The organism is Paenibacillus rhizovicinus (assembly GCF_010365285.1).
GTDB lineage: Bacteria > Bacillota > Bacilli > Paenibacillales > Paenibacillaceae > Paenibacillus_Z > Paenibacillus_Z rhizovicinus.
The window spans coordinates 1,906,374-1,964,044 of record NZ_CP048286.1 but is presented as its reverse complement, the minus strand read 5'-3'; the positions used below and the strand labels follow the sequence as shown (position 1 = coordinate 1,964,044).

Annotated in this window: 51 protein-coding genes and 2 pseudogenes (2 of these 53 cut by a window edge); 45 read left to right on the top strand and 8 right to left on the bottom strand. The window is 54.7% G+C overall.

The window, feature by feature from the left end; all coding sequences use genetic code 11:
• The 3 genes from GZH47_RS09030 to GZH47_RS09020 form a co-directional block, all read left to right on the top strand.
• Positions 1-1,051: the 3' portion of an SGNH/GDSL hydrolase family protein gene (locus GZH47_RS09030; protein WP_162639789.1), read on the top strand. The gene continues 68 nt to the left of window position 1, outside the view; 1,051 of the gene's 1,119 nt are visible here — the last part of the coding sequence; its start codon lies off the left edge, out of view; its stop codon occupies positions 1,049-1,051.
• A gap of 19 nt (positions 1,052-1,070) precedes the next feature.
• On the top strand, positions 1,071-1,466 hold the full coding sequence (gene acpS / locus GZH47_RS09025) for a holo-ACP synthase (RefSeq protein WP_162639788.1): 396 nt from the start codon (positions 1,071-1,073) through the stop codon (positions 1,464-1,466).
• 81 nt (positions 1,467-1,547) lie between these two features.
• A complete protein-coding gene (locus GZH47_RS09020) occupies positions 1,548-1,781 on the top strand; it encodes a hypothetical protein (protein WP_162639787.1) in 234 nt (77 codons plus the stop codon).
• Positions 1,782-1,889: 108 nt separating this feature from the next.
• On the opposite strand, the gene GZH47_RS09015 is transcribed toward GZH47_RS09020, so the two are convergent.
• Positions 1,890-2,240: a c-type cytochrome gene (locus GZH47_RS09015; protein ID WP_162639786.1), complete on the bottom strand. Its 351-nt coding sequence runs from the start codon at positions 2,238-2,240 to the stop codon at positions 1,890-1,892.
• A gap of 168 nt (positions 2,241-2,408) precedes the next feature.
• Here GZH47_RS09015 and GZH47_RS09010 point away from each other — a divergent pair, with 168 nt between their 5' ends.
• The 11 genes and pseudogenes from GZH47_RS09010 (at position 2,409) to GZH47_RS34600 (ending at position 11,994) form a co-directional block, all read left to right on the top strand.
• A complete protein-coding gene (locus GZH47_RS09010) occupies positions 2,409-3,275 on the top strand; it encodes an AraC family transcriptional regulator (protein WP_162639785.1) in 867 nt (288 codons plus the stop codon).
• A complete protein-coding gene (gene mutY / locus GZH47_RS09005) occupies positions 3,272-4,663 on the top strand; it encodes an A/G-specific adenine glycosylase (protein WP_162639784.1) in 1,392 nt (463 codons plus the stop codon). Before GZH47_RS09010 ends, mutY begins: the two co-directional genes overlap by 4 nt.
• A gap of 99 nt (positions 4,664-4,762) precedes the next feature.
• The gene (locus GZH47_RS09000; protein WP_162639783.1) at positions 4,763-5,404 is read left to right on the top strand and encodes a bifunctional 4-hydroxy-2-oxoglutarate aldolase/2-dehydro-3-deoxy-phosphogluconate aldolase; all 642 of its coding nucleotides are present in this window, start codon (positions 4,763-4,765) and stop codon (positions 5,402-5,404) included.
• An 842-nt stretch (positions 5,405-6,246) separates the two neighbouring features.
• A pseudogene (locus GZH47_RS08995) lies at positions 6,247-6,638 on the top strand (IS110 family transposase); the annotation flags it as partial.
• On the top strand, positions 6,622-7,314 hold the full coding sequence (locus GZH47_RS08990; protein ID WP_225446408.1) for a tyrosine-type recombinase/integrase: 693 nt from the start codon (positions 6,622-6,624) through the stop codon (positions 7,312-7,314). The pseudogene GZH47_RS08995 and the gene GZH47_RS08990, both read left to right, overlap by 17 nt.
• A 135-nt stretch (positions 7,315-7,449) precedes the next feature.
• The gene (locus GZH47_RS08985; protein WP_162639781.1) at positions 7,450-7,785 is read left to right on the top strand and encodes a hypothetical protein; all 336 of its coding nucleotides are present in this window, start codon (positions 7,450-7,452) and stop codon (positions 7,783-7,785) included.
• Between the two features lie 159 nt (positions 7,786-7,944).
• Positions 7,945-9,231: an IS110 family RNA-guided transposase gene (locus tag GZH47_RS08980; protein WP_162639780.1), complete on the top strand. Its 1,287-nt coding sequence runs from the start codon at positions 7,945-7,947 to the stop codon at positions 9,229-9,231.
• Positions 9,232-9,696: 465 nt separating this feature from the next.
• The gene (locus GZH47_RS08975) at positions 9,697-10,209 is read left to right on the top strand and encodes a hypothetical protein (protein WP_162639779.1); all 513 of its coding nucleotides are present in this window, start codon (positions 9,697-9,699) and stop codon (positions 10,207-10,209) included.
• A 107-nt stretch (positions 10,210-10,316) separates the two neighbouring features.
• Positions 10,317-10,871 carry an SMI1/KNR4 family protein gene (locus tag GZH47_RS08970; protein WP_162639778.1) on the top strand — a complete coding sequence of 185 codons (555 nt, stop codon included), beginning with the start codon at positions 10,317-10,319 and terminating at the stop codon, positions 10,869-10,871.
• A 222-nt stretch (positions 10,872-11,093) separates the two neighbouring features.
• Complete coding sequence (locus GZH47_RS08965) at positions 11,094-11,528, top strand: ester cyclase (protein ID WP_162639777.1); 435 nt, start codon at positions 11,094-11,096, stop codon at positions 11,526-11,528.
• A 91-nt stretch (positions 11,529-11,619) separates the two neighbouring features.
• A complete protein-coding gene (locus GZH47_RS34600) occupies positions 11,620-11,994 on the top strand; it encodes a DDE-type integrase/transposase/recombinase (protein WP_162645145.1) in 375 nt (124 codons plus the stop codon).
• Here the strand turns inward: GZH47_RS34600 and GZH47_RS34595 are convergent.
• The 4 genes from GZH47_RS34595 to GZH47_RS08940 form a co-directional block, all read right to left on the bottom strand.
• On the bottom strand, positions 11,991-12,188 hold the full coding sequence (locus GZH47_RS34595; protein ID WP_162645144.1) for an IS3 family transposase: 198 nt from the start codon (positions 12,186-12,188) through the stop codon (positions 11,991-11,993). The genes GZH47_RS34600 and GZH47_RS34595 overlap by 4 nt on opposite strands.
• Positions 12,189-12,302: 114 nt before the next feature.
• Positions 12,303-13,181 carry a haloalkane dehalogenase gene (locus GZH47_RS08950; protein WP_162639776.1) on the bottom strand — a complete coding sequence of 293 codons (879 nt, stop codon included), beginning with the start codon at positions 13,179-13,181 and terminating at the stop codon, positions 12,303-12,305.
• 126 nt (positions 13,182-13,307) lie between these two features.
• Positions 13,308-13,895 (bottom strand): TetR/AcrR family transcriptional regulator, encoded by a 588-nt coding sequence (locus tag GZH47_RS08945; protein WP_162639775.1) that lies wholly within the window; start codon positions 13,893-13,895, stop codon positions 13,308-13,310.
• Positions 13,896-13,990: 95 nt separating this feature from the next.
• Complete coding sequence (locus GZH47_RS08940) at positions 13,991-14,137, bottom strand: hypothetical protein (protein WP_162639774.1); 147 nt, start codon at positions 14,135-14,137, stop codon at positions 13,991-13,993.
• 207 nt (positions 14,138-14,344) lie between these two features.
• On the opposite strand from GZH47_RS08940, the gene GZH47_RS08935 reads away from it, so the two are divergent.
• From GZH47_RS08935 to GZH47_RS08885, 11 genes are all read left to right on the top strand, one after another.
• Positions 14,345-15,487, top strand: coding sequence for a serine hydrolase domain-containing protein (locus GZH47_RS08935; RefSeq protein ID WP_225446407.1), 1,143 nt, complete (start codon positions 14,345-14,347; stop codon positions 15,485-15,487).
• Positions 15,488-15,683: 196 nt separating this feature from the next.
• The gene (locus tag GZH47_RS08930) at positions 15,684-17,102 is read left to right on the top strand and encodes an ABC transporter substrate-binding protein (RefSeq protein WP_225446406.1); all 1,419 of its coding nucleotides are present in this window, start codon (positions 15,684-15,686) and stop codon (positions 17,100-17,102) included.
• Positions 17,103-17,174: 72 nt separating this feature from the next.
• Positions 17,175-18,113, top strand: a complete 939-nt coding sequence (locus GZH47_RS08925) for a carbohydrate ABC transporter permease (RefSeq protein WP_162639773.1) — start codon at positions 17,175-17,177, stop codon at positions 18,111-18,113.
• Complete coding sequence (locus GZH47_RS08920; protein ID WP_162639772.1) at positions 18,113-18,931, top strand: carbohydrate ABC transporter permease; 819 nt, start codon at positions 18,113-18,115, stop codon at positions 18,929-18,931. The genes GZH47_RS08925 and GZH47_RS08920 overlap by 1 nt, the downstream gene beginning before the upstream one ends.
• A gap of 11 nt (positions 18,932-18,942) precedes the next feature.
• Positions 18,943-20,682, top strand: coding sequence for a cache domain-containing sensor histidine kinase (locus GZH47_RS08915; protein ID WP_162639771.1), 1,740 nt, complete (start codon positions 18,943-18,945; stop codon positions 20,680-20,682).
• Positions 20,679-22,175: a response regulator transcription factor gene (locus GZH47_RS08910; RefSeq protein WP_162639770.1), complete on the top strand. Its 1,497-nt coding sequence runs from the start codon at positions 20,679-20,681 to the stop codon at positions 22,173-22,175. The genes GZH47_RS08915 and GZH47_RS08910 overlap by 4 nt, the downstream gene beginning before the upstream one ends.
• A 331-nt stretch (positions 22,176-22,506) precedes the next feature.
• Positions 22,507-23,448 (top strand): ABC transporter permease, encoded by a 942-nt coding sequence (locus GZH47_RS08905; protein ID WP_162639769.1) that lies wholly within the window; start codon positions 22,507-22,509, stop codon positions 23,446-23,448.
• Between the two features lie 4 nt (positions 23,449-23,452).
• Positions 23,453-24,343 carry a carbohydrate ABC transporter permease gene (locus GZH47_RS08900; RefSeq protein ID WP_162639768.1) on the top strand — a complete coding sequence of 297 codons (891 nt, stop codon included), beginning with the start codon at positions 23,453-23,455 and terminating at the stop codon, positions 24,341-24,343.
• 31 nt (positions 24,344-24,374) lie between these two features.
• Positions 24,375-26,003 carry an extracellular solute-binding protein gene (locus tag GZH47_RS08895; RefSeq protein ID WP_162639767.1) on the top strand — a complete coding sequence of 543 codons (1,629 nt, stop codon included), beginning with the start codon at positions 24,375-24,377 and terminating at the stop codon, positions 26,001-26,003.
• A gap of 187 nt (positions 26,004-26,190) precedes the next feature.
• Positions 26,191-27,240, top strand: coding sequence for a LacI family DNA-binding transcriptional regulator (locus tag GZH47_RS08890; RefSeq protein WP_162639766.1), 1,050 nt, complete (start codon positions 26,191-26,193; stop codon positions 27,238-27,240).
• 235 nt (positions 27,241-27,475) lie between these two features.
• Positions 27,476-28,753, top strand: coding sequence for a Gfo/Idh/MocA family protein (locus GZH47_RS08885; RefSeq protein ID WP_162639765.1), 1,278 nt, complete (start codon positions 27,476-27,478; stop codon positions 28,751-28,753).
• A 148-nt stretch (positions 28,754-28,901) separates the two neighbouring features.
• Here the strand turns inward: GZH47_RS08885 and GZH47_RS08880 are convergent, their stop codons facing one another.
• A complete protein-coding gene (locus GZH47_RS08880; RefSeq protein WP_162639764.1) occupies positions 28,902-29,453 on the bottom strand; it encodes a helix-turn-helix domain-containing protein in 552 nt (183 codons plus the stop codon).
• Between the two features lie 133 nt (positions 29,454-29,586).
• On the opposite strand from GZH47_RS08880, the gene GZH47_RS08875 reads away from it, so the two are divergent.
• The 6 genes and pseudogenes from GZH47_RS08875 to GZH47_RS34040 all read left to right on the top strand — a co-directional run.
• Entirely contained in the window at positions 29,587-30,777 is a 1,191-nt protein-coding gene (locus tag GZH47_RS08875; protein WP_162639763.1) for a glycine C-acetyltransferase, read from the top strand.
• Between the two features lie 70 nt (positions 30,778-30,847).
• Complete coding sequence (locus GZH47_RS08870; protein WP_162639762.1) at positions 30,848-31,846, top strand: NAD-dependent epimerase/dehydratase family protein; 999 nt, start codon at positions 30,848-30,850, stop codon at positions 31,844-31,846.
• Positions 31,847-32,106: 260 nt separating this feature from the next.
• Positions 32,107-32,685: an LURP-one-related family protein gene (locus GZH47_RS08865; protein ID WP_162639761.1), complete on the top strand. Its 579-nt coding sequence runs from the start codon at positions 32,107-32,109 to the stop codon at positions 32,683-32,685.
• Positions 32,686-33,876, top strand: a complete 1,191-nt coding sequence (locus GZH47_RS08860) for a winged helix-turn-helix domain-containing protein (protein WP_162639760.1) — start codon at positions 32,686-32,688, stop codon at positions 33,874-33,876.
• 186 nt (positions 33,877-34,062) lie between these two features.
• A complete protein-coding gene (locus tag GZH47_RS08855; RefSeq protein WP_162639759.1) occupies positions 34,063-34,236 on the top strand; it encodes a hypothetical protein in 174 nt (57 codons plus the stop codon).
• A 454-nt stretch (positions 34,237-34,690) separates the two neighbouring features.
• Positions 34,691-34,861, top strand: a pseudogene (locus GZH47_RS34040) (GNAT family N-acetyltransferase); the annotation flags it as partial.
• A gap of 103 nt (positions 34,862-34,964) precedes the next feature.
• Here the strand turns inward: GZH47_RS34040 and GZH47_RS08845 are convergent.
• Positions 34,965-36,191 carry a multidrug effflux MFS transporter gene (locus tag GZH47_RS08845; RefSeq protein WP_162639758.1) on the bottom strand — a complete coding sequence of 409 codons (1,227 nt, stop codon included), beginning with the start codon at positions 36,189-36,191 and terminating at the stop codon, positions 34,965-34,967.
• A 255-nt stretch (positions 36,192-36,446) separates the two neighbouring features.
• Between GZH47_RS08845 and GZH47_RS08840 the strand changes: the two genes are divergently transcribed.
• The 14 genes from GZH47_RS08840 to GZH47_RS08775 all read left to right on the top strand — a co-directional run bounded on the left by GZH47_RS08840 (position 36,447) and on the right by GZH47_RS08775 (position 55,516).
• Positions 36,447-37,577 (top strand): glycoside hydrolase family 172 protein, encoded by a 1,131-nt coding sequence (locus GZH47_RS08840; protein ID WP_162639757.1) that lies wholly within the window; start codon positions 36,447-36,449, stop codon positions 37,575-37,577.
• Between the two features lie 177 nt (positions 37,578-37,754).
• Positions 37,755-39,401: a beta-L-arabinofuranosidase domain-containing protein gene (locus GZH47_RS08835; RefSeq protein WP_162639756.1), complete on the top strand. Its 1,647-nt coding sequence runs from the start codon at positions 37,755-37,757 to the stop codon at positions 39,399-39,401.
• Positions 39,402-39,620: 219 nt separating this feature from the next.
• Positions 39,621-40,514: a sugar phosphate isomerase/epimerase family protein gene (locus GZH47_RS08830; RefSeq protein ID WP_162639755.1), complete on the top strand. Its 894-nt coding sequence runs from the start codon at positions 39,621-39,623 to the stop codon at positions 40,512-40,514.
• Positions 40,511-41,605, top strand: coding sequence for a Gfo/Idh/MocA family protein (locus tag GZH47_RS08825; RefSeq protein WP_162639754.1), 1,095 nt, complete (start codon positions 40,511-40,513; stop codon positions 41,603-41,605). The genes GZH47_RS08830 and GZH47_RS08825 overlap by 4 nt, the downstream gene beginning before the upstream one ends.
• A gap of 17 nt (positions 41,606-41,622) precedes the next feature.
• The gene (locus GZH47_RS08820; RefSeq protein WP_162639753.1) at positions 41,623-42,429 is read left to right on the top strand and encodes a sugar phosphate isomerase/epimerase family protein; all 807 of its coding nucleotides are present in this window, start codon (positions 41,623-41,625) and stop codon (positions 42,427-42,429) included.
• A gap of 236 nt (positions 42,430-42,665) precedes the next feature.
• On the top strand, positions 42,666-44,423 hold the full coding sequence (locus GZH47_RS08815; RefSeq protein WP_162639752.1) for an extracellular solute-binding protein: 1,758 nt from the start codon (positions 42,666-42,668) through the stop codon (positions 44,421-44,423).
• 103 nt (positions 44,424-44,526) lie between these two features.
• On the top strand, positions 44,527-45,423 hold the full coding sequence (locus GZH47_RS08810; protein WP_162639751.1) for an ABC transporter permease: 897 nt from the start codon (positions 44,527-44,529) through the stop codon (positions 45,421-45,423).
• Positions 45,424-45,450: 27 nt separating this feature from the next.
• Positions 45,451-46,323: a carbohydrate ABC transporter permease gene (locus GZH47_RS08805; RefSeq protein ID WP_162645141.1), complete on the top strand. Its 873-nt coding sequence runs from the start codon at positions 45,451-45,453 to the stop codon at positions 46,321-46,323.
• A gap of 89 nt (positions 46,324-46,412) precedes the next feature.
• Positions 46,413-48,167: a sensor histidine kinase gene (locus GZH47_RS08800; protein ID WP_162639750.1), complete on the top strand. Its 1,755-nt coding sequence runs from the start codon at positions 46,413-46,415 to the stop codon at positions 48,165-48,167.
• Complete coding sequence (locus GZH47_RS08795) at positions 48,164-49,810, top strand: response regulator (protein WP_162639749.1); 1,647 nt, start codon at positions 48,164-48,166, stop codon at positions 49,808-49,810. The genes GZH47_RS08800 and GZH47_RS08795 overlap by 4 nt, the downstream gene beginning before the upstream one ends.
• Positions 49,811-49,823: 13 nt before the next feature.
• Positions 49,824-50,810 carry an aldo/keto reductase gene (locus tag GZH47_RS08790; protein WP_162639748.1) on the top strand — a complete coding sequence of 329 codons (987 nt, stop codon included), beginning with the start codon at positions 49,824-49,826 and terminating at the stop codon, positions 50,808-50,810.
• Between the two features lie 75 nt (positions 50,811-50,885).
• Entirely contained in the window at positions 50,886-51,968 is a 1,083-nt protein-coding gene (locus tag GZH47_RS08785) for a glycoside hydrolase family 172 protein (RefSeq protein ID WP_162639747.1), read from the top strand.
• Between the two features lie 28 nt (positions 51,969-51,996).
• A complete protein-coding gene (locus GZH47_RS08780) occupies positions 51,997-54,141 on the top strand; it encodes a glucosidase family protein (protein WP_162639746.1) in 2,145 nt (714 codons plus the stop codon).
• A 1-nt stretch (position 54,142) separates the two neighbouring features.
• Entirely contained in the window at positions 54,143-55,516 is a 1,374-nt protein-coding gene (locus GZH47_RS08775) for a glycoside hydrolase family 140 protein (RefSeq protein WP_225446524.1), read from the top strand.
• A 298-nt stretch (positions 55,517-55,814) separates the two neighbouring features.
• On the opposite strand, the gene GZH47_RS08770 is transcribed toward GZH47_RS08775, so the two are convergent.
• A protein-coding gene (locus tag GZH47_RS08770; RefSeq protein WP_162639745.1) for an ABC transporter ATP-binding protein crosses the window boundary here: on the bottom strand, positions 55,815-57,671 show its 3' portion. It continues 168 nt past the right edge of the window; the window shows 1,857 of its 2,025 coding nt (coding positions 169-2,025); its start codon lies off the right edge, out of view — the gene reads right to left on this strand; it ends in the stop codon at positions 55,815-55,817.

The following is a 57,671-nucleotide window of genomic DNA, read 5'->3' as shown; positions in this document are numbered from 1 at the left end:
ACTGACCGTTGGCTTCATCGGCGGGTCGATCACCGACGCCCGTCCGCGGCACAATTGGCCGGAGCCGGTCGTCAGCTGGCTCGTCGACCAGTTTCCGCATGCGAGAATCGTCGTCGAGAATGCCGCCATCGGCGCAACGGGCAGCGAGCTCGCCGTCTTCCGGGCGAAGCGGGACCTGATCGACCGCGGCTGTCAGCTGGTGTTCATCGACTATGCCGTGAACGACCAAGGCGAGCCTGCCGAGAAACGCAGCCGGACGCGCGAAGGCCTTCTCCGCAAGCTGCTGGCGGACGGCAAGCGGGATGTCGTCTTGGCGCATACGTATATGCAGGACATGTACGGGGCGATGCTAGAAGGCGGCGTTCCGGATTCGATAGCAGGGCTGGAAGCGCTCGCGGATCATTACGGCACCGGCTCCGTCTGGATGGGACTCCATGCGCTGGAAGAAGTGCGCAAAGGCCGCATGCGCTGGGAAGAATGGCTGCCGGACGGCTTGCATCCGACGAGCCGAGGCAGTTTGAGCTACGGTCAAAGCATTATTGCGTACTTGGAGACAGAGTTGCTGGGCGACGGTCGCAGCGGCGACGCGGCGCGTTCGTCTTCCTATGGCGCTGCCGGACAGGCTTTGCCATTGCCGCTGAATCCGGCGCATTGGGGCGAGGCCGGGATTCTGCCTCTTGCCGCGGCGGAGACGGAAGGACCTTGGACGATACGCCGCTGGCCCTATTACGAATGGATCGATCAAGTGCTGGAAACGGCGGCGGTCGGCGCGAAGCTGGCTTTTTCCTTCAACGGGCGGGGGTTATCCCTCGGCTTCGATTTCGGCAAAACATCGGCGGAGTTCCGTTATCGGTTCGACGGCGGGGAATGGGTGACCGCGAGCAGAGAACGGCCGGATTGGTGCGGCGACGAAGGCTGGTTCCGCAGCTGCTTCCTGGGTGACGACTTGGCGCCCGGTACGCACCGGTTCGAGCTTGAAGTCATTCACGGCGATCGGCCGGAATGCAGGGGAACGAATTTTAGACTGGCGCTCATCGGCGTCGTCGTTTAAGTGAGGCGGTTGAGAGAGTTTGATTATCGGAATCGGACATGATCTCGCTTCGTTGGAGCGGATCGAGAAAGCATTGCGCGGCTCGGCCGGCGCGCGGTTTCAGGAGCGGATCCTGACCGAACGCGAGCGGGATATGGCCGCGGCCTACAGCGGCCGGCGCTTCGTTGAATTCGTCGGCGGCCGGTTCGCCGTCAAGGAAGCCGTCTCCAAAGCGTTCGGCTGCGGCATTGGCGGCACGCTCGGTTTTCAGGACATCGAGATCGGCCGCGAGAGCAGCGGCAAGCCGCTCTGCCGTCTGTCGGCGGAAGCTTGGAACCGGCTTGGCATGCATGAACCGGACGTTGCCGTTCACGTATCCATCTCGCACGATCATGCATTAGCCTCCGCTTACGTCATCGTGGAACGCATGAATTGAAAACGTCTGCATATCCGCGGTACCTTTTGCCCATAATTGGAATAAAACGTAACAAAACCGGGCGGAAGGGGGCGGCTGCGAATGGGATTGAAACCGGAGCTGCTGTCGAAACGGATATTCAGGAGCGGGCAGGTCGTGCCGCTGGATGGGTTGTACGGGAATATGTGGGGCGGCTCGCTCCCGCTGCTTCAAGGCGACCTGTTTCCGCGGCATCCCGTAATGGGCGACGCCAAATGGACGTACCAGGGGACGCTCGGCATGGGTTTGCCCCAGATGAAACGGTCGGACGACAAGCGGCGGGCAATGGAATTGTAACCGGCGTAACGCGTATAACCTATGTACCGTTTGGATTCGGACGGAAAAAGACCCTCGTGTACGGCTGCTCACGCCGATGCATGAGGGTCTCTTTGTTATGTCTCTTTGTTACCTTTTGGCGCTCAGCCAGGAGGCCAGCTCCTCGATCTGGGAACTCGTCAGCCTGCCGGAGAATGCGGGCATGCCTCCGCCGCCTTTCTGGATTTGCGCCGCGATCTGCGACTTGGACATCCGCTTCCCGACTTGCGTTAAGTTCGTGGCCGGCCCCATGCGTCCCTGCAGGTCGGTGCCGTGGCAGGACACGCAATTGGATCTGAATGCCTGGGGCGTATCTACTGATCCTGTCGTCATCTTGGAAACTGAACCGCAGCCGCCTAGCAGCAGCAGGGCAGCGGGCGTTAGAAGCATTAGTTTGCGCAAATGTCCGAAGCAAGCGGCATGAGATGCGGGGCGCAGCATAGGCGGAGAGCCTCCTGTCATTAAGATGCTATATCGAGCGAGTGAATTTCGACCATGAAGTCCAGGAAATAATTGTAAATACAATCCAGGTAGTTCCTATCGAGCCGTTGCGATATAATAGAGCGTATTTGATTACATGCTCATATTTTGATTAATTTGGAGTTCCAAATGAAACTTACTTATAGGACGATCATTCAAAATTATTTTCACCGGTTTCAAGCCGAAGTATCCATGGCCGCTTACTCGAGCACTCCTCCGGGAAATCATACGTATTTAACGCCGGAGATCTATCGGATCTGGCTCATTCAAGAAGGGGAAGGACTGCTGACATTCGGCGGCCGGACAATGGAGATGAAGCCGGGGCAGCTCATGCTTGTTCCTCCGAGCGCATTCCCGGCGCTTGAAGCGCACGTCGATGTGGCGGTCAGCTTGTATTGGTGCCACTTCCGGGCTCCCATCGGAGACATGGAAGTGTTCGATCTGCTGCAGCTGCCGATCTGCGTCGTCCCTAAGGATGAGGAACAGGAACGCATGAAGCTACTGTTCGAGCAGCTGCTCGCGGCCTTCCGCTCCACGCAGCTTACGCGGGAACTGCGAATTCGGGCTTCGATGTTCGAGCTGCTTGCGTGTTTCCTAGAATACGGCGGCATCGACGAATCGACGCTGAACGCCATCGAACCGCTTGAGAAAGTCGACCGCGTGCTTGAATACATCGAAGAGCATCTGTCCGAGGCGATTGCAATCGAGGATCTAGCCCGGCTCGTGTACCTTCACCCGAACTATTTTATCGGTTACTTCAAAAGCATCGTCGGATACGCGCCGGCACAGTACGTGAATATCCGAAGGCTGGAGCTCGCGAGGACGCTGCTCGAGGATCAGGAGCTCAGCATTACGGATGTCGCTCGGAAAGTCGGCATGCAGAATCATTATTTTTCCCGTATTTTCAAGCAGCATATCGGCGTTACCCCAAGCCGGTATCGGCATATTTTCCATTCGGCCCCGAAAGGCGTTGAAGGAACGGAGGGATCGGTATGACAACGGAAGCGGCAAGCTATTTCAGCAGGGAGCTGCTGCACTGGTATTTGGCCAATAAACGGGACCTGCCTTGGCGCATGAACCGCGACCCGTACAGAGTTTGGGTATCGGAAATCATGCTGCAGCAGACGCGCGTCGATACCGTGATTCCTTACTATGAGCGGTTCATGGAGAAATTTCCGTCGGCCGCCGCGCTCGCGAACGCGCCGGAACCGGACGTACTGAAATGCTGGGAAGGGCTCGGCTATTATTCCCGTGCCCGCAATTTGCAGGCAGGCGCCCGCGAGGTGCTGACCCGTCACGGGGGCATCGTGCCGGACGACAAAGAAGCCGTGTCCGCTCTTCGGGGCGTCGGGCCGTACACGACCGGAGCGATCATGAGCATTGCGTTCAACCGGCCGGAGCCGGCGGTCGACGGCAATGTCATGCGCGTGCTGTCGCGGTACTTCTGCCTGGAGGAAGATATTGCGAAGCCTGCGACGCGCGTGAACATCGAGAAACTGGCGGCATCGCTCATTCCGGAAGGCTCGGCGGGCGACTTCAACCAGGCGCTGATGGAACTCGGCGCGCTCGTGTGCACGCCGAAGTCGCCGGGCTGCTTGACCTGCCCGGTGATGATGCACTGCGAAGGCCGCATGGCAGGCAAGGAGCATGTGCTGCCGATCAAGACGAAGGCGAAGCCGCCGCGGCGGGAGACGCGGATTGCCGCGCTTATTACCGGCAGCGCCGAGCTGGCCGGTAAGCTGCTCGTGCGCCAGCGGCCGGAGAGCGGCTTGCTCGCGCAAATGTGGGAGCTGCCGCATGTGCTCGCGCCTGAAGCGCTGGCCGCGGCTGCGCCGGCCAAGCGGCGCGGCCGCGGCAAACCTGCTGCAGCCGTAGGGGAAGCGTCATCGGCTGCGGGATTCGCCGCCGCCGATGACGGCGTGATGGAGACGGCAGCCGGATTGGAGCTGGCCTTCCCGGCGGAGCCGGCTGCTAATCATGCGGACGGCGGCGTCTTGAACGTACAGGCAGCTGGGGCTGCCTCGACGGACCGCCGCTCGGCGATGGCGGATTTCCTCAGCCGTGCACTGTCGGCAGAGGAAGGCTTGCTCGTTCGGCCGGATTCATGGTGGGGCGAGACGGATCATGTGTTCAGCCACATCGTGTGGGACATGCAGGTGTATCGGGCGGAATTCGGCTTCTGGCAGTCGGAGGCTGCTGGAACGGCAGTGGGATCAGGCGGAACTGGCGAATATCCGGCCGCTGCTTCGGAAGCTCTCGCTGCTTACGGAGAAGGCCCGGCGCCGGCCAATTATAGGTGGATCGGACCGGAAGAGATGCGGACGCTCGCTTTTCCGAACGTATTTGTCCGTATATTGCAAGATTATTGGCGCGATCTGGATTGATTTGGCCGCAGGCTCGTTCTACAATGGGTATAAGTTATGCAGCGCGGAAACGCGCGTCTTAATTCATACAGGTTGGCACAAATGAATGGAGGCTGTACGGTGAGCGTAATGCTTGAAAGATTGCAGCAAGAGAAGATCGTCGCTATTTTTCGTTACATCGAGGACCAGTATGCAGACCAAGCGGCGGAGGCGCTGCTGAACGGCGGCATCACGCTGATGGAGATTACGATGAACACGGAAGGCGCGGCAGGCATGATCAGCCGCTGGCGCGAGAAGTACGGCGATCGAGCGGGCATCGGCGCAGGCACGGTGCTTGATCTGGAGATGGCGAAGGAAGCGATTGCGGCCGGCTCGCAATTCCTGATTTCCCCGAATCTCGACGAAGCCGTCGTCGATTACGGCTTGAAGACCGGCGTTCCGGTATGGCCCGGCGTCATGACGCCGACGGAAATCGTTCGCGCCTGGAAAGCCGGCGCGGAAGCGGTGAAGATCTTCCCGATGGGCACGCTCGGCTGGAAGTACCTGTCCGAAATTCGCGCGCCGTTAGACAAAATCCCGATGCTCGCAACGGGCGGCGTCGACCTCGACAACATCGCCGATTACTTCAAAGCAGGCGCTTGCGCGGTCGGCATGGGCAGCAAGCTCGTTAATCTCGACTGGGTACGCAGCGGCCGCTTCGACCTGTTGGAAGAGCGTGCGAGGAAGTTCGCGGACGCGGCAAAAGCGTTAGCGAAGTCCTAACGAAGCTCTAACGAAGCCCTAACGAATCGTATGCACCTTATTCGGACCAAATTGTCACTTGAGACGTGCTAACGAATCTGACGCGCCTTATTTCAGCACAAAGGGGCCATATGATGGCTTTTTGAGAGCATTTCAACTAAATAGCGTGTGTGGGATTCGTTACGTTTCAAAAAGCAGCCGAATGGGGCGAATAGCGTGAACTGGATTCGTAAGCGTGGTTGGAGTTGCGATGATCGTTTTGGTTGGCTTGGATCATAGAAGCAGCTTTGCATCTGTGTAAGAAATATGTAATTATATGCGCTGCTGAAATCGAGCATGCAATCGTAGAGTGATAGAGGACGTTAATAGAAAGCGCGGCTGCTGCCGCGTTTTTTTGTTATGGAGACGGCCGTGAGCCGTAAAAAGCCTTTAAAAACAAAGAGGCCTGCGGCAATATCCGCAGGCGCAAGAGAGAAAATATATAATAAAGGGGGGTCATGTGTTTATTATAGAATCCGATTCTGAAAGGAACATGAAGGAAATATTACAGTTACATTACAAAGACGATAGCGGTTACAACGCTAACGGCATGCTGATGAGGGGAAATAAAGTTCTTTAATTGAAAATTAAGTTCTTTAACGCAAAATAAAGTTCTTTAATCAGCTCCTTCAAGTGAGCAGCTGAGTGTAAATAAAGTTCTTTATTCTAACGGGGGACAATGAGCTCCACATCACAAAGGCTGCCACTTGGCAGCCTTTGTTCAACTAAACATTCCTGTTAAGGCTAAGAAATGGCCTTTGTCAAAAAAGGAGCGCCTCGGTATGATGGGTTTGTCCACTACTCATCAAGGAGGCGCTCTTACTATGAAGTTTAAGCAATCAGATGCACAAAATCAACGGATCGAACAAATTACCCATCTCGTTGTAGGAATCGACATGGCTAAAGAAACGCATGTCGCACAAGCTACGAATTTCCGAGGAATCGTGCTAACGAATCGACATCTATCGTTTAACAACACCATTGAGGGCTTTGAAAAGTTGCAACGGTGGATGGAGGGAATTCAGCAAAAGCACCGTTTAAGCAGCGTAATTATTGGTATGGAGCCAACGGGGCATTTTGGTGGAACTTGGCCAACTGGCTTACCAGTAAAGGATTGCACGTCGTAATCGTTAATCCTGCAACAACCAAGCGCAACAAAGAAAACCGCGACAACTGCCAATCGAAGAATGACCCAAAAGATGCACTTGTACTTAGCAAAACAAGCTGATCGTTTGAAGCCAAGCAGCCTGGGTCATCGAATTCGGTTTGTTCGTTCTCTTTTCCGTTACGCTTATGAAGAGACTTATCTGACTTCAAATCCTTCTCTAAAACTAAGAGAACCGAAAATAGATAAGCGCATTCCAAAGTTTTTGATTGAGGAAGACGTCATACACTTAAAGATCTCTTGTCAGTCACTCAGGGAAAGAGCGCTGCTGGAGTTTCTATACAGCACCGGCTGCCGGGTTGGAGAGGTGGAGAAGATCAACATCGAGGACCTGAACTGGGAGAACTGCTCAGCAATCGTTAATGGCAAGGGATCGAAGCAAAGAGAAGTTTACTTTACGACAGAGTGCAAAGTATGGTTAAAGAAGTACCTGACCAGCCGCGAGGACTCCTGCAAAGCCTTATTTGTTACCGATACGCATCCAACAAGACGAATGGCTATACCCACGATTAGATGGGCCTTAAAACGGCTTGCAGATCGGGGAGAAATTGAAGCGAACGTATATCCGCATCGCTTTCGACATACATATGCATGCCAGCTTCTTGATAACGGTGCCCCCTTAGATTTCATCCAAGGTATGCTCGGTCATGAGAAAACATCGACCACTCAAATTTACGCACAGCTCCGCGGCGAACGTCGGAGAGAGCTTTATCGACGATTCTTTTAAGTATTCAATGGCGGCGGACCCCATATAGAATTCCGCCGCCGCTCAACTAAAGGGCAGAATAACGCAACATTGCTACTTAATCCAACGTCTATAATATCAAATGTCAAGCATTGGGGATTGGGGGTAATAAAGAGCGTGAAAGCAATTTATATTTTAGTTTTTTTAGTGTTGTCGATGACCCTCGCAAGCGGCTGTTCTAACGTCAATTCAAAATCGGATGATTTAAATGCTATTCGTGAAGTAGCATTGAACAGTATTTCCAATCAAGATAAGCAACAATTAAATCTGGTATGGAAAAATGCAGAAGTAACAAAAATTAAATTCGATGAAATGATTAATGAATATTCCATTCCTGAAGGTGCTGAGCCGAAAAGAATAGAGAATTTGTATAAAGTAACGTTTGATAAAAATCATGTGATATTTGTAGATGGCAATACAAAAAAAGTTGTTGGAACGATATCTAAAGAATAGCCCCATTCTGCGTTATGGATTAAGGAATGGTTATGATGTACGATACTGATCATGATTAAGCTAAACATTCCTGTTGAGCCTAAGAAATGGGCTTTGTAAAAAAAGGAGCGCCTCAGTATGATGGGTTTGTCGACAACACATCAAGGAGGCGCTCTTACTATGAAGTTTAAGCAATCAGACGTACAAAATCAACGGATTGAACGAATTACCACCTCGCATCTCGTCGTAGGAATCGACATGGCCAAAGAAACGCATGTCGCACAAGCTACGAATTTCCGAGGAATCGTGGTTTCCAAACGGCATCTCTCATTCTCAAATAGCTTGGAAGGCTTTGAAAAGTTGAACCGCTGGATGACGGAGTTACAGCAGAAACATCGATTGAAGAAGCTCATCATCGGCATGGAGCCGACCGGCCACTACTGGTTTAATCTGGCCAACTGGTTAGCAGATCGGAAATTACACGTGGTCATGGTTAACCCTGCTACGACCAAGCGAAACAAAGAAAACCGGGATAACAGTCCATCAAAAAACGATCCCAAAGATGCGCTTATCATCGCAGACGCTGTAAGTCGGGGCTTCTACTACGAGTACACGCGTCAACCGCTTGAGTTCCAACGGTTACGGACGATGATGAGTGATCGAGAATTTTGGGTGACGAACAGTATACGACTGCAGAATCGGATCGTACGCTGGCTGGATATCCGTTTTCCCGAATATTCGACTGTATTCAAAGATTGGACCTGTAAGCGGTCATTGGCGACCCTGAAGACGTTCCCTTGTCCACGAGATTTGGAGACGTATACGGTACCGGACATCATCGATGCCTGGCGAGTCCATATGCAGCGCGCTGGCGGTTCTACGGGGATAGAGAAGGCCGCGCAGCTCATCGCACAAGCGAAACGGAGTGTGGGAGAACGAACTGCTGAAGAAGAAGCGAAGGCAGATTTACAACGGCTCATTGAAGAATTTGAGCGCGTCACCAGCATGCTTGAACAGATTGAAAAGAACATTGAAGCTCTGCTTTCTGAGATTCCAATGGCACAACAGCTTCGCACCATAAAAGGTCTCGGGAAGATCTTCACTGCGGCCATTTTAGCTGGGACAGGAGATTTAAGACAGTATGCACATGGCCGACAGGTACTACGGAAGGCTGGCTTGAATCTGGCTGAAAGTACATCTGGAAAGCGAAAAGGACGCATAGTTCTTTCGAAACGAGGAGACTCTGCCTTACGAAAATATCTCTATCTTGCAACGGTTCAACTCGTTTGGAATAACCCCGTGTTCCGTCATCTGCATGAGAACAATGTGCAAGAAAAGAAGATGAAAAAGCAGCAATCCATATTTAAGTTAATTGGGAAGCTTGCCCGAATTCTAGTCGGTATTGTGCAACGAGGAGAAAAGTTCACGCCAGAGAAAACCGTTCGAGCCTGGACAGAAGCAGCTTAATGAAGAAGCATCACGTATAATGACTCATTCGCGGGATTTCACAAAGAAAGCACGGAGGACCGAGTTCGTTCCCCATAAGGGCTCTGACCCATCCGCTAAACGCTATCGGTCTCCACACCTTGGACAGGTATAACGAAGGAATGTAAGGGCATTGACCCGTTGAGTTGTGGGAGGGTGAACCTCTAAGGTTAATGTGGAGTATGCGTGCAGTAGAAGGCATTTGGGGAATAATTCCTGAGCATTCCTCTATTCCCGCATACCCAAGACCAAGCCCACCAGCATGAGTGTCATACATTCCTTTAGATTCTCCTGAATCCAAGGTGATGAAATCCTGCGAATGAGTGAGTATATGTGAGATAAACCCTTATAACCGAGGGACGGGGAACGTTAGTTGAACCCATCTGGCAGAATAGTTGAATTTATTAAGGGATACTCATGAAGATATAAATACAAAGGAGAAGGAGCATGTCGAAACGGCTTGCCATAATATCAATTATCGTCTTATCTCTGCTTGCGATCCCCTTTTTCGGATACCGATATTTTGAATGGCGGATGACTTATCATCCTATTCCCAAGACACATGATGTTGCAAAGGAACTACATGCATCAAACGTTAAGAGGCTTGGAGTCGGATTTACTGACTTGCTTCAGACGAGTCCTTACTACTACGTCTTTCAAGCGAACAAGGATGGTGAGATAGTTCTTGTTATTGTAGACCAGAATTTCGGTAGATCAAGCAACGGGCTCGTCAAACGCTCCTATGTAATTATCCACCCCCGTACGGAAAACAAATCAGAAACAGATGGAGCGATCGGGCACCGAATCGAAGTATCGGATGGTCAAGCCAAGTATGAAAGTACGGCTTATAAAAGGATTATCATTAATGATAACGTGCCGACCAACTTGATATTCGTGCTCAAGGATGGACGAAAAGTGGATACGTTTCAATGGGGTCTAAAAATGCTCAAATTATATTAACAAGATGATTGGCTATCTATGTTCAGCTAACGGGCAGGTTATGTTTATGACAGGCATCAAAAGGGATTTATTAATTCATATAATGAAAGTTAAAGAGGTGAGAAATAATGGATTCAGTAATTATGAAAAGTTTGGAAAGTTTAAAGAATCGGTTAACTAAAGAGGGAATTACTCTCAGATTCACAGCTGAAGGAAGTTATAGTGAGGTAAAATTTACTTTTAACCCACCTGCAACCCAAAGTGAGATTAATAACTATATGACTAAGTGGTCAATTACACTTCCTGAGGATTACTTAGAGTTCTTAAGGATTCACGATGGCGGCTCACTATTTGCATCTCCAGAATACGGCGGGGGGATTGAATTACTGAGTTTAGAAAGAATTGATGAGCTTTATTCTGTATATGATGATTTACTTCCAAAGGGATGGATACCGGTAGCAGTGGAGGAGGGCGAAGAGTTCCTTTTTATTGATACAAATTCTGTTTGTGGACGAGACTACACCAATTTGTATTGGTGTGAATTAGCAGATGTTCGCAGAAATCCTTCTTCATTGAATGCGAACTTTGAACTTTGGTTTGATAGATTTATCATCGCTGAAGGTAACAAGTACTGTACGTGGATGTGGATGAAACCAGAGATATATTATAAATACAGAAAATGAGATTGAACTAAACGGGGAACGTTAATTGAACACCATGAGGGCTGCCAATCCGGCAGCCCTTCATTACGCTAACGAGCAGGATAGTTTGATCACTTCATGAATACCATAGGTATTACGAATTTAGAAGTTCACCAAAACGTTATAATGAAATAGTTGATAAGTGAAAGAAGAACGATACTTTACTTTATAATTAAGAGATACAATAAAAAGAGGTGTAAAGGCATGAAAGCAGCAGAAATCGTTGAAGAATTTTTCGCGCGTGTACGTTCCGGTCTTGACCCTGATGCGGCACATTCCTATATGGCAGGATGCGTCGCTGCACATCAGGTGACAGCGGAGAATGAGCAGACTGTTGAACGGTCGCCACAAAATTATGCGGACCATGTCCGGGATATGATGAAGGCATACGGGGCATTCCAACTGCAGATCAAAGAGTTTCTCGCCTCTGAGGATCGTGTCTATGTTAGGTGGAAGCAAACAGGGATGCATGTTGGAGAAGTCGAAGGATTTGCGCCGACTGGGAAGCCAATCATTGAAATCGCGAGCGCCGTATATAGGATTGCTAATGACAAAATCGTTGAATATTGGATTCAGATCGACCGTGAAGGTATTCGTAAACAGTTGGAACACAATGCAGCGGAGGTAAGCCAAGACTAAATTAAAGAAGAAGGATTACTATTTTAGTGTACCATAGCTAAAGTACATGTGTTGAATGACCTAAACATCTCTAAAAAGTAATCAATATAAAATAGGCCTCGCCTACCACACGTTACAGGATTGGCGAAAGCGAAGAACCCTAGACTTCAGCTCCTCCGCACCCAACGCAAAGTGGCTCTCGGATATCACTGAAGTCCCTTGTTCAGATGGCAAGCTTTACTTGTCAGCTGTAATGGATTGTTTTAATGGCGAAATCGTAGGCCTAGCCATGGATGACAATATGCGTAAGGAGCTCTGCATCCAAGCCTTCGAGAGTGCCTGTAAAGCAAGAAATGCTCGCGGAATGATCTATCACAGCGATCGAGGCAGTCAGTTCACGAGCCAAGCTTTCCGAGCGAGCCTGGCTAAACGTGGCGCCATTCAAAGCATGAGCGGCACGGGCCCTCATGCAGAAAACCATTGCTAAGCTGCCTTTAACATCAGTCGTTCGCGATAAAGGGCTGGGGGGCAGCCCCCTGGAATAGAGGTGTAGATCCGGCGCCTGTTGTAGTAAACCATGATGTACCTGAAGATAATGGATTTTATCTCAGCCATCGGGTAGTGCTCGGTTTTAATCTTGTACAGCTTTTCTTTCTTCAGCGTAGCAAAAAAGCTTTCCATCCTGGCATTATCATAGCAGCGTGGTGTTTTCAAACTGCACTTTTCTTGTATTTCTCTCACCAACATGCTGATGAGGGAAAATAAAGTAACGGACAGGTGAGTGCGATTAATCGGCTATGATAAATCCTTTAACCAGGCAGCAAGTGCGGCGCCGATCTCATGAGGCGAATCTTCCTGCGGATAGTGAAGCCCACTGACGATTATCTCCGTTTGCATGGGCCAGGTACGGCAGAACTCGACATGGGATGTCGGCATCGTGCCTGGAGCGCAGTTGACAAAGAGCTTCGGAAACGAGCTCTGTGGAAGCCACTCTCCATACGCGTTGACAATGTCCGTCACATCAGCCGGATCCCCGTCGAACGGAAGTTGTCGCGGCCAGGTTAACGTCGGACGGCGCCCTTCGCCAGGCAGCGAAAATGGCCGACGATATTCATCCATCTCTTCCTCCGTCAGCTTACGCAGTATGCCGACTGGAAGGTTGGTCTCGATGAAAGAGTTGTTTTCTAACACCATCTTTTCACCTTCCTCGGATCGTAACGCCTGAAAAATCAGCCGTCCCCGTTCCGGGATCTCGCTCCAACTACGAGGTTTAATGATTCCCTCCATGTAGGCGATGCCTTTAATGGCCTCCGGATGGCGATATGCCCAATCAAATGCCAGAGCCGATCCCCAATCGTGCACAACAAAGGTAACCCGTTCGTTAACGCCAAGTTGTTCCAATAGGGTGTCGAGATAGCGACGATTCTCTACGAATGTATAAGAGTCGGAACTGCTATGGGGGAGTTTATCGGAGTCGCCCATTCCGATGAGGTCCGGAGCAATGCAACGACCGAAATCTTGAGCATAAGGAATAATTTGACGCCAGAGATAAGAGGAAGTAGGGTTGCCGTGCAGAAAAACAATCGGATCGCCGCCTCCTTCGTCTACGTAGGACATTTCTAGACCAAGAACTCGTTGACGCTTCTTTACGTAAGGAAACAATGGTGCAACCATTCAGCATCTCACCTTTCATATGGTTAGATTGAATATGGGTAAATGCTGCATTTATGAATGCAAGCACATACTTACAATGAGGTCGTAAGAAAAGCCCTCTTCGGGGCTGCTCTTGGAGTCCGGAAATTATGGGCTAAGCGCCTTAGTAAATAAACGTACGCTTTCTTCGATAAATTCGTCCAGCGTATTTTCTGAGACGGCTTCTTTGGTATTTAGTCCACTGATGAAAGCTCCGTAATTCATCCACATAAATGACAATGCTTGGATCTCGGGGTTTGAGGAAACTGCTTTGTCTTCTGATGACATTCTGGTTAGATAATCAACGAGCAAATTTTTCAAGCTTTTCGGGTTGCGCGAAGCCTCCTGTAGAACGGAGTCGGGCAGAGTGCTGCTTCCTTTAAGCGCGATTGAAATTAACTCTCGGTTCCGGTTCATGATAGCATGATACGTTCGACTTATGGCAAGCAGATCTTCATGGAGATGTCCTTTAAGGCTCTCGTTAAAGAGCATAGTCATCTCATTGCCATAGTGAAATTGACTGAAGGCAGCCTCAAGCAGCTTCTCCTTCGTTCCAAAATGCCGAAATAAAGTGACTTCATTCACTCCTGCAGCCAGAGCGATTTCTTTGGTCGTTGTGCTGTCATAGCCTTTTTCCGCCATAAGGCTGATGGTTGCCAGTAATATTTTTTCGCTTGTTGTTGGAGTGGCATTCATGATTTTATCTACCCACCTCATAATGCAAGTACTTACTTACATCCCATTCTAAATGAGGTGTAATAAATTGTCAATGCATAAAATAACGGCGAACGTTAGCTCCATACTAATCTATTGACGGAAGCCGGATCGTCACCGGCATTGGCGTTTCCGGCCGAACGGTTATTGTTTGCGTTGTTGCCGCAGGCGCTTAAGGCCAAGACAACAACAAGCATGAGCAGAGGGACAAACCATGTTTTCATTGCAAAATATCCTTCGTGGTATAATACACTTGATAGTGATAATCATTATCAATTCGACATGAAAACTTTATTTGATTTTATTCCGCTTGTCAATCCTATTTTGGTTAAAGCTGACATCGTGCGGCGTAACACGATTTGAGTTTGCAGAAAGGGCCTCCCCTGAACAATAATAGTAAGAGATCTTTTAGTAGAGTAGGAGGATGAAGAATGATGGATTTTGCACCGCTTTCGAAGTTTATCGATCGCATCACCGCTTGGCGCATTCCATGGGCGGAAGTGCTGGTCGTGCACCGGAACGAGACGGTTTTCCGCTACCGTGCAGGCTGCGCCGATCTGGAAGCGAATATCCCCATCGACGAGGACAGAATTATCTATCTCTATTCGCTTACGAAGATTATGACCTGCGTAGCCGCGCTTCAGCTGGTGGAGAAGGGAGCGATTCTGCTCGGCGATCCGATCTCCGAATACCTGCCGGAATTTACCGAAATGACCGTGCGAAAGCAGCAGGAGGACGGCGGACATGCGACGGAGCCGGCGCAGCATCCGATCACGGTTCGCGACTTGTTCACGATGACGGCCGGCTTCTCCTACGACCTCGCTTCCCCATCCTTGCGCGATGCATTGAAACGCACGGACGGCAAGATGACGACCCGCGAGTTTGCGACGGCCCTCGCCCAAGAACCGCTGCTTTTCGAACCGGGGACCCGGTGGAACTACAGTCTGTGCCATGACGTTCTCGCGGCGCTTGTGGAGGCGGTCGACGGAAGACGCTTCAGCCTGTACGTGCGCGATGAAATTACCGGTCCGTTAAGCATGGCCGACACCGGCTTTCACCTGTCGGAAGCGCAGCTCGGCCGTCTTGCTCCGCAATACGAATACAAGGACGAGCTGGGCAAGGCGGTCCGCATGGACGGGAATTGGTACCGCCTCGGCTCGGAATTCGATAGCGGCGGAGCCGGCCTGCTGTCGACCGTAAGCGATTATGCGCGCTTCCTTAACGCGCTGACCAATCGCGGCACAAGCCCGGAAGGCGCGCGCATCCTGTCCGCTGCCAGCATCGATCTGATGAGGACCGATCACCTGACCGCGCGCACGAGGGGAGATTACAATTGGGCGCATCACGCAGGTTACGGATACGGGCTGGGCGTAAGAACCCATGTCTCTGAAGCGGGCAGCGGCTCCTTGTCCCCGCTCGGCGAATTCGGCTGGAGCGGCGCTGCAGGCAGCTTCGCGATCATCGATCCCGAATCGCAGTTGACCGTTATGTATGCGCAGCATTTGGTGAACAATCAGGAGCCTTACGTACATCCCCGATTAAAAAACATCGTTTACTCGTGCCTGGAAAAGTAAGCGAGCGGCGAAATTCCAATCGTGGCCGCGGCCTTCTTCGCCGCGGCTTTTCTTGTTATCCCCATTGACCATTCCGCCGTTTCCCGCAGACGGGAATCGCCGCATGACTTCCGAAACATTGTTGGAGCACGGGTAAAGAAATGAGCGCGGCGGCAGCAGATTTGGATCATTTGAAAGCGCTGTCAGAGGTGCTAAGATGAAACTGGAAACGGAAACGGAAGGCAAGAACGGTGCCGAATCCGGCCAAAGCGAATTGGGGAGGATTCTAAGAATGAGGAAGACTTGGTTCACCGTTATCGCACTATTGCTTATCGTCTCGACCGCACTCGTCGGGTGCTCGGAGCGTTCAGGCAGCAACGGCAATGATTCCGGAAACAAAGCGGCATCGAATGATGGCGGCAACGCCCCCAAGACCGACGATACGGCAAACGCGCCCAAAACGGACGGCGGGGAGAAGGTCCGTCTGACGGTGTACAGCACGATCGGAGAATTGAAGAACCAGGACATGATGAAATCGATCGCGGCGGACTTCACGAAAGAGAACCCGAACATACAGGTGGAATTTCAATTTCCCGGCGCGGAATACGAGAACATCCTGAAGGTCAAGATGGCCGCGAACGATCTGCCGGACGTGTTCGATACGCACGGTTGGGCCGTCATCCGCTACGACAAGTATCTGGCCGACCTGAAGGACGAGGCTTGGGCGCCTAATCTGACCGACACGATCAAGCCGGTGGTCACGAACAAGGACGGCAAGGTCGAAGCGCTCGTGCTGAGCGAGGCGAAGGACGGCATCTCGTACAACGCCGATTTGCTCGCCAAATACGGCATCGCGCCGCCGACGACGTTCGCGGAGCTGATGGACGCCGCGAAGAAATTGAAAACGGACAGCAACGGGGACGTGACGCCGTTCTTCATGTCGGGCATCGATAACGGCATGATCGGCGGATTCCTTGATCTCTACGCCACCTCCGAGTACATCAGCCCGGCCACGAACGACGCGTCGACGCTGCTGGACGGCTCGTTCGACTGGAAGAAATGGACGCCGCTCGCCCAGAAGCTGCTCGACTTGCAGAAGAACGGCTATATCAACAAAGACGTCCTGACCGCGAAATACACGGATATGCCTCAGCGCTTCGCGCAAGGGAAGATCGCGTTCGTCTTCGGCGCTCCTTCGTTCGCGGACGAAGTCTACAAAGTCAACAAGGACGTGAAGATCGGCATCATGCCGCTCACGACGATGGTCGACGGCGATTCGCAGACGTTCTCCGGCGGCGAACGCTACACGATGGGCGCCTGGAAGGACGGCAAGCATCTGGAGGAGTCGAAGAAACTGATCGCCTTCTTCTCCAAGCCGGAGAACATGTCGAAGATCGCAAACGCCACGAAGCTGCCTCCGGGCCTCAAGGATATTACGTCCGAGCATGAATTCACGAAATATTACGAGCAATTCAGCTCCGTTCGCGTATTTCCTTACTTCGACCGCGTCTATCTGCCGAACGGCATGTGGGACGTCATGTGCAAGACGGGCACGGCGCTCGTCGCGGGCGACGTCACGCCGGAGCAGTTCGCCGACAAAATGAAGCAGGAATACGACCGGCTCCGCAATCAATAGGCAGGCCGGGACGGGAAGGGCGCCGCTCTTCCCGTCCGGCGGCACACAATCAGGCTGGGAGGGGAGCGCTTTATGGCGAAAACAACCACTGCCGTTCGGGGCGCCCGCGCGGCCGCGCCGCCGCAGGGGCCTGTCCGCAAGCGGATGCGCAGCACCGCATGGCTTAATTTGCTCTACGTACCGGCATTGCTCCTGTTCGCGGTGTTCATTTTCTATCCGTTCGTCAAGGGCGTCCAGATTTCGTTCACCAACTGGAACGGCTACAATCAGGAGTACAAATGGATTGGCAGCTCGAACTACAAGCGTTTCTTCAGCGACCCCGACATGGGACGAGTCATTCGCAATACGCTGATCTACGGCGTAGGCAGCGCCTTCCTGCAGAATCTCATCGGCTTGGCTTACGCGCTGTTCCTGAACATGAGCATCCGAACGCGCGGCCTCGTACGGACGGTCATCTACCTGCCCGTCATCATCAGCTCGCTGATCATGGGCTATATCTGGTATTTTTTCTTTCAATACGACGGCGGCGCCATTAACGATATCCTGCTGTTGTTCCAGGACGAACCGTCCAACCTGCTCGGGGACAAGGATCTGAACAGCTGGATCATCACCTTCGTCAACACGTATCAATACCTCGGGATCGCGATGGTCTTGTTCCTGGCGGGCCTGCAGACGATTCCCAAGGACTATTACGAGGCGGCGACGATCGACGGCGCCACGGCCGTCAGCAGATTCCGGCACATTACGTGGCCCTTGATCGCTCCGTCCTTGACGATCAGCATGGTGCTTAATCTGATCGGCGGGCTGAAGCTGTTCGACGTCATCGTCGCGATGACGAACAGCGGCCCCGGCTATGCTTCGGCCTCGATGTCGTCCATCATGTACCTGCTCTACTTCGGCAGGGAGGATGCCGGCTATGCGGCCACGATCGGCATACTGATGTTCGCCATGATTTCCGTCGTCAGCATCTTCGCTTTGTACCTGCTGCGCAGAAGGGAGGTTCACGCTTGATGAGAAGGTCCCGCTCGGTCTGGCTGACGTTCTTGTCGCTCGTCATTTGCCTGATTCATATTCTCCCCTTCTACATCTTGCTGACGACCTCGTTCAAAGCGGCGGACGACCTGAGCTCCAAATGGGTCATGCCGGGCTATCTGTTCCTCGACAATTTCTCCAACGCCTGGCGCGAAGCGAGCTTGGCGACGGCGTTCCGCAGCAACATCATCGTAACGGCCGTCTCGGTCCTGCTGATCATCCTGGTCGGCTCCATCGCCGCCTATCCGCTGGCCCGGTACCAGACGCGCTGGAATCAGTTCATCTACGCGGTATTCGTATCCGCGCTCATCGTGCCGCCGCTTACGATTCTCGTGCCTCTCTATAAATTCATGGTCGATATCGGCGGCATGAATCAATACTGGGGCATCATCCTCCTGTTCGTGACGTTCAACCTGCCGATGACAATCTTCCTGTACACGGGCTTCATCAGCACGATCCCGAGGGAGCTCGACGAGGCCGCGATGATCGACGGCGCAGGACGCTTCGAACTGTTTTATCGCATCCTGCTGCCCCTCTTGAAGCCGATTACGGCCACGGTCATTATTTTGACGGGCGTCGCGGTTTGGAACGACTATCAATTCTCGGTCTTCTTCCTGCAGCATCCGCATACGCGGACGATCACGGTCGCGCTCGCGTCGTTCTTCGGCCAATACAACAGCAATATCGGATGGGTGGCCGCGGGCTCGCTCATGGGTGCCCTGCCGATGATCGTCCTGTATCTGTTCCTGCAGCGGTACTTCATCTCAGGTCTTGCCTCCGGCGCCATCAAAGGATAGAGGAGCGGTACATGAGACAATCCATTCGGCTCAAGCTAACGTTGCTATTCCTGCTAACGATCGTTCTACCGATTGTCGTCATCGTCGTGGAACTCCCCGCTTATTACGTCAGATCCATCAAAGAGCAGCAGTCCTCGCTAATGGCGGGGACTTTAGCTGCTCTTACGTCGCATATCGAGACTTATCTCGACGACCTCGACCGAATGACGGTTACCCCGTATTTCTATGACGACGTCATGCGCGCGATGAAGCTGAAATCCACGTACGGCTGGAACCTCTTGACGCCCTACGAGCAATTCGAGGCAGGGCAGACCTTGTCGAGCACGCTTCCGAACGCGCTCAAGAATACGCGCAAAGACATCCTCGGGACGATTCTGCTGCCGATGGACGGCTCCGTATACGTGTCCTCGTCAAGTAATCTAACAGGGGCGGTCGAGAACTTCCCATTCACGAAGCAGGACTGGTATATCCAGGCGCTGCGGGCGGACGGCGATGTGGCATTCATCAGCGTTCACGACCAGGATTATCTAAACGGCGCGCGGTCGAGCGTCTTCTCCGTCGCCCGGCTGATCAAGGACCCCGATACCAGACGTCCGCTCGGCGTGATCATGGCGGACGCGGACACGGTCGCCATCGAGCGCATGATCGACGGTATCGGGCTCAAGAACGGCGCATTGGCCGCGATTCTCGACGATAAGGGCAAGGTCATCTACGCCAGCGGTCCCCTCGTCGGCGAGCTGCGCGCGCAATTGGCCTCGGGCGCCGGTTACGTCCATGCGCCGGGCGACGATTATCATGTCGTGAGCAAGACGATCGCAAGGTCGCAGTGGGGCATCTACGTCATGTTCCCCGAAACCGTCGTTCGCAGGCAGCTGGATCGCGTGTACGCCGTCGGCATCTGGTTCGCCGTGGGCGGACTCGTCGTCGCGCTTATCCTGTACACGACCGTCTCCCATTGGATGGTGACCCCGTTCAAACGGATGATCCAGACGATGAAGCGGGTGCAGCGGGGCGATATGTCGGCCTTCTATCCCGTCAAGGGCAACGACGAAGTCGCGCAGCTGGGAGCCAGCCTGAATACGATGATCAGCCGGCTCGGCGAGCTGATCGATCGCGAATACCGCGCCGCGCTCGGACAGCGCAACGCGGAATATCAAGCGCTGCAATCGCAGATCCAGCCGCATTTTCTGTACAATACGCTGAACGGCTTCATCGGGCTGAATCGGTCGGGCCAGAGCGCGCTGCTGGAGCGGGCCATTCTGTCGCTCGGCGGCATGCTCCGGTACACGCTGGACAAGAACGAACGCGCGAGCCTGAAGGATGAGATGGAGTTCGTGGAGAAGTATTGCGAATTGCAGCAAATGCGGTTCGCGGACAAAATGGAGTTCGAGCTCGATTTTTCCCCCGAAGTATACCTCATGCTCATTCCGAAGCTGCTGCTTCAGCCGCTCGTCGAGAACGCGGTCATTCATGGCATCGAGCCAAGCAAGTCACCTTGCCTGCTGCGCATACAAGCGCATATCGTTCGTTCCCCCGAGCCCGGCGGGAACGGGGATTACTTGACGATCACGGTGTCCGATAACGGCATCGGGTTCGATACCGGATCCGGCCGCAGCGGGATCGGCGTGACGAACGTCCGCGAGCGGCTCAAGCTGGCCTTCGAGCACGCGATGCTCCGCATGCGTTCGGTGCCCGGCGAAGGCACGGAGGCCTCCATACAAATTCCGTTGAAGGATGTGATGCGCGCATGAAGCTGGTCGTGGCCGATGACGAAAATTTAGTCCGATTCTCGATTCGCAGCATGATCGGCGAGATGGACGCGGCATGGGTGATCGCGGGCGAGGCGACGAACGGCGAAGCGCTGCTGGAGCTGCTGGCCGAACAGCAGCCGGGCGTGGCCATCGTCGATATCCATATGCCGGGTCTGAACGGGCTCGAAGCGATCCGGCAAGGGAAAGCCTTGTCTCCCATGACGAAATGGATTATCCTGACCGGCCATTCCGATTTCGCGTTCGCGCGGGAGGCCGTAAAGCTCGGCGCGTCGGACTATCTGCTGAAGCCGATCGGCACGGACGATTTGGAACGCGCGCTCTATGCGACCTACAAGGACGGCCGGGAAATGATTCTGCTGCACAACGAGCGGTTCGGAAGCAACTTGTCGGCGCTGCTTCACGGCTTGATCGCCGTTCGCCAGGAGGACCGCGAAGGGGTTTTCCACCAGGGAAGCTTCATGGGCGCCGTTTTCGAACAGGATCTTCCGGCGGGAGGAACGGCGCGCGCCGAAGCGCACGCCGCGTTCTATAGGCGGCTGACGGCATGCATCGACAGGCATTTGGCCGGCGGCATCCATCTGGCGATCGTCACGCTGCCGGGCGGCGAGCTGGCCGCAGTGGGGGCTTGGAACGCGGTCCAAGGCTGCGAGGGCAAGCGTCAGACGGGCGCATTCTTCGAAGACGCGCTCCGGGAAGCGGCGCTGGCGAGCTCCGGGGAGGAGGCGGTCACCGTGCTTGCGACGGGGCAATGCCGCGGATTCAAGGAGCTGAACGCGCGGCTGGCGGAACTGCAGCAGCTGCGCGAACTGCGGTTCTTCTACGGTTTCGGCGGCGTAATCGAACATGGCAGCCTTCAGGCTGCGACGGGCTGGCAGGAGCGCTTGACGCTGGGGCGCAAGCTGTCGGCGGCGATCGACTATTTGCACGAGGGACGCTTATTGAATTTTCAAAACGCTGCCATGGAGCTGGAACCGGCGCTCGCGGGCTGGGAGCTTGCGGCGGCGGAAAGCGAGAAGCGCTCCCTGCTCAAGTACATCGGGCATGCCGCGCCGGGAATCCGGCTCGCCGAGGGGAGCAGCGGGAGCGCCGTCGCGCAGGAGTTTCGGCTGCACGGGGAGCGGATGCTGCGCCGGCTCAAATCCAAGGAAGTCGGACCAAGCGACGTCGTATCGCAGGTGCTCCTCTACGTCGACCGGCATTATGCCGAGGAGGTCGCCATCGGCCAAATCGCGGATCTCCTGAACGTGACGCCAAGCTATTTGAGCACGCTGTTCCACAAGAAGACGGGCTTGACGTTCATGAAATATTTGACGCGGCTGCGGATGGGGAAGGCCGAGGAGCTGCTGCTCGGGACACGCATGTCGATTAAGCAAATCGCCGAGGCGGTAGGCTACTTCAGCACGCGGCATTTTACGAAGCTGTTCACGGAAGCGTTCGGGAAATATCCGTCCGATTACCGGAAGTCGGTCTAGTCGTTCCGTTCAAGCTAATAGAGATAGAAATCGAAAGCGCTCACCTTTGCCGCGCTGCAATGGTGAGCGCTTTTTAGTTTGGCTCGCGATCGGCATAAATGACCCGGATTATGAAATCGCTTTCAAACAGTTAATGGATATCATGGCCACGATGGAAAATTGGATCCAAATAATCCATTGACACCTGATAGATTTCTCATTATCATAGCATTATTCAAGGAAAATTTGGTGCAAATATCCGTATTTTGTCTGGTGGATATACGCCAAACAAGACCAAACTTGTATTGACCGGAATCCTATCGACTGCGAAATATTGAAATGAGGTGAGCGAATGTCAACAACGACTAGAAAAATTTCGAAGATGTCCTTTTATTCCAAATTTTTGTACGACTGGAAGTGTAACCGCTCTTTTTTGATGATGTCGATACCTGGACTAATCATAATAGCCTTATTTGCTTATTATCCCATGGTTGGCGTCTTAACTGCTTTTCAAGATTACAGCCTGTTTAAAGGGATGGGCGGCTCCGAGTGGATCGGCTTTGATAACTTCAGACGGTTTTTTGCAGATCCAAACTTCTATCGAATTGTGAAAAACACGTTCCTGCTCGGTCTTTATAACTTGCTGTGGTCTTTCCCCGCACCCATTGTTCTGGCTTTATTGATTAATGAAATGGTGCACCCGAGAATCAAGCGATTTGTCCAAACCGCTACCTATTTGCCTTACTTTATATCGGTTGTCGTAATCGTTGGGATTATGAAATCGATGTTCAGCGATACAGGCATAGTGAATGATATGTTAGCGACGGTCGATGCAAGTCCGATCCAGTTTTTCAACGAATCCGGCTTTTTCAGAAGCATGTATATCGGCTCAGACATTTGGCAGGGAGTCGGCTATTCCAGCATCCTCTACTTGGCTGCTATTTCAGGGATCGACACGGAAATGTACGATGCGGCCAAGATCGACGGCTGTTCAAGGTTCAAGCAGATTTTTCTGATCACCTTGCCAAGTATGCGCCCGACCATTATTACGCTGTTCATTCTGGCCGTAGGGAGCATTGTCAGCGTCGGATTCGAAAAAATACTGTTAATGTATAGCCCTGCTACGTATGACGTTGCCGACGTTATTTCTACTTATGTTTACCGCAAAGGGATGTTCGATCAAGATTATGGATTCTCAAGCGCTATCGGGCTGTTTAACAGCGTGGTTTCTATTATCTTCTTGCTGAGTGCAAACTTCTTCTCCAAAAAATTCTTAGATGAAGGTTTGTGGTGATGGGATGAAAAATCCGAACAGAATTAGAGATCCGATCGAAGATCAGGTTTTTCTTGCCATCGTCTATATCATATTAGCGATTACCGTCTTGATCATGCTGTATCCTTTTGCCTACGTTCTATCCGTTTCGATCAGCGATCCGGCGGAAGTCATGGCGGGGAAGGTTTCGTTCTATCCGCGCGGTTTTGACAAAGGCGCATACCAGACGATGATTAACCACCCTGTTTTTTATACAGCGTACAGAAACACGATATTATATACCGCGGTCGGTACGCTCTTAACCTTGTTTTTCACTTCCATTACGGCTTATCCGCTTTCCAAAGACAAGTTTCAAATGCGGTCCTATATCGCCCAAATCTACATCGTAACGATGTTTTTCAGCGGCGGCATGATTCCGACCTATCTGGCATTCAAGTCGATGAATCTGATCAATACGTTTTGGGTTATGGTTCTTCCCGGGGCTTTGTCCGCGTGGAACGTCATTCTAATGAGATCCTTCTTTAGGAATATACCTGAGGCCTTGAGCGAATCCGCTCAAATTGATGGCGCCTCGAATCTTCAGATTTATGCCAGAATCTACTTGCCGCTTTCCAAGCCAATTCTGGCCACGATCGGTTTGTTTACGGCAGTCGGCATTTGGAATGGGTATTTCTCAGCGCTGCTCTATTTGAATGACAACACCAAATATCCGTTGCAAATGATATTAAGAAGTATATTGATTACGGCATCCGTCGATCCAAGCGATAAAGGCGCTTATGCTGACTTAACTCACTCTCCTACAGAATCGTTGAAAATGGCATCTATTGTTATATCCACGCTTCCTATTATGTGTATTTATCCTTTTATACAAAAGTATTTTGTGAAGAGTCTGATGGTAGGCTCAATAAAAGGATGATATATAAAATTAAAAAGAGGAGAGTCTTGTTATGAAAAGATTGTTAATCTTTTTTGTAGCGGTCATTGTGTTGATTGTTACGGGGTGCAACAGCAACAGCAACAACAACAACAACAACAACAAATCTTCGAATGCCGCAGAACCAGCAACGACGACTAACGCTTCGAATGAAACACAAGCAGAGCCTGCTGCAACCGGAGCGGAGAAGATCAGCGCCAAGCCCATTCAAGTCAATTGGTTCTTTACGGCAGATACCCCTTACACGGGGGACGAAGAAGTGTTCAAGACGATCGAGAAGTACACGAATATTAAAATCAAGCCTATTAACGTCTCTCGCGCAGACGCTACGGAGAAAATCAATACGATGCTGGCCTCCGGCGAGCTGCCAGATTTGATGTCGCTTCAAGGCGGACAAAAATATGCGGATAAATACGGCCCGCAAGGCGCGTTCTTGAATTTGACGCCATATATGGAGTCCGGCAAGCTTGATAATATGAAAGCGATGCTGGAGAAATATACGCCTGCCATGGATCTGGCTCGTTCGCCGGACAGCAACTATTACGGCGCTCCGAGAATGTACGATGTTCCTTATCGTGCCGACGAGGTATTAATCGGCAGAACCGATATTTTCGCGAAAAACAACTTGTCCACGAAGTTTGAAACGTTTGATGATTTATACAACACGTTAGTGAAGCTGAAGAAGCTGTACCCGGATTCCTATCCGTATTTTGTGAGATGGGGAACCAATCATTTGATCGAGAACCAAGCTTACTACAGAGGGAGCGACACTTCCTTCTATCTGGATCAAGCGACGCAAAAATACGTTTTCGGTCCGGATAGCCAAGCCTACAAGGATACGCTGATCTTCTTGAACAAGCTGTATGCCGAAGGACTGGTGAATCCCAACTTCGCCACGATTACGGATGAAGAATGGAACGAGCTCTTGGCTACCAACAAAGGTTTCGTGACGATCGACTACCCGCAAGCCGGCGACGAAATTATTCAAACCATGGGAGACAAAACTCCGGAGGGCTTTGAGTTTACGGCGATGCTTCAGCCGAAATACAACGATACTAGAGTGGGTACGATCGTTCTAAGCGGTTATTACGGAGCATTGAAAATGATTTCAAACAAATCGAAATACAAGGACGAATTGGTTAATTTATTGAACTGGATGTACAGCCCCGAGGGAATCGACGCCATGCAATTCGGCATTGAAGGCGAATCGTATGACAAGAACGCTGACGGCACGATTAAGTTTTTGAAGGATTTCCAAACGCCTGCAACGCCGAAGGGCAGTATCAAGAATTCCGGCTTGAACAATCAAGACCTGTTCACGGTCGTAAACCAACAAGCCATTAATACGTATGAGCTGAATGGTGCTGCAATGAAGAAGTCGGTAGCCTTCTTAACTGAGAACAACGCCTTCGGTAAAGCGACCTTTAATGCGAAATTTACCGATGATAAAGAGCAGAAGGAATATGGCGACATCAAAACAGCGATCGATACGTATGTCGAGGAAGCTTCCGTGAATGTCATTATCGGCAAGCAAAGCATCGACACTTGGGATACGAAAGTCATTCCGCAGGTTAAGAAGCTTGGCTCCGAGCGAGCTTTGGAGCTGATCAATAAAGCTTACGACGAGACGTTCAAGAAATAATCCCTATCTCATCCATCGTAAAGAAGGAGTGTGAGCTTTCACGCTCCTTTTTTTATCTTAACGACCGGGAGGATCTTATGATATGACGAGTTAAATATCTTCCATGTTGATTGGAGAGCGATTGACACCAAATTCCACCCAAAGGTATCATACATAAATACATAAGCATAATCGAGGAGGTGTTAATTTGCCGACATTGAAGGATATTGCCGATAGGCTCGGAGTATCGATTTCCACTGTATCGCGTGCGATCAGCAATGATGCCAATCGCCCTGTCAGTAAAGAGACAAAGCGCAAAGTATTAGAAGTCGCGAATGAGATTGGCTATGAAATCGATGCCGAGGAAGCGCCTTTGGCAGCGAAAACCGGCTATCCAATCGAGAAATCAATAGGCTGTATCATGCCTCAGTCCGCATTTGATTATCATCCGTACTTTACAAGCATTCTGTCCGGTTTCCGCAAGAAATTGTACGAGCTTGGGAGAACTCCCGCGTTCATCATAGCGAGGGAAGAGATCGGGAGTCCTCATTACTTGCGCTCCTTGATCAGGGAAACGGGAGTGAAGGGCATTCTTTCGATTGCCTGGTATGATAAGGAGCAGTTTGAGGTCTTGAAAGAAGAAGGCGTGCGCGTGCTTGGCGTCAGCTTGAATTATGATAGCTTAGCCGTACCCGTCGTCGATTGCGACCGTCTCTCAGCTGCGCGTTCCGCGGTCAGGCATCTGGTTGCGCAGGGACATAAGAAAATCGGATTTATCGGGGGACCCTCATTCTCTAATGAAATGGATGAGGATGAACGATTTCAAGGCTACAAGTTCGGTATGCTCGAAACTGGAAGCGAGCTGAACCGAAGCTGGATTATTAATGCCAAATGGGACGTTGATTTGAGCTATAGCTTGATGACCGAGATGCTTGGCAGGCTGAATGCGGATGAACGGCCGACCGCGATGTTCTGTGCAAGCGACGCATTGGCGTTACCCGCGCTTCGCGCCGCTGTAGAGAAGGGTTATCGCATTCCGCAGGATATCGCATTCGTTGGCATGGATAATATTGAATTCGCGCAATATTCATCGCCGCCGCTCACGAGCGTGCAGGTGCCGAAATCGGAAATCGGCGAAGTGGCTGCAAACATGTTGGTTAATTACGTGGAGGGTCAATATTCGCTGCCGCTCAAAGTGCTGCTCCCGTATGAACTTGTGGTCCGTCAATCGTCAACCTTCATGAATAAGGAAAGCTGAACGTTACAAGCGGTAATTTGACGAAAAGCGCCTCTAAATGCGGTTCATCCCATAGGATGAGCCGCTTTAGAGGTTCTTTTTTTGAGCGTGCAGTGAAGGATGAGGGTTATGAGAATTTGGAGCCAAATATACGTTGACATGAAGTGTTTATTCCAAATATGATTGCTGTAATGAAGTGAATTTGGTGCGAATTGGGCAAGCTTTCAATTTGAACTGACAGGGGAGAAGAGTAAACATGAAGCAATTAACAGCTGTATTAATCGGAGCTGGCGCGCGCGGTGCAGGAAGTTACGCGCCCTACGCCCTCCATTATCCGTATGAGCTCAAATTCGTCGCAGTAGCGGAAGCCGATTCCAAAAGGCGGACAAAATTCGCCAATGACCATAGCATTCCAGCCGAGCGTGCGTACGAATCGTGGGAGGAGCTGCTCGCCGAAGGAAAGCTGGCGGATATTGCTGTCATCTGCACGCAGGATCAAATGCACTTCCAGCCGACGATCCTTGCGCTGAACAATAACTATCATGTTCTTCTAGAGAAGCCCATGTCTCCCAATCCGCAAGAATGTCTTGAGATGGAGAGAGTCGCCGAAGAGAACGACAGACTTCTGACCATATGTCACGTACTGCGCTATACGCCGTTCTGGAGCGCGATCAAAGAGACGATTCAAGCGGGGCACATCGGAGATATCGTATCCATTCAGCTGAATGAAAACGTCGGCTATTGGCATATCGCCCATAGCTTCGTCCGAGGCAATTGGAATAACGCCGAGCAATCGAGCCCGATGATTCTCGCAAAATCTTGTCATGACATGGATGTTCTATCATGGCTGATGGATCAGGCGTGTACGAAGATCAGCTCGTTTGGTTCCCTGATGCATTTCCGCGAGGCCAATGCGCCCGAAGGGGCAGCGGAACGGTGCCTTGACTGCCGCGTGCAATCGACCTGCCCTTATGCTGCGCAGCGCTTTTATTTGAGCGATCAATTCAAGCCTTGGGCTAGACATTTCGCGCCGGATCTTTCCCAGGAGAAGATCGTGCAGGGATTGAGAGATACGAACTACGGTCGTTGCGTATATAAGAGCGACAACAATGTCGTGGACCATCAAGTAGTCAACATGGAATTTGAGAGCGGAGCGACGGCGATCTTCAGCATGTGCGGCTTTACCTTCGAGCAAGAGCGCCGAATTCAAATTATGGGGACCAGAGGGGAGCTGCGCGGCGAAGGGAACATTATTACGATATTCGATTTCCTTACGCATAGGAAGACTGAACTCACCATTGCCGAACAGTCCAGCGGACATGGCGGAGGCGATGCGGGCATCGTCAGCAGCTTCCTGGACGAAGTGAGGAACTATGGCGGTCAAGAGAGCTTGACGTCGGCATCTGCTTCGGTCCGCAGCCACTTGATGGCCTTCGCTGCCGAGGAATCGCGTCTGAATGGCGGGAAGGCCATCGATCTGGATGCGTATGCGGCTGAGCTTCGTTCAGCAGGGAAGAGTCAACTGACACGTTAACGAACAAGGTTCCATTTCTAGTAAACAAAACAGCGTGAGCCCGGCTTAATGCCGCTGCTCACGCTGTTTTGTGCGTTATAACATACGATCGGTAAACGAATAAATTCCATTCGTTGTGTGCGTCATCGCATACATGGGGGAATGAAGTTTACGGATAATAAATGATCGCATTATACCGCAGCAGGCCTTCGCCCGCATTTCGATAGATATGCGGCTGATCGGCCGCGAACCGCACGGCGTCCCCTTCGTTGACGTGATAGGAAGTATTCTGGATGTCGACCACGAGCGTTCCGAACGACACCAGCACGTACTCCTCGACGCCAGGGCTGTGAGCCTCGGACGCATGCGTGGAACCTTGGTCCATCTCGACGGCGTACGCCTCGAACTTCTTCGACGGATCGAAAGGAAACATGGGATACGAACGGAATTTCCCATCCTCTTCGAGCAACGGCTCGATATCCTGTTTCGCCACGACCGCGACCTCCCCGGGGGGCTTCTCGATCAGCGAGGTGAATGATAACCGCAGCCCATTGGCGATCTTCCAAATCGTCGAAATGGTGGGGCTCGTCTCGCCGCGTTCGATCTGCCCGAGCATCGCCTTGCTGACGCCGGTCAGTTCGGATACTTTATCCAGGCTAAGGCCGCGCGTCTGGCGGACGGCCTTCAAGTTCTTCCCTAGCTTGATATGAATCTGTTCCATTCGTTCCTCCTGCGCCCGTCTTTATTCCTCATTTTATCCGAAGCGATTGAAAAAGTCGAAAAGTTATTGTGCGTTATAACGTATTTATGTATAATATGCCATATAAACCTGCGTGACCAAAGGAGAAATGACCATGTCCAGTCCATCATTGACGCGATTCGTGCGGAGCAGTCTGGAAGAGCTCAAGCAGAACGGGCTATTCAATCAAATCGATGCGCTGCAGGGCGGCAACGGCCCGACGATCCGAATCAAGGACCGTTCGCTCATTAACTTGTCTTCGAACAATTATTTGGGCTTGGCAAGCGACGAGCGCCTGATCGCCGCGGCCGAGAAGGCGCTGCGCCAATACGGCGTCGGCGCCGGCGCGGTGCGCACGATCAACGGCACGATGGAGATTCACGGGGAGCTGGAAGCGAAGCTGGCGCGATTCAAGCAGACCGAATCCGCCATCGCTTATCAATCGGGCTTCAACTGCAATATGGCCGCGATTTCCGCCGTCATGGATGCGGGCGATGCCATTCTCTCCGACGAACTCAATCATGCATCCATCATCGACGGCTGCCGCTTGTCGAAGGCGAAGGTAATCCGCTACAAGCATTCGGACATGGAGGAGTTGGAGCGCGTAGCGCGCGCCGCGAGGGAATCCGGCCAGTACGCCAAAATCATGGTCATTACCGACGGCGTCTTCTCGATGGACGGCGACATCGCGAAGCTGCCGGAAATCGTAGCTATCGCCGAGCGCTACGACTTGATCACGTACGTCGACGATGCGCATGGATCCGGCGTATTGGGAGAAGGGGCGGGCACGGTCAAGCACTTCGGCCTGTCCGACCGGGTCGACTTCCAGATCGGCACGTTGTCCAAGGCGATCGGCGTTGTCGGCGGATACGTCGCGGGCAAGCAGGAGCTCATCGAATGGCTGAAAGCGCGAAGCCGGCCGTTCCTGTTCTCGACCGCCACGCCGCCGGCCATCGCCGCAGCTTGCGTCGCCGCCCTCGATATCTTAATGGACAGCACGGAGCTGCAGGCACGACTGTGGCGCAACGCCGAGTATTTCCGCCAGGGACTGGAGCAGCTCGGCTTCCGTACCGGACATACCGAGACGCCGATTATTCCTTGCATCATCGGGGAAGAGAAGCAGACGCAGCGGTTCAGCCGCGAGCTGCTGGCGGAAGGCGTGTATGCCAAAGCGATCGTCTTCCCGACCGTGCCGAAGGGCTTGGGACGCATTCGGAATATGCCTACGGCTGCGCATACGACAGCCATGCTGGACGAGGCGCTGGCCGTCTACGGGAAGGTGAAGAAGCGGATCGGCCTGGAATAAGCAGGCGCGACGCCGTGCCGGCGAGCCGTTACGAATTGTCGGGAGCGCATAACAGGAGGGGAATTCGGAAATGAAAACCATTATGATTACCGGGGCTTCCGGTCAAATCGGCAGCGAGCTGACGGCTAGGCTGCGGCAGCTTTACGGCGCGCAGCATGTCATCGCGACCGATATCATGCCGGACCGCAGCGGGGTTGGCCAGGATGAAGGGCCGTTCGAATTGCTCGACGTCAACGACCAGCGCGCAATATATGACGTCGCTCGCCATTATAAGGCCGATACGATCATCCACTTGGCGGCGCTCCTGTCCGCGACAGCCGAGAAGAGCCCGCTGTTCGCGTGGCATCTTAACATGGGCGGGCTCATTAACGCGCTCGAGACGGCCAAAGAGCTGGGATGCCGCTTCTTCACCCCGAGTTCGATCGGCGTATTCGGCCCCGCGTCCCCGAAGGATGCTACGCCGCAGGTGACCGTTCAGCGGCCCGTGACGATGTACGGGATCAATAAAGTGGCCGGAGAGCTGCTGTGCGATTATTACTACGCGAAATTCGGCGTAGACACGCGGGGTCTGCGCTTCCCGGGCCTGATCTCCTACTTGACGCCGCCGGGCGGCGGAACGACCGATTACGCGGTGGAGATGTTTTTCGAAGCGGTTCGCTCCGGCGCGTATACCTCCTTTATCGGACCGGGCACGTTCATGGATATGATGTATATGCCGGACGCCATCGACGCGATCGTGACGCTGATGGAAACCGACTCCGCGCAGCTGGTCAACCGCAACGCCTACAACGTATCGGCGATGAGCTTCGATCCGGAACTGCTGGCCGCCGAGATCCGCAGGACGATTCCGGATTTCCGGCTGGCCTACCAGGTCGATCCGGTAAGGCAGCAAATCGCGGAAAGCTGGCCGAATCAGCTCGACATCTCCGCCGCCCGGGAGGAGTGGGGGTTCAAGCCGAGCTTCACGCTGGAGCGGATGGCGCGGGATATGCTCTGCCATATCGCGGCCGGCCCCGGCAAGGAAGCGAGCGTCGAGGGCGGATCGGCTGTCGATAAGCAGGTGTCCTAGCCGGACTTCGATGCGCTTCCGTCTGGCGGCATCCGTAGACAATGGAGACCAATCAAGACCAACCAAGATCATCCAAGACCAACCAGGACCATCCGAGATCATCCAAGACCAACCAAGACTATCCAAAACCATCCAAGACCATCCTCCATGGGATGGTCTATTTGGCGCTCGTGCCGGGCCTCTCCTTTTTCTTTTAGGAAGGAGTCACCGCCAAGTTGTCGAATTTTATGTTTGGTAACTAAAGTCGCAGGAGGCTGTCCATGAATCCTAAATTCACGCATACGCAATACCTCGTCAGAAAACAGATCATGTCGCTCGCGGGAGCGAACATCGATATTTTCGACAGCAGCGGACAACCGGTACTCTTTTCGAAAATGAAAGCGTTCAAGCTGAAAGAAGATATTCGGCTGTTTGCCGACGATTCGATGCAAGACGAGCTCATTTCCATTCAGGCGCGCAGCGTCATCGATTTCTCCGCGACCTATGACGTCGTCGATTCCGCCACTGGAGAAAGGCTCGGCTCCCTTCGCCGCAAAGGCATGAAGTCGATGCTGAAGGACGAGTGGGCGATCATGGATGCCAGGGAGACAGAGATCGGGCTTATTAAGGAGGACAGCGCGCTTATGGCGCTCCTTAGAAGGTTCTTGACCAACTTGATTCCGCAGAAATTCCACGTAGAGATGGGCGGGGAGCGGGTTGCGCTGTTTAAGCAAGACCTGAATCCGTTCGTCGGCAAGCTGAATTTGGACTTTGGGCTCGATACGGACAACCGGCTGGACCGCCGTTTGGGCCTGGCTGCAGCGGTGCTGTTGGTTGTCATCGAAAGGCAGCAAGGATAGATGAGCCGCTACCGATTGACCAAGAAAGAGGCGCGAAGATTCCTTTTGTTGAAGCAGGGGCTGCTTGGAGCGTACAAGTATAAGGGCAAGGAAGGGATTCGCGAGTTCGTGAGCCGCGCCGGCTGCATCCAGTTCGACCCGATCGACGTGTGCGGCAAGAACGCCGAGCTTGTGCTGCAATCCAGAGTAGCGGGATTTACGAAAGAGCTGCTCGGGGAGCTTCTATATGAAGATCGCATGCTGGTCGATTATTTCGACAAGCAGCTCGCAATTATCGCTATCGAGGATTGGAAGTATTTCGAGAGAACGCGCGAGCGGTTCCGGCTCCAAGGCAGAAGCCGCGACAAGGTCGATTCGGTTGCCGGCGAGGTGAAGCGGTTCATACGGGAGAATGGGGCGGCTTGTTCCAAAGATGTCCCGCTCAAGGAAACGGTAGACTGGTCTTGGAGTCCGACGACGCTGTCCAGAGCGGTGCTGGAGACGCTTTATTTTCGCGGGGATTTGATCGTCCACCACAAGAAGGGCACGATCAAATATTACGCTTTGGCGGAGGATCATATCCTCCCGGCTATCTTGCGTGCCGAGGATCCGAACGAATCGGATGCGGACTATATAAAATGGCTGGTATTGCGCCGTATTCGGTCAGTCGGGTTACTGTGGAACAAACCGTCCGACGCATGGCTCGGCATCGAACCGATGAAGGCGCAGGCACGCAAGGACGCATTCGCTTCACTGTTGCAAGAGAAAGCGATCGTCGCGTGTTCCGTTGAAGGAATAGCGGATCCGCTCTATATCGCCTTGGAGGATGAGCCGCTCCTGCTTGCCGTGTTGTCTTCGACGGCTGAGCATGAACGGCGCGTAGAATTTCTCGCTCCGCTCGACAACTTCCTTTGGGACCGCAAGCTGATCAAGGCGTTATTCGATTTCGAGTATAAATGGGAAATTTACACCCCGGTCGCCGAGCGAAAATACGGGTATTACGTGCTTCCGGTTCTGTACGGAGAAGCGCTCGTCGGACGGATCGAGCTGGTCGCGGACAAGAAGGCGAAACTGTTAAACGCGGTTCGCTATTGGCCGGAGATCGAGGGGGAGCCGGACGAAGCGTTCCGCCGGATGCTTGACGAGCGCATCGAGCGGTTCGCGGCTTTCAACGGGTGTACGACGATCGCGTATGGGAAACCGTTGCCATAACACTACCTTGACAGAAACTCGACGGAAACGCTGCATGTACTGTACCCAGTACATTACATTCGCCGATATTCATCTCCTACGGGCGTCCCTTTTGCATGACTCCTTTACGTGAACCCAATCCAGTTCCCTTGTTCATGCATATTTTAATTTCGATGCATGATGACGGTGGAAAAGGATGATAGGCACGTGAAACAAAAGGGCAAACGGAAAACAACGCCGGTCAAGAAAAGAAAGAAGAGCGAGGATACGGAGCCGAATCAGATTGATTCGAACGTCAACGAGCTCGAATGGTTGGATGAGGAACAAACCAGTTCCAAAAAAACGAACGGCCAGCGACGCAAGTCCAAGAAGAGCAACTAAACGGAGCCTATCGAATTAGCCTTCCAGCAATGGCAGGCTTTTTTGCTATGGCGGATTTTAGCAGGGGCAGGCTTATACATGCAAGAATGGCGAATGGTAGGATTAAAACGAGAACGTGGTAAACATGGAATCGTTTCAATAAGGAGGGAAAGTAGTGAACGTTGCAATCATGCCCCTTGATGAATTTCTTATTCCTCCAGCCAGAAGTATGCTAGCCGGCTATTTGAATTCCTCTTCCAACGGAGTGGACGAATCCGTACCATCGCCCGAACAGCTGGAACAATGCGAACAGATTTTAACGAGGTTTCTTCATGACGGCTCGTCATCGTGTTATTTGGCCAAACAGGATCATGGATATAGGGGGTTCATTATCCTTTCTTGGAGCTTCTCGATCAGCAAAGGCTATCGGGTACTGCGAATCGAGGCTTTATATTCATCTTAGAGGCATCGAAAGAAGGGCGTTGGCAGGAAGCTGATGGAGCATGCCATTGACTTGGCTATTGCGAAAAAGGCCGCAAGATTGCAGTTGGAAACGGACGACGATAATGTCCCCGCCCGTACGTTGTACAAGCAGCTTGGATTTGAACGGATCGAAGGCAAAGTCGTATATATGGCTTTTTTATAGAGGCTGCGCCGTAAGAAAAACAGATACGAAAATCAAAGGCCACCTGCTGACAGGTGGCCTTTGGCGATTCTATGCGCGCTGAGATCATGTACGGCTAATCGCTCTACGAACCAATCTCCTTCAGTACGCCCCGTCGCGCGGATCGGGATTGCTGCGCTAAGCCGAAGTAGGCCAGCAGCGCCAATAGGCTGGTCGATAGAATGATGACGCCCATGGGAACGGCCGAATACTCGCCGGCAATGCCTACCAGCGGAGACGTGACTGCGCCAAGCAGGAACGGCAGCAGTCCCAATATCGCCGAAGCGCTTCCCGCCATATGGCTCTGGGTTTCCATGGCGAGCGAGAACGAGGCGGTAGACGTGATCCCGATGGATGCGACGAAGCAAAACAGCGGCGGAACCAAGGCGAACAGCGGCCCGTGCAGCAGAATGACCATCAATGCAATAAAGCTGGAAGCGGCGGACAACAGCAGTCCGATAAGAAGAAACCGCCGTTCCGAAATGACGTGATTCAAGCGGCCTACGAGCTGGGAGCCGATGATCAGGCTGATCCCGTTCGAGCCGAACAATAAGGCAAACAGCTGCGGCGATGCGCCGTAAATCTTTTGATAGATAAAGGGCGTCCCGGACACGTAAGCGAAAACCCCGCCGATCATGATGCCTTGGGCTAATGCATACCCGAGAAACTGACGGTCCCTCAGCAAGGTCCGAATCCCTGTCAGCAGCTGGCCGAAATTGCTCGATATCCGATTCTCCGGAGGCAGCGTCTCTTTGAGGCCGGTGGTAGCCAGAATCGCGAGCACGATTCCCACGCCGCCCAACACGATGAACACGCCTACCCAAGTCGTAAACGAGATGACGCCGCTTCCCGCCACCGGCGCGATGAGCGGAAATAGATTGTTCACCAGCATGAGCAGGGAGAAGAACCGGGTCAGTTCAGGTCCGCTGTACAAGTCGCGCACGACCGCCCTCGACACGACGATCCCGGCAGAGGCCGCGAAGCCCTGAATAAACCGCGCCGCGATAAAACAATAAATATTCGGGGAAATCGCGCAGACAAACGACATCACCAGATACAGAAGGAGCGATATAATAACGGGTCTGCGTCTTCCGTGCATATCGCTCAGCGGGCCCATGACGATCTGCCCCAGTCCGAGACCGATCAGGCAAGCCGTCAAACTCAGCTGCACGAGCGATGCTTGCGTACCGAAATCTGCCGTTATTTCGGGAAACGACGGCAAATACATATCGATTGTCAAAGGTCCCAATGCCGAGAAGGCGCCTAACAACAGGACAAGTCTCCAGCGATTGCTTTTCTTTTCTTGCTGCATGTGCGGGTTATCTCCAATGCTTTTCTTTGTTTGTGTTTTATCCGATGGCACAGGTCTTATTCTTGCATGATTCCTGGGGGATGTCGATACATACTTGACGAATTTTCCGTAAATTTAATAAACGGATGGCAAGACCTGTAGAAACGATAGAAGGTGCTGTGATCATGCGGTGTTATGCTTTACGGCAGCATGCTATCATGAGGATAATTTGAGATATCGTGATTCTCACTGATTATTCGAGGGGGGAGCCCTATAATGAAAGCGCTTGATTCCATTTATCAAGTTCGGAACGGAAGAAGATCGAAACGCGTCTCAAGCTACGACCGGTCCGGGCTCAACAAAGACTCGATTGCGATCCCGGCGGGCGAAGTCCGAGCGCTTGCGAACATCGAAGGGGCGGGCATTATCCGCCACATCTGGATCACGATCAATTGCGCGGACCGGATGATCCGGCGCAATGCGGTGCTTCGCATGTATTGGGACGGCGAGTCGGAGCCCAGCGTCGAATCGCCGATCGGCGACTTCTTCGGTCAGGGATGGGGCGAGAACTACAACTTCGCCTCGCTGCCGCTCGCCGCGGCGCCGCAGCGGGGGCAGGCGCTGAATTGCTATTTTCCGATGCCGTTCGGGAACGGAGCCGTCATTGCGGTCGAGAACGAATCGTCCGAACCGATCGAGTCCTTCTATTACTGCATCGATTACGAGGAACATGATGAATTGCCGGAGGAAGCCGGCCGGTTTCACGCGCAGTGGCGGAGGGAGCTGACGGGCGCCGATCCGATTGACGGAGAGAACGAGGGGCTGGAGCTCGTGCCGCAGCAGCCGAATTGCACGGATGCGGGCAACTATGTATTCGCCGATATTCGCGGCAAGGGCCATTTTGTCGGGATCAACTACTACGTCGATAACCCCAGTCCGATGTGGTACGGCGAAGGGGATGACATGTGGATGATCGACGGCGAGGCGTGGCCGGGATCCATGCATGGCACCGGAACGGAGGATTTCTTCAACACGGCCTGGTGTCCGAAGGAGATTTATTCGCACCCTTATTTCGGCTGTGCCAAGGTGAACGGCGAAACCGGATTTCTCGGACGTACGCATGTCTATCGGTTTCTGCTGGAGGACCCGGTCTACTTCGAGCAATCGCTTCGCGCCAGCATCGAGCATGGGCATAACAACGTGCTTACGCTTGATTTGGCAACCGTCGCCTATTGGTATCAGATCGAACCGCATCAGCCGTTCGCGAAGCTGCCGGGCAAGGAGGGCAGGCAGAATATGCCGATCCTCAATTTGCACGACATTCATTATTGGCGGCACGAGTACCGCAAAGCATTCGGGAACGGAACGACGCTGTGGGGGAACGAATGGCGGCCGAAGCGGGACTAGCACGGCAAGCTCGTAATAGGCAATCGGAGTGCCCGGCGAGCATGCTGCTTATACGGCTAAGCCGAAGTCGCCGCATGCTTCGCAGGATGTCAACAGAAAGCAAGCGATGTCAACATCGTCGTCTAGTACGGATGACGATCCGTCCACTATAATTTCTGTTGAAAGGCGGAGATTCTTATGAAATCGATACAATTGGAGCGCCTGTCGCTTGATGGCGATCTGCGCGACCGTCTGGCGGCGAGCGCCTCGCGATTGGCCGATTCGCTGTACGGACCCGATGAGGTCTTCAAGCCGGCGAGCTACGACTGGCCTGGCGACAACGAAGGCAGAACGCTGCTGGCCCAAATCTTGACCGCCCGTGCCACGGGTACGGAGCCGCTGCATACGGCGGCGATTCTGGCCAAGCTGCCGGAAGGCGTGAATGAACGCGGCTATTTCGGCAGTATCTTGCCGGAAGGGATGACGGATGAGCAGCAGCTCTCGGGCAACAGCTGGTATTTGCGCGCTCTCGCCGAGCTGTATGCGTGGAAGAAGGAGCCTGCCGTTCTCCGCCTAATCGAACAAGTCGTTACGGGGCTGATCCTGCCTGCCAAGGCGCATTTCGACCATTACCCGACCGATCCGCAGGAGCGCGCGAGCGAGGGAGAGGCCGCAGGCAAGCGGGGAGATAAGCCGGTACGGAATTGGTACTTGTCGACGGATATCGGCTGCGCGTTTATTATGCTTGACGGCGCTGCGCATGCTTACGAGCTGCTCGGATGGCCGGAATTGAAAGAAACGATCGAAGCCATGATCCGGAAATTTCTATCGATCGATCTCATTGGCATCAGCGCGCAGACGCATGCGACGCTGTCGGCGCTGCGCGGGATGCTCCGCTACTATGGCATGAACGGCGACGCCGGCCTGCTGGCTGCGGCCGAGCGCATATTCGAATTGTACGTCCGGGAAGGCATGACGGAGAACGGCGCCAACCGCAATTGGTTCAACAGGCCTTGGTGGACGGAGCCGTGCGCCGTCGTCGATTCGTTCGTGGCCGCGGTCGAATTGTGGCGCCGCACTGCGAAGCCGGAGTACTTGGAGACCGCCCATCTGATTTATTTCAACGGGCTCAGCCACGGCCAGCGGCCGAACGGCGGCTTCGGCTGCGATAACTGCGCGGGTTCGAAGGAACGGGACCTGTATGCGCTGGAAAATGTATACGAAGCGTATTGGTGCTGCACGATGAGAGGCGGCGAGGGACTCTCGCGCGCGGCGGAATACGGCTACTGGATGGACGGCAACCGCGTAACGGTGCCGTTCTATCACAACGGAACCGCCGCGCTTGCATTAGATGCCGGGGATGTGGTCATCCGGCAGTCGACCTCGTATCCCTACGCGGGGCAGGCAGCGTTCGAAGTGCTGAGCGCCCCGGCGTCATGTGCGGCAACGCTCCGGTTCTACGTGCCGCAGCATGCGGTCCCGGGAACGGCGGCCATTCGCATGAACGGTGTGAGATTGGACGCCGTAAGCGAGAACGGTTTCTTGGAGGTTCAGGCTGAACTGCGCCCAGGCATGCGATTGGAGCTGCGATTCGAGCTCGGATTGGTTCGCGTTCCGGCAGCGCATGCGCCCGGATTCCCGGATGCCTTCACGCTGCGGCATGGCGTACTGCTTCTGCGGAGCAGGCGGAACGAGGCGGAGCCGGAGCTCGGCCCGCTGACCTATTCCGAGAACGGCAATTACAAGGACGCCGGCGGAGCGGTCGTGCTGTCACCAGTATTTATCCCCATTCGTCTTAACGACAAAGAGACGGTGCTGGAGCGAAAAGCGATTTTGTTCGCGTAAGGAGCTCGAGTCCTGATCCCGTATATGCTACCAGCGGCAGCTCGCATAAAGAGCCATCCAGGTCCTTCGCCTGTATGGCTCTTTCCATTCATCCGGCGCAATCGGCCCGAAATGTCAACAGAAAGCATGACAAGTCAACATCCTCTTCTAGCGGATGCTTTTGCCGCGAGTCTATACTTTGGGTGGGTTTTGAAATGCGATGGATAAGGAGCGAGCATAATGTCTGCAAGCAGCAGCAATAAACTTACTCGAATGGGCCGTTGGGGGTATGCGGGCCCGTGGTACGGAAGCTTAATAGACAAGTCCGAGCAGGAAAAGTCCGAAAACCCGTTGCTTGGCAAGCTGAACATGCTGCGGCGCTTCGGGCTCGAGGTGCTCACGGTCGGGTTGAACGAATGGCATGCGCTGCCGGAGCAGCAGCGCCGGCGAGTGGTCCGCCTTCTCGATGAATATGGCATGCAGCTGGCTGTCCATATCGGTTATCCGTACATTACGGCGAGCGATGAGGAAGTCGTGATGAACAACGAACGGATTCTGGAGGGGCTTTCCCGCCTTGCCAAGGATCGGCAGCCGGTTATTGTCGCCACGGAGCCGCGCTACAGCCATCGTTTCGATAAAAGGATGCCGCTGGAGCATGCGCTTGAACGGCTGTCGAAGTCGATTGCGCCGATCGCCGCGGGCTGCCGCGAGCTCGGAGTCAGGCTCGGCATTGAAAATCATGGCGATTTCTACTGCTCGGATCTCGTGCAGGTATGCCGGGAGACGCCGGATTTATATATGTTCCTCGACACGGGCAATACGTTCCTCATCGGGGAGCGGCCGCTGGAAGCGTTCAAGGCTGCGGCGCCTTACGTGATCGGCGCGCATTTCAAAGATCACAAGGTGCGTCCGAGGCTGGACGCGAGGCCGCTGCATTTGGAGATCGGGCCTTCCGCGCTTGGCGAAGGCGACGTGCCGCTGCAGGCTTGCTACGATTTGTTGTGCGAGCAGGCGCCATATCCGGATGAACTCGTGATGGAAATCGAAATGATCTGCCCGGAAGACGAATCGCCTGTCGATTGCCTGAACCGATCGCTTGCTTACATTCGAACGTTGGACGGTGAACAAGGATGAGCAACAGTAACAGCGGGAACAGCGGCAACAGCGGCAACAGCAGCAACAGCAGCAACAGCGGCAACGGCGGCAGCAAGCTGAAGGCGGTCGTGGTCGGCTGCAACATGGGGAAGAATCAAGCGTACGCGCTCGCGCAACTGCCCGAATACGAGCTGGCCGCCTTATGCGACTTGCAGGAGAGCACGGCACGCAAGATTGCGGACAACAGCGGGAGTCCGGCCGTGTATACGGATTTCGCGACGATGCTCGCCGAGGTTCGGCCGGACGTTGCCGTCATTGCCACGCCGAATGGCAGCCATGCGGCGCTGTCGCTGCTCGCGGCGGATGCAGGCGTCAAAGGCATATATTGCGAGAAGCCGATGGCGATCCAATTAGGCGACGCCCGAAAACTCGACCGTAAATGCAAGGAACGGGGCATTACGCTCGTCGTCGGCCATCAGCGGCGGATGACCGCCGTCTACCGGACGATGCGCGAATTAATGGATGGCGGGGCGCTGGGCGAGATCCGGCTGATTCGCGGCATGTGCGCCGGCGATCTGCTTTCGGACGGCACGCATGCGATCGATTCGATGCTCTGGTTGCTGCATGACGCTCCGGTCCGCCGCGTGTTCGGACAGTTGCATCGGCATCTGACCCCCGCGTTCACGGGCAAACGCTACGGGCACGATGTGGAAAGCGGTGCGATGGCCGTGCTCGAATTCGAGGGCGGCGCGCGCGGCGAACTGTTCACGGGGGACTTGCGCGTACCGGGCAGCGGCTACCAGGATATTGAAATCATCGGCAGCCAAGGCCGGCTGTGGCGGCGCGGCGACGGCAGCCAGCCGCCGCTGCTGCTGTCGGATGAGCAGGGCGGCTGGCGTCCGGTAACCGTTGCCGAAGAGAGCGGCTCCATATTCTTGGAGGTGTTCCGCGCGATGGCGGAATCGATCCGCACCGGAGCCGCTCACCCGATGTCCGGAGCGTCGGCGCTTGCCGGCCTGGAGGCGCTGATGGCGATTTTCGAATCGGCCAGAAGGAACGCGGCTGTGGAGCTGCCGCTTGCGGAGGAGCGTTTTCCGCTGGAAGTGATGATTGCCGAAGGCCGGCTATAAGAGAGGAGCAAACGACATTGACGATAGCATGTTCCACCTCCATCCGCTCCGGCAGCGCGCTCGAGACGGCGCTGGCCGCAGTAAGCGGATTAGGTTTCAGCCAGGTCGACCTGCTGGCGATCGACGGATGGGTGCATATCAACCCGAGCGATCTCGTGAAAGATTGGGAGGGCGGGCTCGCCAGGCTGCGCGGTCTGCTGGTCCAATACGGTCTTGCTCCGCTCGTGCTGAACACGGCGACGGGGCCGCAGCTGCACGACAGGTCCGAGCAGTCCAGCCGCAGGCGAACCGATGAAATCAAAGCGATCATCCGCCTCATGCACGAATACGGCATAACGCTGGCTGCGATTCAGCCGCGCAACAATGACTCGGACAGACCGTGGTCCGACGTGTTGAAGGATTGCGTGGCGACGCTGCGCGAGTATGAATCGCTGGGCAGGGAAGCGGGCGTGACTTTCGCGCTGGAGCTGCACGTGAACAGTCCCTTCGAAACGTTGGAACAAGCGAAGCGCCTGACCGATGCGATGCCCGAAGTTCGGCTTGTATACGATCCGAGCCATTTCGTCATGCAAGGCATCGCGATTCGCGAGACGGAATGGCTGATGGACTTCGCAACGCATGTCCATCTGCGGGACGCCTCCTTCGGCTGCATGCAAACCGGCTTCGGCGCGGGCGGCGTCGATTTCGATTGGGTACTCGGTACGCTGGCTGCCAGAGGCTATACGGGCCACTTCTCCATCGAATATTTGGAGGAAGGCGGAACCGATTGGACCGCGGATATTCTGATGCTTCGCGACCGGATTGCCGCGTATTTCCCTGAATAAAAATAGGGCGATTCGAAGCCGAAGCCGGACCTGAAGCCGAAGCCAGCCCCTGGAGTTGGACCGGGCCTGAAGCGGTTCGGATCGCCGGCCTCATAGAGACAATATTGACATTCCTGATCCTCCGTTTACAAAGGTAAACGGAGGTCATGACGAGTCAATACTTTCACATTTCTTGGCCGGTCCGTCTCCGTTATGATGAGGCGGCAAGGGAAAATGACAAAGGGAGGCAACAAGCAATGAAACACACGAAGAAGCTCATGATGCTCACGCTTATCCTTGTTCTGGCGCTCGTTTCGGCTTGCTCGAAGTCGGACGATAACGGCAACGGCGGCAGTGCCGGCAACAATGGAAAGGCGGGCAGCGACGCAGCTGCCGACAACAACGGAAAAGCGGCAGCCAATGCGGACAAAGCAGGCAACGCAGGCAATGCGGCACCGGCCGACATTAACGCGAAATACGATCCGCCCATCACGGTGACGGCCGTACGCGATCAAGACGCATCGATCGCATTCAAGGAAGGCGAAGACTTCGACAACAACAACTGGACGAAAGCCTACCAAGACGAGCTCGGCATTACGATCAAGCACAACTGGATCGTACCGAGCGACCAATATGACGCCAAGCTGAACATTGCAATCGCTTCCGGCGATTTGCCGGATATTTTCAAAGTCAACGGTTCCCAGTTGAAGCAGCTCGTAGATGCGGGCATGCTGGCGGATCTGACGGACGTTTATCAGAACTATGCATCCGAGCTGACGAAGAACGCGATCGAATCCGGTCCGCTGGCGAAGGCGGCAGCGACGTTCGACGGCAAGCTGATGGCCATTCCGCCGGATGAAAGCGGATACGAGGGCGGTTTGAACCTCCTCTTCCTCCGCAGCGATTGGATGGAGAAGCTGAACCTGGCGAAGCCGACGACATGGGCGGAACTGGAGACGGTGATGGACGCCTTCGTTAACCAAGATCCGGACGGCGACGGCAAGAAGGATACGTTCGGCTTGGCGCTTACGAAGGACCTGTACAAGAACGGCGTGGCGGAATCGACCGGCGTGTTCAATGCCTTCGGCTCGCACCCGAACATCTGGATCGAAGGCGCGGACGGCACGATCGTATACGGCGGCATTCAGCCGGAAACGAAGACCGCGCTTGCGAAGCTTCAGGAAATGTACAAGAAAGGCTGGATCGACCCCGAGTTCGGCGTCAAGGACAGCGGCAAGGTCGGCGAGGATTTCGCGAATAACAAGGTCGGCGTAGATTTCGGCGCCCTGTGGAATCCGCTGTGGCCGCTGCAAGACAGCGTAACGAAGAATCCTACAGCGAACTGGAGCGTATCGCCGGCCGTATCGGCTACGGGCGCGCCGGTGCAATATTCGGCGGATCTCAGCTTCAACGAGTTCATGGTCGTGAACAAGAAAATGAAAAACCCGGAAGCGTTCATCAAGCTGATGAATTTCGGCAACGACAAGCTCTACGGCGGCACGGCCGACCCGAACGTATTCCATTCGGAGAAGGTCGGCGACAAGCAATACGACCATTTCAAAATGAACGTCGTCATCGTCGGCGGCTCCAACCCGATCGGCGGCAATTTCGGCCATTACAAGAAAGTAACGGCTGCGCTCGCGGCGAACGATCCGGCCGGACTGAATCCGGAGCAGAAGGACTACTACGACAAGATCGTCTCGTTCAACGGCGGCGACCGCACGAATTGGGGAACGATGCGCGTCTTCGGGCCCGACAGCGCCTACAGCACGATTGAAGGCGTGTACCAGAACAAAGAACAGAATTTGAAATTCACGAAATTCTACGGCGCTCCGACGAAAACGATGGCAGCCAAGAAATCGACGCTGGATAAGATGCAGCTCGAAACGTTCACCAAAATCATTCTCGGCGGGCCGATCGACGAGTTCGACAAGTTCGTAGCGGACTGGAAGAAACTCGGCGGCGACCAAATCACGCAGGAAGTGAACGATTGGTCGGCACAGCAAAGCAAATAGAAGCCGATCCGGTTCGGAATCGGGAAGAAGAACGATGGCGTCCGACAAGACCGGGTCGTCTTCTTCTTGCTCCGGCCGGACAACCGAATGTGGAGGACGAACAATGAATAAAAATCGCATTAGCCAGCTGCCCTTCCATCTTATGCTTCTGCCGGGCGTCTTTCTGGTGCTCGTCTTCAGCTACGGCCCGATGTTCGGCATCATCATGTCGTTCGAGCAGTATATTCCGGCCAAGGGCTTCACGGGCTCCGAATGGATCGGGCTCGACAATTTCCGGTACGTGCTGGATATGCCGGATACGTTCACCGTCTTATGGAACACGATGTACATCGCGATGATGAAGATCGTGGCAGGACTCGTGTTTCCGATTCTGATCGCGCTGCTGCTGAACGAGGTGCGCAAGAACGTCGTCAAGCGGACGATTCAGACGTTGATCTATCTGCCGCACTTCCTGTCCTGGATCATTCTGGGCGGCATTCTCATCGACGTGCTGTCGCCGTCCTCGGGCATCGTGAACCATTTTCTAGGCATCTTCGGCGTGAAACCGATCTACTTCCTCGGCAACAACCATTGGTTTCCTTTCACGATCGTCATCAGCGATCTGTGGAAGGAATTCGGATTTGCGACCATCGTTTATTTGGCGGCGTTGACCTCGATCAATCCGGTGCTCTACGAGGCCGCGATCGTCGACGGCGCGAACCGTTGGCGCCAGACGCTGCATGTGACGCTGCCGGGCATGACGCCGATCATCGTCCTGCTGCTGACGCTTAGCCTGGGCAACGTGCTGAACGCGGGCTTCGATCAGATCTTCAACTTATATTCGCCGCAAGTGTACGAAAGCGGAGACATTATCGACACGATGGTCTACAGGCTCGGCCTTGTCGACGCGCAGTTCGGTCCGGCTGCCGCGGTAGGACTATTCAAATCCGTCGTTTCGTTCGTCTTTATCTCGGTTTCTTATTTGCTGGCCTATCGTTTCGCTAACTACCGCATCTTCTAGAGGGGAGCATGCCGCTTGAACTTTCATATGACCACCGGACAAAAAACGTTTAATTGGTTTAACCATGTTTTTCTGATCGCGCTCTCCGTGCTTTGCATTCTGCCGCTCATTCACGTCCTGGCGATTTCGCTCAGCGACAAGACGGCCGCATCGGCGGGCGATGTCGTGCTGTGGCCCGTCCACTTCACATGGCAGTCCTATTCGTACGTGCTCGGCAAGCCCGAGTTCATGCGCGCGTTCTGGATCACGATCGAGCGGGTATTGCTCGGCATCCTGGTCAATATGTTCCTGACGATTCTGCTCGCCTATCCGCTGTCCAAGGAAGCGCGGGTGTTCAAATACCGGACGGCGTATGCCTGGTACTTCGTCCTGACGATTCTGTTCAGCGGCGGACTGATTCCGACTTACATGGTCGTCAACCAGACCCATTTGATCGATTCGATCTGGGCCTTGATCATTCCCGGCGCGGTGCCCGTATTCAATGTCATTCTGCTGCTGAATTTCTTCCGCGGGCTGCCGAAGGAGCTGGAGGAAGCCGCGTTCGTCGACGGCGCCAAGCAGTGGACGGTACTGTGGAGGCTGTTCGTGCCGCTGTCCACGCCGGCGCTGGCGACCATCTCGCTGTTCACGATCGTCGGCCATTGGAATTCGTGGTTCGACGGGCTTATTTATATGAATAAGCTTGAACATTACCCGCTGCAAAGCTACTTGCAGACGGTCATCATCAAGACCGACCTTGCGATGCAGTCCTCCAAAGATTTGAACTCGCTGTCGCAGGTGTCCGAGCGTACCAGCAAAGCGGCGCAGATTTTCATGGGCGCGCTGCCGATCTTGATTATCTATCCGTTCTTGCAGCGTTTCTTCGTCAAAGGGATCGTGCTCGGAAGCGTGAAGGAGTAACGGGTAACCGATAACCGATAACGGCTTTTTTTGCACAGAGGCACGGAGGGCGTACGCACGATGATGGAATCCGAAGGGAAGTCGATGGCTTGATACGCCTGAAAATGCCGAAAATCGCGATCTTTTATAAGCTTGTTATCGTGCTGCTGCTCGTGATCGCCCCGTTATACGGCATCAGCATGTATTTGAATCAGATGGGCGAATCGAGCGTGCGCAGCGAAATTTCCAATTCGATGCAGTCCAGGGTCCACTTCTACATTCAGTCGCTCGTCGTCGAGCTCGACCGGATCCAGCGGCTGCAGCGGGAATTCATTAATGACGACGATCTGCAGAAGCTGAGCGTCGCAAGTCCGATCATGTCCGATCTGGAACGGACGGAAGCGATGATCCGGCTGCAGAAGCGGCTGCTGCTCGTGAAGAATTCCAGCAACTACATTGCCAGCGCCAATGTGTTCGTACCGAGCCTTGGCAAAGTCATCAATTCGCTGAACATGTATACGACGGCCAGCCAGAGCGAGCTTGCCCCGTTGATCGACGAGTCGAAGCTGCATCTGTCGCTCGTCCCGCATGCGAACGGATTGTACATCGCGCAGCAATACCCGGACCGGCCCGAGCCGGATTCCATCGTGTTCTTCCTCTATCTGGAGCTGTCCAAGCAAGCCATCCAGCAGGAGCTGAAGCAGTTTATCGCGTACAACGAAGAACAGGCGATCTTGTTCGGCAGCGGTTTCGAATGGGCGATAACGACCGACGGCAACGTTGAGCGTACCGAGGCGCTCCAATCGATCGCCGAGTCGAGCAGCGACGGCAGCAGCAAGCCGGAAATGAAAGCCTTCTCCTACGCTAACAAGCGGTATATCATGACGCTCGAGCATTCATCCGTCGTCGACATGACGCTGCTCATCTATACGCCGGAGAAGAACGCGCTCGGTCCGATCCAGCAATACAACACGTGGTTCTGGGTGCTGTCGCTCTCTTCGGTGCTCATCGTAATCGTCTTCTCCTATTGGCTCTATCGGATGATTCACCGCCCGCTCAAGCAGCTTGTCCGGTCGTTCCGGAAAGTGGAGAAGGGCAATCTCGACGTGAAATTGACGCTCAACAGCAACGATGAATTCGAATATTTGTACATGCAGTTCAACTCGATGCTGAGTCAGCTGAAAATATTGATCGAAGAGGTGTACGAGGAGAAAATCCACTCGCAGAAGGCGGAATTGAAGCAGCTGCAAGCGCAAATCAATCCGCATTTTCTGTACAACACCTTCTTCATTCTGAATCGCATGGTGAAGCTCGAGGACTACCCGAAGCTGAAGCCGTTCACGAAGCATCTCGGCAATTACTTCAAGTTTATTACGAGAAACGCCTCCGACGATGTCCCGCTTAGCGAAGAACTGGAATTCGCGAGAGCCTATCTCGAAATTCAGAAAATCCGCTTCGAGGATCGGATTGCCGTCGAAGTGGATGAGCTGCCGGACGACATGGCCGGCGTGCTCGTGCCGCGGCTGACGCTGCAGCCGATCATCGAGAATTCGTACAAGTACGGCCTCGAGGAGGTCGACGGCAACGGACGGCTGAGCATTCGGTTCCTCTATGCCGCAAGCGCAAGTCAGCTGGTCATCGAGATTGAAGACAACGGGAAAGGCTTGAGCGACGAGGAACTCTGGAACTTGAACCGCAAGCTGAGCGACCCCCCTGCCCATATCGAGAGCACGGGAATCATCAACGTGCATAAACGGCTGCGGCTGAAATACGGTCCCGGGAGCGGCATTAAAGCTTCAACGGACGGCAAGCTCGGAGGCTTGAAAATCAGCTTGTACATTCCCGTAAAGGAGAAGGACGAATGATGCTGCATCGGATGCTGATCGTGGATGACGAACCTTACATCGTGAACAGCCTGCGCGAACTGTTCGAGGAAGCCGAGCAGCTGAGGCTTGATCTCTATACGGCGAATTCCGCCGCGGAGGCGCTTGATTGGCTCGGGAAGACGAGAATCGACATCGTCCTGTCGGATATCCGCATGCCCGGCATGTCTGGACTTGAACTGCAAGAGCGGATTCGGGAGCAGTGGCCGTCCTGCAAGGTCATCTTTCTGTCGGGACACAATGAATTCGGCTACGTGCAGGCCGCGATCCAGAACGGAAGCGCGGGCTATCTGCTCAAGACGGACGATGACGAAGATATTATCCGCACGGTGGCGAAAGCGGTTCGCGAACTGGCAAGCGAGCGGTCGATCCACAGCTTCATCGACCAAGCGAAGGAACAGATGCGCAAGGCGCTCCCAGTCTTGCAGCGGGATTTCCTGGTTTCCTTGGCGGAAGGGGAAACGATGAGCGAAGCGAAACGCGCCGGCCGGTTCAGGGAGCTGGAGCTGAAGCTGTCCGCCTCCCGGCCGGTCATGCTCGTGGTCGGCCGCGTCGATCGTTGGGAGGATCATTACTCCTCGGTCGATAAGGAGCTGCTGCTGTACGCGGCGCAAAATATTGCCGTCGAGGTGCTGAGCCGTTCCGCCGTCATGGCGACGGCGGTCATCGACCGCTCGCGGTTTATCTGGCTGCTTCAGCCGGATGGCGAGGGCCGTCCGGAGAGCGCTTCGTGGGTCCGTTTCGTGCAGGAGTCGCTCGATTTCATTCAGGACCGGTGCAAATCGCTGCTCCAAGTGCCGCTGTCGCTCAGCTCTACCGTGCAGCCTTTCGCATGGGAGGCGTTGTCCGCGAAATACGCGCATCTGTCCCAGCTGCTTATCCGCGGGCTCGGCGAGGGCGACGAAATGCTGCTCTATGAGATTGTCGGGCATGCAGAGGACGGGGGAGACGCTGCCGATTCCCGCAAGGAGAGGACCTCCCATCAGCGTCAGGTGAGAATCACCCAGCTTCGAACGCTGCTCGAAAGCGGTCAGAGCGTTCCGTTCGCCGAGCTGTTCGACAGCTTGTTCGCCGAGGCGTCGGGGCAGCATTACGAGGAGCTGCAAGAAATCTACTATTCGGCGGCCACGATGATTTTATCGCAGATCAACCGCTGGTCCGCCTATGCGCGAATCGCCGAACGGCTGCCGATGAACAAGCTGTTCGCGCTCGATGCCCATTCCTCCTGGCCGGAAGCCGCCCGGTATTTGCGGCAGATGGCCGATGCGCTCTTCGAGCTGCTTGCCGAGGACAGCTCGGAGAAGAGCAATGAAGTCGTCGAGAAGCTTCACCGCTACATCCATGACCATATCGACGGCGACCTGTCGCTCGTCCGGCTTGCCGACGAAGCGGAGCTGAACGCCAGCTATCTGTGCCGCTTGTACAAACAGCTGACCGGCATCGGCTTGTCCGATTACATCACGGACGCGAAGCTGGCGCTGGCCAAGCAGCTTCTCGGGGAGACCGGCTTGAAGGTGAGCGAGGTAGCGGTTCGAATCGGCTTCGATTCGGGCTACTTCTCCCGTTATTTCAAGAAGAGCACGACGCTTACGCCGCAAGAATACCGCGAGAAAGTAACCAAATAGAGGAGGAACCGGCATGCGGACCAACCGGATCGCGAATACGGAATTGCAGCCGTCCGTGATCTGCCTGGGAACATCGGGCTACGGATCGGAAATCGCGAGGGACACTGCTTTTCAATTGATGGATCTGTATCGGGAACAGGGGGGCAATTTTCTCGATTCGGCGAACATCTACGACGACTGGGCGGGCATGGGCAAGAGCCTCAGCGAGAAAACGGTCGGCGCTTGGCTGAAGGAACGAGGCTGCAGGGACCGTATCGTGCTGGCGACGAAGGGCGCGCATCCCGACCTTGCGACGATGGATGTATCGCGTCTTGGCCGCGCGGAAATTTTGCATGATCTACACGACAGCCTGTCCAACCTGCAAACCGACTATATCGACCTCTATTGGCTGCATCGGGACGATCCGAATGCTGCCGTGGAGGATATCGTCGACTTGCTCAACGAGCAGGTTCGCAAGGGGAAGATCCGCGCCTTCGGCTGCTCCAACTGGCCGCTTGCGCGCCTTCGCGCCGCGAACGATTATGCTTCCCGCAGCGGACTGCTCGGCTTCGCCGCCAATCAACCGCTCTGGAACCTGGCCGTGCTTACTCCGGGCGTGCTGGAAGGCTCGACGGTTGCGATGATGGATGATGAAACGGCCGCATACCATGCGGCTTCCGGTCTGGCCGCGGTGCCGTTCTCCTCGCAGGCCAACGGCTTCTTCAGCGGGCGCTATGTTCGGGGGCAGAAGCCGGAGAAGGGCGGCCGGTCGGCGATCGTCAAGGCGATGTACGCCAACGACGCCAGCTTCGACCGTCTGGACCGCGCGAACCGGCTGGCCGAAGAGCTGAATACGACGCCGACGCGCATCGCGCTTGCTTATTTGACCTCGCATTCGTTTCCCGTGTTTCCGATCATCGGCGTCTCGAAGCCGGCGTATCTGCTGGACAGCTGCGCAGCCGGCGAGCTGCGCCTGAGTGCGGAGCAAGTGAGCGAATTGAAGTCCGGCGAACGGCACTAACAGCGGCACTAACAGCAATGCGAGCTCAGATGAGGCATGTCAGCCTATCATTTGTCATTCCAGGAGGCGATTACGATGAGTTTTAACGGAACGAATCTGCATATGGGCAATCTCGCCCAGCTATCCAAGGCGAAGACCAGATCGATCAGCGCCGAGAACTTCACGGGCGAGAAGGGGAAGGGCGGCATGTCCCTCGACGGAGCCAGCGCCAGCTGCGCGCGCGATCTCGGGCAGGGCTGGAAGATCTCGCCTTGCATTCCTTTGAAGAAGGGCGAAACGTTCGAGCTGGCGCGCATCGACGAATCCGGCATGATCCAGCATATGTGGATGACCTGCGCGCCGGAGCGGTGGAGAAGCCTGATCCTTCGCATGTACTGGGACGGTGAGGAACATCCTTCCGTGGAAGTGCCGCTCGGCGACTTCTACTGCAACGGCTGGTGCCAGCGCAGCATCGTCAATTCGATTCCGATCTCGGTGATGACGGGCGGGGGCATGAACAGCTATTGGCAAATGCCTTTCCGCAAGTCGGCCCGGATCACGATCGAAAATCTCGGCTCGGACATCCAGCAATTTTTCTATCAAATCGACTATACGCTTACGGACATTCCGGAGGATATGGCCTACTTCCATGCGCAGTGGCGCCGCAGCAGCCCGGTCGGTTACAAGGACGTGCATACCATTCTTGACGGCGTGAAGGGCCAGGGACATTACGTGGGCACCTATATGGCTTGGCAGTCGAACAACGACGGCTGGTGGGGCGAGGGCGAAATCAAGTTTTATATGGACGGCGACGACGAATTCCCGACGATCTGCGGAACGGGCACCGAGGATTACGTAGGCGGCGCCTGGGCGTTCGAGCAGGTGGAGGGCGAAGGCTATCTGCCGTATACGTCCCCTTACTTGGGCTTTCATCAGGTCTCCAAGTCCAATGGATTCTCGAAAGTCAATCAGCGGTTCGGCATGTACAGATGGCATATTCTCGATCCGATCCGCTTCGAAGAAGACATGAAGGTGACGATTCAGGCGCTGGGCTGGCGCAGCGGCGGCCGGTATTTACCGTTGAAGGACGATATCGCTTCCGTCGCGTATTGGTATCAGGCGGAACCGCATGCGCCGTTCCCGGCCTTGCCGGATAAGGACGAACTGGAAGTAATTTAATTAACGGGCGACTTGGAGGAGAACCGATATGGCAGACAAACCGATCTATAACGTCTACAGCATGGTGGAGCATCTGAAAATGGCGGAGATGAAGAAGAACCATCCGGACTGGCTCTGGAACCGCAGCGATACGCATGTGCTGCTCGGCGTTCCGACTTCGCACGAAGGCTACAAAACGGCGGTCGAGCCGGGCAATTCCTTCTCTCCGGGCCACCGCACGTACGGCGTGTCGACCTGGCTGTACGCGGAGGGGAAACTGCATGCGCCGGAAGAGCTGCCGATCGAGCAGCTGTCGTGGTCTTTTCATGAAGGCCATGTTCCGGTGCTGCGGTCCAGCTGGCAGGCGGGCGGCTTCACGGTCAGCTCGCGCCTGTTCACGGACGGCAATCCCGATACGAACGATATTAAAACCTACTTCACGGTCGACATCGGCAATGGGGGCAGCGCGGCCGGTGCTGGCAACGAAGGCAGCGCGGCGGTTTCCGGTACCTTCTATCTGTCGATCCGCTCCTTCGGCGCGGCAGGCGGAGCGATTTCGAGCCTGGCGATGGACGGGAACATTCTGAAGCTGAACGGCGAGCGGGTCCTGGTTGCGGACGAGCGGCCTTCCCGGTTCGGCGCCGTCAGCTACGCGGATACCGGCAAAGATATTTACGAGTTCGTCGCGAAGGGCGAGCTTCCCGAGACGGAGGAGGTCGTCGATGCATCGACATGGGCGAGCGGGGCGCTGGCTTACGAATTGAAGCTGGAGGCTGGCGAGAAGCGAACGCTGTCGTTCGTCTGCCAGGTGCACGGGGACAACTGGATGGTGAAGCGCATGGTTGATTTTCCGCAAGCGTGCCCGGATGTCGGCCGCATCGCCGGCGAATTCGCCGCGCGCTGGCAGGCGGAGAGCCGGATTAAGCTGCAGCTCCCCGATCGCCGGTTTCAGGAAGCGATGCTTGCCCAGCTGACCCATCTCTATATGTTCACCGTGGATGCGGAGCCGCGTATCACGCCGATCTCTTATCCGCTTTGGTGGCTGAGAGACGGCGCGTATGTCGTCGTCGCCCTGGACAAAGGCGGCTATGGCGAATTCGCCGATCGCGCGCTGCGTGCTGCTGCTCATCGAGATGCTTTCGGTGGGTTCGGCGCGGAAGGAGACGGACCGGCGAACGGAATCTGGATGATCACCGAGCATTACTTGCTGACGCGCTCGAAATCGTTTTTGCGGGATATGTACCCTCATATCGTACGCAAAGCGGAATTGCTGCGGGAAATGCGGCATACGGCCGTGCCGGTCAAGCGCCATAACGAATTCCGAACGCCGGAAATGCTGCTGCGCGCGGAGAGCGACATACTGTGCATGGCCAGCCGGGACGGTCTCATCATGGGCCGCATGGATCATCACCAGCCGCTCCTATGGATTAACGGCTACGCGTACTTGGCTCTGAAACGCGCGGCGATGTGCGCGGAAGCGCTCGGCATCGAAGACGCCTGGTTCGCGGAGGAAGCGGAGGATCTGAAGCAGGCGATCCGCAGGAAGGCCGAGCAGATCTTCGGCGATAATCCGCGCGATCCGAACTCGGTATTCTGGCCGACCGGCTGGGGAGACAAGGATGACGCCCGAATCCTCGAAGGGATGGAACGTTTCTGGAACGAGGAGCGTTTCCCGAACGGCAGCCATAATCCGGAACCGCATTGGACGTACTTCGAGGCGGGGCAAGCGCATAACTACCTGCTGATGGGTCACCGAGACCGCGCCTGGGTTTCGATCGAGCATTTCCTTACCCTTCATACGGCGCCGGGGCTGTACACGTACCACGAAGGCTGCGACGACGAGAATTCGTCGCTGCAATGGCAGCGTTCGCGCGGCTGGGATGAAATCCGCTACATTACGCCGCACGGCTGGACGGCCGCGGAGCTGTTCCTGCTGCTGCGGGATTGCCTGGCGAGAGAGGACGAGGATACGCTCGTGATCGGTTCCGGCGTTCCGGAATCATGGATGAGCGAGCCGTTCTCCGTCTCCGGTCTGCCGACGTATTTCGGGACGGCTTCCTTTGCCTACACGCCGGAGAACCGCAGGCTGCGCGTGACCGTCGAGCGTCTCCCGCAAGGCGGCATCCGTTCGGAGCTGCCGGGGGAGGTCGAGGTTGTTAACGAGGCCTGGAAAGAAGGGGATATCGTTGACTGAAGTGAATGAAGTGCATGAAGAGCATGAAGTGAATGATCAATCGACCGGGCTGCAGAAACTGCGCGTCAGTGCAGACAGGCGGCATATCGTTCATGAAGACGGCACGCCGTTCTTCTGGCTGGGCGATACGGCTTGGGAGCTGTTCCTGCGCTTGAACCGCGAGGAAGCGGACCGGTATATGCGCAATCGGGCGGAGCGGGGCTTCACGGTCATTCAGGCGATTGCGCTGGGCGAGACGGACATGACCCGGGCCGCCAATGCCTACGGCAGAAGCCCGCTGCTTCGTAACGGGAACGGCGACTGCGATCCGACGCTTCCCGATCTTGCTCCGGAAGGCGAATACGGCTATTGGGATCATGTGGATTATATTATTGATCGCGCGGCCCATTACGGCTTATATATCGGGATGCTCCCGACCTGGGGCGACCGTATCCATGTGGCATGGGGCGGCGGACCGGAGATCTTTAATTCGGACAATGCGGCTGTATACGGAAGCTGGCTCGGCAGCCGGTACCGTTCCCGCAATAATCTAATTTGGATCCTCGGCGGCGACCGTCCGCTGACGAACAGACGGCATTTGGGCGTTATTCACGCGATGGCGGAGGCGCTCCGCGAAGCCGACGGCGGGGCTCATCTCATGACCTTGCATCCGTACGGCGGTCAAACCTCGTCCGTTTCCGTTCATGAAGAGGCATGGCTGGATTTCAACATGATTCAATCCGGTCATGAGCGAAACGTGGCTAATGAAGCGATGGTCGCCAAAGATTATGCGCTCGTTCCGCCGAAGCCCGTCCTCGACGGCGAGCCCTGCTACGAGGACCATCCGGTGGGTTTCAATACGGAGAACGGATTCTTCGACGCGAAGGATGTCAGGCAAGCGGCCTATATGGCGTTGTTTGCCGGCGCGTTCGGCCATACCTATGGGCATCATTGCGTTTGGCCGATGATTACGGAGCCGAACGACTATTTCATCATGACTTGGCAGGATGCCATTATGCGTCCTGGCGGCGCGCAGATGAAATACGTCCATCAGTTGATGGCTTCCAGGCCGATGCAGGGCCGAGTGCCGGATCAGTCGCTGCTCGTTCGCAATTACAAAGGCAGCGGCCGTCTGCAAGCATGCCGGGGCAAGGACTACGCCTTCATTTATAGTCCGAACGGTTTGCCGATTTCAATCCGGTTGGGCATCTTGTCCGGCAGTGCGTTGAACGTCCAGTGGTACGATCCGAGGACGGGCCAATCGCATGCTGCCGGGACGGCGGACAATCAAGGCGAGCGGAGGTTTAAGCCTCCGTCCTGCGGACGGCAGGACGATTGGGTGCTCGTGCTTGACGATGCTTCCGCAGGCTATGCGGATGCGAGACTGACGCGATAGCGGATTACTGCCATAATCCTTCATAGTCTAATAGACAGCCCCTTCAGTATCCTTGTCCGGGAAGCCGAAGGGGCTGTTTGGTACATCCGCGCATATCACCGGTGGGCGGATCTGGAGCAAGAGCAGCACCCCGTACACTACATTGGTTGGAAAACGGCGGATTTGAAGAAAGAGCTGCACCCGTACACCTAAAACGAAGAAAAGGGACCCGACATTTGCCAAACGTCGGGTCCCTTTTAAGATTAACAAACCTGCGCTGCAGGCTTGTTGTTTATGAATTCACGCACGCTTGCGATCGCTACGCGACAACACCGGCGGCGGAGCCTTGCTGGAGCTGGTACATGGCGAAGTATTTGCCGCCGTGCACCATCAGCTCGTCATGGTCGCCGCGTTCGACGATGCGTCCGCGATCGAGCACGAGAATTTGATCCGCTGCGCGGATCGTCGACAGCCGGTGCGCGATGACGAACGTCGTGCGCCCGCGCTTGAGCACGTCAAGCGCCTGTTGAATGATCGCTTCCGTCTCCGTATCGATGCTGGCGGTCGCTTCGTCCAGGATGAGAATCGCCGGATCGAAGGCGAGCGCCCGGGCGAAGGAAATCAGCTGCCGCTGGCCGGCGGACAAGGTGCTTCCTTTCTCGATGACAGGCTCGTCGATTCCGTGCGGCAGCTGCATGAACATCTCGTAAGCGCCGACGTCGCGAAGCGCCTGCTCCACCTTCTCGCGCGAAATCGCGGGATCGTCCAAGCTGATGTTCGAGGCGATCGTGCCCGTGAAGAGGAACGGCTCCTGCAGCACGATGCCCATATGCTGGCGAAGCTGCTGCTTCGACATGTCGAGCACATTGGTGCCGTCCACCGAGATCGCGCCGCGCTCGATGTCGTAGAAGCGGAAGAGCAGGTTCAGAATCGAGCTCTTGCCCGAGCCGGTATGGCCCACGAGCGCGACCGTTTCGCCTTGCTTCGCGCTGAAGCTGATGTTCTTCAGCACGTCTTCGCCTTCCTTGTAGCCGAATGTGACGTCTTCGAAGGAAACGTTGCCCTGATAGCGGGCCGTCCGCCGTTCCGAGACCGGAACGCCCGGCTCGTCGAGCAGCGCGAACATGCGCTCCGCGGATACCCGCGCCACTTCCAGGTTGGACAGCTGGTTCACCATCCCGACGATCGGCGAGATCATCCGGTTCATGTAATCGATGAAGGCGTACAGGACGCCGACCGATACGGCCGTGCCGAAGTAGCCGCCCGCGAACATCCAGATGACGACGAGGAAGATGACATTCCGGAACACGCCAAGCAAGTTGTGGCTGGTCATCGAATTGAGACGCAGCATCTTGTTCTGGAATTTGAAATATTCGTCGTTCATGACGCCGAATTCCGCCATCGTTTCCTTCTGCCGGCGGAACACTTGGATGATCGGCATGCCTTGAATCGACTCGTTGATCATGCCGTTGATATCGCTCAGTCGCGAACGGATGACGTGGTTGTATTGGGAGGCGTACTTGCGGTATACGACGATCCAGACGTACAGGATCGGCAGCAGCGGCAGCGCGATCAGCGCGAGTTTCGTATCGAGCAGGAACAGCGCGCCCATAATCGCCGTCATATAGATGATGCCGGAGAAGAAGTTCGCGAGTACCGAGACATACAACTCGCGGATCGCTTCCGTGTCGTTCGTGACCCTGGACACGATTTTGCCGGCAGGGAGGTTATCGAAATACTGGACCGGCAGCTCTTGGATATGCCGGAACACATCGTTGCGCATCTTGCGAACGATCCGGTTCGCCGACGATTGAAGCAGATACTTCTGCCCGTAAGCCAGCCCGGCTCCGATCAGCAGCATGACGACATAGCCCGCCGCCAGGGTAATCATGCTCTTCAATTCCGGCCGATAGAAATGATAGGTCTCGTCGCGGCTCAGCAGCGCGGCCGGATAGGGCTGAGGGCTGCCGTCCTTCGGGGTAACGGTAAGCGTGCCGTCCTTGAAATGCCGCGAACCCGTATCGGGCACGCCGGCCGCATCGACAAAATAATACGTCAATCCGGTCTGCAGCACGCGAACCTCGCGGCCCTTCGTCTCGCCGTCCTTCCAATGGTCGGCCCGCTTGTAGAAGCTTCCGTTATAGGCGACATCGTAGCGCCCGTCTTGCTTGCTCTC

Coding starts and splice junctions, on each gene's coding strand:
- GZH47_RS08920 (WP_162639772.1), top strand. CDS start 18,113: ATGAGAAGGTCCCGCTCGGTCTGGCTGACGTTCTTGTCGCTCGTCATT.
- GZH47_RS08845 (WP_162639758.1), bottom strand. CDS start 36,191: ATGCAGCAAGAAAAGAAAAGCAATCGCTGGAGACTTGTCCTGTTGTTA.
- GZH47_RS08825 (WP_162639754.1), top strand. CDS start 40,511: ATGAGCAACAGTAACAGCGGGAACAGCGGCAACAGCGGCAACAGCAGC.
- GZH47_RS08860 (WP_162639760.1), top strand. CDS start 32,686: ATGAGCCGCTACCGATTGACCAAGAAAGAGGCGCGAAGATTCCTTTTG.
- GZH47_RS08990 (WP_225446408.1), top strand. CDS start 6,622: ATGCACTTGTACTTAGCAAAACAAGCTGATCGTTTGAAGCCAAGCAGC.
- GZH47_RS09015 (WP_162639786.1), bottom strand. CDS start 2,240: ATGCTGCGCCCCGCATCTCATGCCGCTTGCTTCGGACATTTGCGCAAA.
- GZH47_RS08900 (WP_162639768.1), top strand. CDS start 23,453: ATGAAAAATCCGAACAGAATTAGAGATCCGATCGAAGATCAGGTTTTT.
- GZH47_RS09010 (WP_162639785.1), top strand. CDS start 2,409: ATGAAACTTACTTATAGGACGATCATTCAAAATTATTTTCACCGGTTT.
- GZH47_RS08895 (WP_162639767.1), top strand. CDS start 24,375: ATGAAAAGATTGTTAATCTTTTTTGTAGCGGTCATTGTGTTGATTGTT.
- GZH47_RS08915 (WP_162639771.1), top strand. CDS start 18,943: ATGAGACAATCCATTCGGCTCAAGCTAACGTTGCTATTCCTGCTAACG.
- GZH47_RS08815 (WP_162639752.1), top strand. CDS start 42,666: ATGAAACACACGAAGAAGCTCATGATGCTCACGCTTATCCTTGTTCTG.
- GZH47_RS08875 (WP_162639763.1), top strand. CDS start 29,587: ATGTCCAGTCCATCATTGACGCGATTCGTGCGGAGCAGTCTGGAAGAG.
- GZH47_RS08940 (WP_162639774.1), bottom strand. CDS start 14,137: ATGAAAACATGGTTTGTCCCTCTGCTCATGCTTGTTGTTGTCTTGGCC.
- GZH47_RS34595 (WP_162645144.1), bottom strand. CDS start 12,188: ATGGAAAGCTTTTTTGCTACGCTGAAGAAAGAAAAGCTGTACAAGATT.
- GZH47_RS08905 (WP_162639769.1), top strand. CDS start 22,507: ATGTCAACAACGACTAGAAAAATTTCGAAGATGTCCTTTTATTCCAAA.
- GZH47_RS08885 (WP_162639765.1), top strand. CDS start 27,476: ATGAAGCAATTAACAGCTGTATTAATCGGAGCTGGCGCGCGCGGTGCA.
- GZH47_RS08950 (WP_162639776.1), bottom strand. CDS start 13,181: ATGGTTGCACCATTGTTTCCTTACGTAAAGAAGCGTCAACGAGTTCTT.
- GZH47_RS08910 (WP_162639770.1), top strand. CDS start 20,679: ATGAAGCTGGTCGTGGCCGATGACGAAAATTTAGTCCGATTCTCGATT.
- GZH47_RS08785 (WP_162639747.1), top strand. CDS start 50,886: ATGAGTTTTAACGGAACGAATCTGCATATGGGCAATCTCGCCCAGCTA.
- GZH47_RS08810 (WP_162639751.1), top strand. CDS start 44,527: ATGAATAAAAATCGCATTAGCCAGCTGCCCTTCCATCTTATGCTTCTG.
- GZH47_RS08930 (WP_225446406.1), top strand. CDS start 15,684: ATGAAACTGGAAACGGAAACGGAAGGCAAGAACGGTGCCGAATCCGGC.
- GZH47_RS08975 (WP_162639779.1), top strand. CDS start 9,697: ATGTCGAAACGGCTTGCCATAATATCAATTATCGTCTTATCTCTGCTT.
- GZH47_RS08870 (WP_162639762.1), top strand. CDS start 30,848: ATGAAAACCATTATGATTACCGGGGCTTCCGGTCAAATCGGCAGCGAG.
- GZH47_RS08880 (WP_162639764.1), bottom strand. CDS start 29,453: ATGGAACAGATTCATATCAAGCTAGGGAAGAACTTGAAGGCCGTCCGC.
- GZH47_RS08970 (WP_162639778.1), top strand. CDS start 10,317: ATGGATTCAGTAATTATGAAAAGTTTGGAAAGTTTAAAGAATCGGTTA.
- GZH47_RS08965 (WP_162639777.1), top strand. CDS start 11,094: ATGAAAGCAGCAGAAATCGTTGAAGAATTTTTCGCGCGTGTACGTTCC.
- GZH47_RS08935 (WP_225446407.1), top strand. CDS start 14,345: ATGATGGATTTTGCACCGCTTTCGAAGTTTATCGATCGCATCACCGCT.
- GZH47_RS08830 (WP_162639755.1), top strand. CDS start 39,621: ATGTCTGCAAGCAGCAGCAATAAACTTACTCGAATGGGCCGTTGGGGG.
- GZH47_RS08925 (WP_162639773.1), top strand. CDS start 17,175: ATGGCGAAAACAACCACTGCCGTTCGGGGCGCCCGCGCGGCCGCGCCG.
- GZH47_RS08795 (WP_162639749.1), top strand. CDS start 48,164: ATGATGCTGCATCGGATGCTGATCGTGGATGACGAACCTTACATCGTG.
- GZH47_RS08780 (WP_162639746.1), top strand. CDS start 51,997: ATGGCAGACAAACCGATCTATAACGTCTACAGCATGGTGGAGCATCTG.
- GZH47_RS08805 (WP_162645141.1), top strand. CDS start 45,451: ATGACCACCGGACAAAAAACGTTTAATTGGTTTAACCATGTTTTTCTG.
- GZH47_RS08865 (WP_162639761.1), top strand. CDS start 32,107: ATGAATCCTAAATTCACGCATACGCAATACCTCGTCAGAAAACAGATC.
- GZH47_RS08835 (WP_162639756.1), top strand. CDS start 37,755: ATGAAATCGATACAATTGGAGCGCCTGTCGCTTGATGGCGATCTGCGC.
- GZH47_RS09020 (WP_162639787.1), top strand. CDS start 1,548: ATGGGATTGAAACCGGAGCTGCTGTCGAAACGGATATTCAGGAGCGGG.
- GZH47_RS08790 (WP_162639748.1), top strand. CDS start 49,824: ATGCGGACCAACCGGATCGCGAATACGGAATTGCAGCCGTCCGTGATC.
- GZH47_RS08945 (WP_162639775.1), bottom strand. CDS start 13,895: ATGAATGCCACTCCAACAACAAGCGAAAAAATATTACTGGCAACCATC.
- GZH47_RS08980 (WP_162639780.1), top strand. CDS start 7,945: ATGAAGTTTAAGCAATCAGACGTACAAAATCAACGGATTGAACGAATT.
- GZH47_RS08840 (WP_162639757.1), top strand. CDS start 36,447: ATGAAAGCGCTTGATTCCATTTATCAAGTTCGGAACGGAAGAAGATCG.
- mutY (WP_162639784.1), top strand. CDS start 3,272: ATGACAACGGAAGCGGCAAGCTATTTCAGCAGGGAGCTGCTGCACTGG.